The sequence below is a fragment of the Bacillus sp. BR3(2024) genome, assembly GCF_039134555.1.
Taxonomy (GTDB): domain Bacteria; phylum Bacillota; class Bacilli; order Bacillales; family Bacillaceae_G; genus Bacillus_A; species Bacillus_A cereus.
Genome location: NZ_CP152433.1, coordinates 3446271 through 3503941 on the forward strand (window position 1 = coordinate 3446271; position 57671 = coordinate 3503941).

A 57671-nucleotide genomic window follows, 5' to 3' on the forward strand; every position below is an offset into this window, starting at 1 on the left:
AAGTGCGATAAATACTTTACCAGCTTCGATAAGTGGCTTCATATATCTGTAGAAGAACGTTAATAACAATACTTGAATATGAGCCCCATCCGTATCGGCATCGGTCATAATTACAACTTTATCGTAGTTAATATCTTCAACATCAAATTCATTTCCTACACCGCCGCCAATCGCATAAATGATTGTATTAATCTCTTCATTCTTAAAGATATCAGCAAGCTTTGCTTTTTCTGTATTAATTACTTTACCACGTAACGGTAATACGGCCTGGAAACGTCGGTCTCGTCCTTGTTTTGCAGAACCACCGGCAGAGTCACCCTCTACTAGGTATAGTTCATTTTTTTGCGGGTTACGTGATTGTGCAGGTGTTAATTTCCCGCTTAACGTACCTTCTGATTTTTTCTTTTTCTTACCACTACGCGCTTCTTCTCTTGCTTTACGGGCTGCTTCACGTGCTTGTGCTGCTTTAATTGCTTTTCTCACAAGAAGTGTAGCTACATCAGGATTTTCTTCTAAAAAGTATGCTAAATGCTCAGATACAATGGCATCAATTGAAGAACGCGCTTCACTTGTACCTAGTTTCCCCTTCGTTTGCCCTTCAAACTGAAGCACTTCTTCTGGTACACGTACCGAAACGATAGCCGCTACACCTTCACGAATATCTGTACCTTCTAAGTTTTTATCTTTTTCTTTTAATAGTGCTACTTTACGAGCATACTCGTTAAACACACGCGTCATCGCTGTTTTAAATCCAGCTTCGTGTGTTCCACCATCTTTTGTACGTACGTTATTTACAAACGATAAAATGTTTTCTGAGTAGCCATCGTTAAATTGAAATGCTAGTTCTGCTTCAATTCCATTTTGTTCACCAGTGAAATATACAACTGGATGAATGGAATCTTTTTCTTCGTTTAAATAGGAAACGAAAGCTTCAATTCCCGTTTCATAATGAAATACATCCTCTAAATCATTTCGTTCATCTTTTATTGAGATTTTCATCCCTTTTAATAAGAATGCAGATTCACGTAATCTCTCACATAATGTTTCATAATTATAATTTGTTGTGCTGAAAATCGTTGTATCTGGTTTGAAATGCATCGTAGTACCAGACTCTTTCGTCTTCCCGATTTTCTCAAGCGTCGTTACAGGAACACCGCCATTTTCAAAGCGTTGTTCGTAAATATTTCCGTCACGCTTAATCGTTACGACTAACCATTCTGATAAGGCGTTTACAACCGATGCCCCAACACCGTGTAAACCACCACTCGTTTTGTAACCACCTTGACCAAACTTACCACCGGCATGAAGTACAGTTAAAATAACTTCAGGTGTAGGTTTCCCAAGTTTATGCATTCCCGTAGGCATTCCTCGCCCTTTATCTATAACGCTAATACTATTATCTTTATGTATTACGACTGAAATTTCGTCGCCAAATCCCGCTAACGCTTCGTCAACGGAGTTATCTACTATTTCATATACTAAATGATGCAATCCACGGCTGTCCGTGCTCCCGATATACATACCCGGGCGTTTTCGAACGGCTTCAAGTCCTTCTAACACTTGAATCGCATCTTCATTATATTGGAACTGATGCTTCGCCAAACTCCTTGCCCCTTTCCTAATCCAAAATCAGAACATATGTTTCTATTATAGAATAACGCCTCGACTATCGTTTTGGCAAGTTATCTTATCTCTTTTATATACCATTTTCAATAGAAAAATCCTTGTTTTCTCACAAGGATTCCTCTAGGCTACTATTTCAGAAAAATAATCGTTTGTCAACGAGAAATGGATATGTATTCCAAGATTACACATTCCAAACCTTTATTATGATCCAAATGATCAAGATCCAAAATGGGATTACAAGTAACAATCCCCAAAAACAGCCTTTAAAAAATCTCATGATGAACACCTCGTTCATCGGCCCTACTTATCTATAATGAGGGCTGAATCAATCTTTCTACCTTTAAATCTATACTATTTTGTCATCGCATGTTCTACTTTAATACAACGATCCATTATTACAGTATAGTCTTTTTCTTTTAAAAGTTTATATGTATCCTCATCTTGTACTCCTAATTGTGCCCAAAAAACATCTGCATCAATCTCTACAAATTCTTTTGCAACATCCATTAAAAACTCTGAGCGACGAAATACATTTACAATGTCAACGTGTTCCTTAATATCCTTTAGTGAAGAAACTGCCTTTTCTCCGAGCACCTCATCTACTGTTGGATTAACTGGAATAATGCGGTATCCAGCATCTTGCATTGCTTTTGAAACCATATACGATGTACGTTCTGGCTTATCTGATAATCCAACAACCGCAATTGTTTTGCTTTTCTTTAACACTTCACCAATTTCCGTACGAGTTGGGTTTTCAATTGTCATAATTAATCCCTCCTATTCCTTTAGTATAGCCGATAAAGAAAGTCTCTTTCAATATGAAAGAGACTTTCTTTTATTTCGATTATTGATTCTTTGTAGCTGAATTATCTGCTAAAGTAGCCGATTTCGTCATTTTTTGACCGTTACGGTAGAATGTAACTTCTACTTTCTCGCCTACTTTTTTCTTTTCATATAAATATTTACGGAATTGAAGAGCATTCTCTACTTTTTGATTATCTAATGCTACTACAATATCATATTGCTCTAAACCAGCTTTTTCAGCTGGTGATATTGGGTAAATTTTACCTAATACAACGCCGTTTGTTACTTCTTTCGGTACTTTCAATTGATTGACTGCATAAGCTTGCACATCTTCTAGTGAAACAACACCTACTCCAAGAGCTGGACGTTTTACTACTCCATCTTTTTCAAGAGATTCAATAACTGGTTTTGCGATGTTAATTGGAATAGCAAATCCAATTCCTTCAACTTCTTGTTGTGCAATTTTACTTGAATTAATCCCAATTATTTCACCATTTTGGTTAAATAATGCACCACCACTATTACCTGGATTAATCGCTGCATCCGTTTGAATAACTTGTGCTTGCCAATCTGGTCGTTTATCCCCATCAATATCAACCGGAATTTCGCGTTCTTTACTACTGATTATACCTTCCGTTACACTTCCATCAAATCCAAGTGGATTACCGATTGCAATGGCTTTTTCACCCGCACGAAGTTTACTTGAATCACCTAAAGTGGCAACTTTATTTACATTAGATCCATCAATTTCAACAACCGCTAAGTCTAACCAAGGGTCCTTACCAACTAATTTCGCATCAACTTGCTTTCCGTCGCTCAGCTTCACAGCAAGTTTATTTGCTCCATCTACTACGTGGTTGTTTGTTACAATATATGCTTTATTTCCTGCTTTTTTATAAATAACACCTGATCCTGAACCGGCTTGTTGTTCTTGACCTGTCGGTTGCATTGCAAATGGATCAACACTTTGTTGCATATTAATAACACCTACAACAACATCTTTCGCCCCTTCAATCATACCAGGTAAATCAGTTTCATTTTTCGCTTTATTTACAACAGGAACTACAGTACCTTCTACTTTTGAATCCGAACTAAATGATGATACTGGCGCTCCATTATTTTGAGCCCATGGCATATATGGTGCTGCAAAACTAATCGAAACCGCTCCGACTACAGCTCCCACTAAACCTGTGAAGAAATAGCCTTTTTTACTACCTGATTTTCTCACTTCTCTCGTTTCACTATGCTCTTCATTTAAATTTGGTCCGTCGTAATAGCCCATGTTTTATTTCCCCTCTCTGGTGAATTCGTATTTTCAGTATAGTCACGTTTTGTGTCCTTCTTGTGAACTCATCGTGAAATCCAATTAAAAAAATACACTTATCTAACATTGTAGACAAAAAAAGTATTTTTTGTACATTTTACCTTCAAAAGAGAGTATAAAATTACCATTTCCCTAGGCTAAATTACACAAATCGTTCTAGATTATTCTTCAAATTTATAACCAACTCGAATAACAGTACCGATATGCTTTGCTTTATCTCCTAGCTTATTTCGAAGTTTTTTAATATGGGTATCAACCGTTCGGTCATCACCGTAATAGTCATATCCCCATAACTGGTCTAATAAATGTTGACGTGATAACACAATTCCTTTGTTCTCCATTAAATACACAAGAAGTTCAAATTCTTTATGTGTCAATATAATTTCTTCTCCATCTACTAAAACAGTTCTAGATAGACGATTCACTTCTATTCCAGCTAAAGACATAGCATTTTCTTCCGCTACTCCTACCGCACCATCCGCACGTTTCAATAACGTCTTTGCACGAGCTACTAATACTTTCGGGCTAAATGGTTTCGTTACATACTCGTCTGCACCTAATTCGAAACCTAGCAATGTATCATCCTCATCCGAACGTGCTGTCAACATAATAATTGGTACTGCTGATTCTTTTCTAATTCTTCTACAAACAGACCATCCATCTATTTCCGGTAACATAATATCTAACATAATTAAATCAATTTCATGCTCTGCAAATAACTCTAGCGCTTTTTTTCCATCTTCTGCTTCGATTACTTCAAAGCCTTCATTACGAAAATAATCACTAACAATTTCACGTAATCTTCTTTCATCTTCAACAAGCAATACCGTTTTGTTCATATAATCTATCCCGCCTTTTTACTCTTTCAATCGAATAATACGTTGATTGGAGCTTCCGCGAAATGGAAGTGTTAAATCTTTTTCCTCAATTTCAAACCTTCCATCGACTAAAACATCCCCATAATGTAACAACTCTATCATATCATTATTTTGAGAACTCTGTATCTCTTCTAACGTATAACCTGTATACATCCATAGGTTTTTTTTCAAATCTTTCACGATTTTTGCTACCTTTTTCACTTCAGCAGCTTGAAAAAATGGATCTCCACCTGAAAATGTTACATCAGTTAATGGATTACTTGCAATCTCTTTCACAATTTCTTCTACTGTCATTTCCGTTCCGTTGCAAATATTCCACGATTTCGGATTATGGCAACCAACGCAACGATGCGGACAGCCCGCAAAAAACACGACTGTCCGCAATCCTTCTCCATCTACTACACTATCATGAATAATATTCATCACTTTCATTTATGTTTCACCCGATCTATCTCTTCACTACGTTTCGCACTATTCCACTTTGACATATCTCCTACAAGATAGCCTGTTATACGGCGAATTCTTTCTATATTAGCCTCATCTTCATTCCCGCAACTTGGACATTCATTCCCAATAACCCCGTGATAACTACAGCACTTACAACGGTCAACAGGATGATTAATTGAACCGTATCCAACGCCATGTTCTGCCATGGCTTGTACAATTTGTTTTAATGCCTTTTTGTTATGCATTGCTGCTCCGTCTAGTTCAATATAAGTAATGTGTCCTCCATTACAGAGAGCATGGAACGGGCCTTCTAAACGGATTTTATTTATCGCTTGAATGTTATAATAAACTGGAATATGGAATGAATTCGTATAGTAATTATGGTTCGTTATGCCGCCAATCACGCCAAATTCTTCTCTATCTTTTTTCACAAACTTCCCTGATAATCCTTCTGCTGGAGTTGCAATTACTGAGAAATTCAGTTGATGTTCTTCTGTCGCTTTATCCATTCTATCTCTCATAAAGGAAATAATTTCATACCCAAGTTTCCATGATTCTTCATCTTCCCCATGATGCTTTCCTGTTAAAGCTACTAAACATTCCGCAAGACCGATAAAACCAATACTTAACGTCCCTTGTTTTAAAATCGAGGCTACGGAGTCTTCAGGCTGCAACGTTTCTCCACCACGCCATACACCTTGTGAATATAAAAACTGAAAATCTCTTGCTCGCTTCGTACATTGATACGCATATCTTTCTAATAGCTGCTTAATTCCTAAATCTAAATAATAGTTTAGCGCTTCAAAAAACGCTTCTTTTGAACCACTAATTAACGCTAATTTCACTAAATTAATAGACGTAAATGATAAATTCCCTCTACCAATCGCTGTTTCTTCTCCATGTATATTAGACATAACACGGGTACGACATCCCATGTAACATACTTCACTTTCTGGTCTTCCATCATAATGCACTGCATTAAACGGAGCATCTAAAAATGAAAAGTTAGGGAATAATCGCTCTGCGGTTGTCTCTAATGCTAATTCAAATAAATCGTAGTTCGGATCACTTTCTTCAAAATTCACACCTTTTTTCATCTTGAAAATTTGAATCGGAAAAATCGGTGTCTCTCCTTTACCAAGTCCAGCTTGTGTCGCTTTTAAAAGTTGTTTAATTAACATTCTTCCTTCTTTTGATGTATCTGTTCCGTAATTAATAGAAATAAACGGTACTTGTCCTCCGCCCCTACTATGCATACTATTCGAATTATGAACGAAAGCCTCACACGCTTGATACGTATCATTTTCCGTTTCTTTCCATGCAAATTCTTCTATTTGTTCTTTCGTAAGCGGATATGATTGTAATCGTTTTTTATGTCTCTCAATTGTTTTTCGTACATAAGGTGCTAAATCAATATCAAAGAGTGCAAACGATTGACCACCATGCTGCATATTTTGATTCGCTTGAAAAATAATAGACGAAAGAGCCAATGCACTTTTAATGTCTTGCGGTTGTCTCATATGTCCATGTCCAGTATGAAAACCGTTAGCAAGCATTTGCGCTAACGGAATTTGTGAACAAGTCGTCGTTCCTGTTGCATAAAAATCTAAATCATGTGGATATAATATATTTTCATTTATCGCTTTTTTCACTTGATCTGACAATAAATTCTCAACAGCATAATATTTTGCACTCTCAGATGCGAACGTTCCCATTACGCCCATTGGAGAGCGGCCGTCTACATTTGCATTTTCTTGCATCAAATCTTGTTCATTGCCGTGGACTATTGTCTCAAACACTTTCATTAATTCTTCTTCTCCACGTGTATTATTTTGTAACATTTATAACCCTCCACCAATATGTTGTTATCTTTTGATTAAAATGTTACTACATATAGTCTTACTGTTTCTGTGAGAAATGTAACATTACTGTGAAATTTTTTTCACGAAATAATGAATTTTTCATTTACAAAAAAGAAATGTGCTCTTTACAAATGTATGGTACAATATACGGGAAAAACTCTTTTTACCCTTTATCAACACATTTGAATAAAGGAGACTGAACTTATGGTTACTACATATCTTTTATTTATCGTTGCCTACTTACTTGGCTCGATTCCATTTGCACTAGTTGTTGGAAAAATCGGCTACGGAATCGATATTCGTGAGCACGGGAGCGGTAATCTAGGCGGAACAAACACATTCCGCACATTAGGGAAAAAAGCAGGTTTTACCGTTACAATTGCTGACATTTTAAAAGGGACATTAGCAACAAGTCTACCAATGATTTTCGGATTAGATATTCATCCACTATGGTTCGGGTTAGCGGCTGTTCTTGGACATGTCTATCCAATCTTCGCGAAATTCCGCGGTGGTAAAGCAGTTGCAACTTCTGCTGGGGTGCTATTATGCTTTTCACCAGTTGTTTTTGCAATATTGGCTGTTGTATTTTTCACCCTTTTATTTACAACAAGATACGTATCACTTTCTTCTATGGTAACAGCAGTTGTTGCTGTTATTGCATCCATTGTTAGCGGGGATAAAATCTTCATTATTGCGATGTGTTTATTAGCAGGTATGGTTATTTATAAACACCGTGCAAATATCGGACGAATTATAAATAAAACTGAACCAAAAGCAAACTTTTCAAAAAAGCAAAAATAAGATCGTAACCCACATAACGCAAAAAGAAAACGTGAAGCATATTAATAGCGTCTTTTTGCGTTATTTTTTATACTAAAGAAAAAGCAACATAATTTGGAGGAACTATACATGAATCTTTCCGTAACAAAAGAAGCAGCACAATGGTATAAAAATGAATTAAACTTACAATCAAATGAAACACTACGCTTTTTCGTACAATACGGTGGTTGCAGTACTGTGCAAAAAGGACTTTCTTTAGGTATTCGTAAAGATGACCCTGCACATCCTGCTGTTCAAATTCAAGAAGAAGGTATTAACTTCTTTATTGAAGGCGATGATGAATGGTTCTTCGATGGACATAATTTATCTGTTACACTTAACGAAGGTGACGACTTCCCACAATTTAATTATGAAAAATAAAAAAACGTGGCTTCTGCCACGCTTTTTATTTTTTCTTAATTTCCTCATATTTCGCATACCACTCAGGATATAACTTTTTAAATGATACAGGGCGGAACCCTTCTTTTTTCGCACAAATATTCGTCGTACTTGCAGTAATACAAAGTTCACCATCACCATTATATATTTCATATCCATATACAACGCGAAGTGGGCTCACAGTATCTACCCATGTTTTTACGATTGCTTTTTCTCCGTAACGCATCGCTTTACGGTATGAAATTTGTAAATCTAACACAGGAGAAATAATTCCTTCTTTCTCCATTTCAACATATGAAAAACCTAAATCTTGTATAAGTTTCGTGCGACCTAACTCAAGCCACACTAAGTAGTTTGAATGGTAAACAACACCCATTTGATCTGTTTCCGCATAACGGATTTCAACTTCATGTTCTGCTACAAACATATGTATATTCGCCTTCTTTCACTTCTGCTACCTTGCATACATTTAATCATAATACAGTAACATCAAAAATAAAATAAAAACAGTGAATCTTTTACTGAAAGGAGCCAGCATATGATTCAAATTGTAACTGTTCGTAGTGGTGATAGCGTATATAGCTTGGCATCAAAATATGGATCAACACCTGACGAAATAGTAAAAGACAATGGATTAAATCCAGCTGAAACGCTCGTGGTTGGTCAGGCACTTATCGTTAATACGAAAGGGAATAATTATTATGTACAGCCTGGTGACAGCCTATATCGAATTTCTCAAACATATAATGTCCCCCTCGCTAGTTTAGCTAAAGTTAATAATTTATCTTTAAAATCTATTCTCCATGTCGGACAACAATTATACGTACCAAAAGGTACAAAACGAGCTGTAGAATCCATCGCTTATTTACAACCTTCCACTATACCGATTAAAGAGAGTTTAGTTAATGCTACACGTGCCATCAATCCATTTTTAACATACTTAGCTTATTTTAGTTTTGAGGCAAAAAGAGATGGCACATTAAAAGAACCTACTGAAACAGCTAAAATCGCTAATATTGCAACGCAGGGTAAAACAATCCCTATGCTCGTTATTACAAATATTGAAAATGGTAATTTCAGTGCCGATCTAACATCGGTTATTTTACGCGACGCAACGATTCAAAACAAATTTATTACAAACATTTTGCAAACAGCTGAGAAATATGGCATGCGAGACATTCATTTCGATTTCGAGAGTGTAGCACCTGAAGACCGCGAAGCGTATAATCGTTTTTTACGAAATGTAAAAACACGCTTACCTAGCGGGTACACATTGAGCACAACTCTCGTACCGAAAACAAGTTCAAATCAAAAGGGAAAATTTTTCGAAGCTCACGATTATAAAGCGCAAGGGCAAATTGTTGATTTCGTCGTCATTATGACATATGACTGGGGATGGCAGGGCGGGCCACCGATGGCAATTTCTCCTATCGGTCCGGTGAAAGAAGTACTTCAATATGCAAAATCTCAAATGCCTCCCCAAAAAATTATGATGGGGCAAAATTTATACGGGTTTGATTGGAAGCTTCCATTTAAACAAGGAAATCCACCCGCAAAAGCAATTAGCTCTGTCGCAGCTGTTGCACTAGCTCGTAAATATAATGTCCCTATTCGTTATGATTTCACAGCCCAAGCTCCTCATTTTAATTATTTTGATGAAAACGGCGTGCAACACGAAGTTTGGTTTGAAGATTCACGGTCTGTTCAAAGTAAATTCAATTTAATGAAAGAACAAGGTATAGGTGGTATTAGTTACTGGAAAATCGGTTTACCATTCCCACAAAATTGGCGTTTACTCGTTGAAAATTTTACAATTACGAAAAAGGGCTGACAAAAGTCAGCCCTTTTTGTACATTTTGTTAAGATTCATCTTTGATTTCACTTTTTAATGAGTCAATACTTTCTAAACGTCTTTGATTTTTTGCTTCAATAGCAGCACGATCTTTTTCATTAGAAAGTTCCGCTGTTTCTTTTGCTTCATTAAAGTTATCAACTGTATTTTGCACCATTTCTTGTAACTTTTCAGCGTTATCACTTCGATTATCTGGATTTGGCATGTACTTCCCTCCTAATATTGTATATACACACCATCTTAAATTACCTATCTTTCCTCAAATTTATACATAAAAAAGGAGAATGTAATATTCTCCTTTTCTTTAACCATTATCAACAATCGGTTGTTTACCTGTTTGATCTTGCATTTGCTTTCCTTTATTTCCACCAGCTTTTTTCGATTGTGTTCCAATATGATTTGGTGCAAAGTCTTTTGAATTTTTTTTCGGATTACCCATTACTATCGCCTCCTTAACACTAGTATCGTACTAGTGTTAAGAATTATTCAGCTTGCTTAAAAAGTTTCATTTCATAACGTTTTTCAATGCGCTCTTCAATGCGATCAATTGCATCACGATCGCTTAATAATTGTTGTTTATTTTCATTTACAAGTTCTTCAAACGATTTACGGCGACTTCTTCTCATGTTGTTCACCCTCTCTCCTTCGCTTTCTTATTACATAGTATGAGCAAACAAAAAACTCTTTAATCAGATTTGCAAGAAAATTTTATGTTTTAGTACTCCTAAAAAAACTCCGTGTACAATATATTGCACACGGAGTTTTTTATACCATAATATTTAAATACTCTTTCAACTTTTCATCTGCATTCATTTCATTTTCTTTATAATCATGAAGCGCCTGTAATACAAAATCATACTGCTCTAAAATATAACTTTCTAATTTCATAACATCCTCTAAGCTATTAAGCATAATTCTCGTATTACCAACTTCACTTTTTAACGCCGGTTCACATTTTAAACTTGTACATATTTCTTTCACATCTTCTTCTAATATCTCTGTTAATACATATTTCTTTCGTCCTTTTACCTTTAATCTCATAACTGGATAAAAAGCTTTTATATCTAAATAACTTCCTACGTTCATACAACGTAGCCATTCTACATTACGTTTATTACATGCAAGTATTTCTTTCACCGCTTCACATACCGCAGTTTCATCAAGCATAGCCTTATTTACTTTTCGTTTCCCTTCTTCTTCAATAGCTGCACACTTTTGATAAACAGCAGCACACGTAATGCAATCGTCAAATGCATTATGAGAGCTTAAACGAATTCCAAGCATTCGTTTTAACGTTTCAAGTTTATGATTAGGCGCATGCTTCATGTATTTCTTCGCTAAAAATACAGTATCAATTACTTTATTTTTAGGTTCAGGCAACCCAAGCATATTTACATTACTTTTCAAAAAGCGCATATCAAAAGAAGCATTATGAGCCACAATAACATTTGTATGTAAAAATGCTAAAAATAAAGGTAACACTTCTTCAATCGTCGGTGCATCTGAAACGCGATAATTGGTAATACCTGTTAAACTCGTTATTCGGTCCGGAATTGGCCGCTCTGGATTCACGTATGAAACAAATTGATCTACCAGTTCATGATTACGATATTTCACCGCTGCAACTTGAATAATTTTATCATTATAAGGGTTAAATCCTGTTGTTTCAAAATCAATTACAACATAATCTAACGGTAAGGATACATTCCCCACTCCATACACTCCTTTATCTCTAAACGTTTATATTTCTTACATCATATCATGAAGTTATTACTACTTGAAAAAGAAAAGGCAGAAATGGGAACTCTCCACCTCTACCTTTTTACCATTATTTTAATTTAGCAACCCTTTTCTCCATCTCTTTTTGCGTCATCGGCCCAATAAACTTATCTTGAATGACACCTTTTGTATCTATAAAATACGAAGTTGGAATCGTAATTACTTTATACGCTGTTGTCACATCAATGTTCTTGTCCAATAAAACAGGAAAAGTAATTCCTTTTTCTTCAATAAAATTGCTTACCTTTTCTTCCCCCCCACCTTTTTCTGAAGGCGTATAATTGATTGCTAAAATTTCTACGTTTTCTTTATGTTCTTTATAGAAAGCCTCCATATCAGGCATTTCTTGCTGACATGGTCCACACCACGTAGCCCAAAAGTTTAAAATTACTTTCTTTCCTTTTAAATCCGATAACTTTACATTTGTCCCATCTAACTTAGTTAATTCAAAGTCTGGTGCGCTCTTCCCTATCTCAATACCATTCCTTGCGATAATCTCTTTCATCACAGCTTCACTTTTTTCTTGCTTCACTTTTACCGCCTGCTCTTTATTACCAAACTGTTCATAAGCTGCATATCCCGCTAAACAAAGTAACACTACAATAATCGTAAGCTTCCGCCACATTTTATATCACCCTAACGTATTATCTTCTTTTAACACATTCATCAAAATACTATATATCTTATTTTAGCTTATACGGACAAGCTTGGAAATATTCACATTCTAAATAATCAGAATTTTTATAACTGTGATGAAATATTTACCTTTCCATCATATAATTAGAAATAAATAGAATATTTTACAATGAAAGGAGCTCTCATGAATTTATTTGAAAAAATACTTCTATATATTCTTAGTTTTATATTTTCCCCAATCGGAATTATCACATGGATTATCTCACTATTTAGTAAAGACCCTGAAAAAAAACAAGTTGGACGTATTTGTCTCTATATCGCATTAATCTCATTTATCCTTTGGGCAGGCCTCGGCATTATTACTTTTTTCACGATGACTACCATTACTACTATAGAATAGTTATAGAAAGGATGATTATTTTGGGAGAACACCCTATCACCAAAGAGCTACGCTATATACGAATATGCTTAGTTATTTTAGTAATCGTTCTTTTATTTTTCAACAGTGAAAAAGTCGTTGAAATTTCTACAAATCATGATTCCATAGAAAATGTTCCCACCAGTAATATGACACAAATTGCGGAAAATACATTCGCTATTCAAGAATATAATCCATTACTAAGTAGCGAACATACAATTAAGATTTTCAAATATAATCCAGATACAAATCAACTTACTCTCGTCAAAGAAGTTAATTCTAGTGATCCGAATTCTTATACTTATCAACTTAATGAGAACGAATAAAGTGAAACTTTAATCAGCCCTCACCAATCGGGCTGCCCGGCAAATAGCTGAATAAAGATAAGGGCATTACATATCTCTTATCTTTTTGTTTGCAACTCTTTGTACAATGAGTTGCAATTTAATAATTCTCTAGGATTCCCACATTCCACAATAGTCCCATTCTTTATGACAACAACACAATCTGCTATCATCGCTCTCTCTACATCATGTGTTGCCACAATTCTCGTTACATCTCTTCCTATCCCTTCAATCATATTCCAAACCAGTTCTTGATTGCCTGGATCTAACCCAGCCGTCGGTTCATCTAAAATAATAAGAGTTGGATTTGATACAATCGCTCGCAATAATGCGAGACGTTTTCTTTCGCCTCCTGAAAGCTCTTCACCGCTTTTATGTAGCACAGTTTGACTCCCTTCAGGTAACCCTCTAATAATCGGCGTTACATTTATAAGTTCACTATTTTTTTCTAACTGATTTTCTAAACACTCTTCCCCGAAATACATATTCTCTGTTACCGTCGTTCGGAAAAAACGTGGTTCTTGCCACACTGTAGTCATTCGAGCCTTTTGACCATAATAAACAACACTACCGTTAGATGGTTTATACAAGCCCGTTATTAACTTTAAAAGCGTTGTTTTTCCTGCACCGCTTTCTCCCACAATAATAACGAGTTCACCAGGACGAATTTGCAAATCAATATTATGAATTCTGCATTTCTCTTCGTCATTCTCCTGAAATGAAACATTTGTTATCCTGATACCCATCGCTCTTTCTACATTGTTATCTGCTGCTCGTTTATTTAAAAAGCAAAAAGTTCTATTTGCCGAAGCGACTGCAACTTGTGTCATTATTAATAAATCGCCTACATAACGGACAGGGAAAAAGAGCATCTCAATTGTCGCTAACACTGCAATGAGTGAACCAACTTCTATTTCTCCCCTCATTATTTTTTGTGCACCTATAATGAGAACAAGGATATATGCTCCTGTTTCAATCACCGTTCCAACTACTCCAATACAATGTTGCATCATCGTCTTCTTTACTTCCGATTTATACGATTGTGCCGTTACTCTTTTAAATAAGCGAATTGCCCATTTTTCTTTTTGTAAACTCCGCAAATCTTGTATTCCCTTTACAAACTGTGACACCATCTCTACAACACTTGAGTGATTTTTTTGAGCAACGCTTGCGATATTTCTTACCTTTTCCCCAAACAACATCGGAACCGTTGCACTTAAAAATAAAAACGGAGTTATCCACAATATGAACTGTATATCTATATGTTGTAGTGCTATGAACGCACCTATAAATTGCGCAATGGCATGTATATATTCTATTAATATAGAGCCATATAACCTGACCCAGTTCGGAATATCAGACACGACCAAAGTTTCTAACTCTCCTTGCTTAATCTTCTCACTCTCTTCAAACGGTAATGAGAAATAGTGACGCAATAATTCTATACGTTTCGTTTGTAATATACGTTGACTCGCTTTTGAACTTATATAATCAAATAAAAGATTGTTCGCCCACATTAAAAAGCGACTACCCGCAAACAAAGCTATATATAAATACGCACCTTTTAGCTCTCTTTGAATAAGATTGTCTACAATTAATCCCATGAAAATTGGGCGTGATAAATTTAAAATGGCAGCAATTATCCCACTACATACAGCTGCTATTACTAATATTTTTTCTTTCTGTAACGGTAACAAAATTCTTTTATATTCTTTCATGACGTTTCCTCCATTTTTTCACAGTAAAAAGAAAGGGATGAAACCAAATGGTTTCATCCCTTTCCATAAAATAAGGAAGCTAACAGTTGTTAGCTTCCTTCTCGTTCATTTCAATTATTTAGTTTGACACTTTTGACTCTTCAATTTTCTCACGAAGAACCATTTGCAGAATACCACCGTGACGGTAGTAATCAATTTCAACTTCACTATCGAAACGAGCTACTACTTCAAATTGTTTTTCGTTGCCATCTAAATCAGTTGCAACTACTTTTACAAGATCACGTGGTCTAACTGATTTGTCGATTTGAATTTCAAATGACTCGTTACCAACAAGACCTAACGTTTCAGCACTTTCGCCATCTTTAAATTGAAGTGGTAATACACCCATTAACACTAAGTTACTGCGGTGAATACGTTCGAAGCTTTCTGCGATTACTGCTTTAATACCTAATAAGTTAGTACCTTTCGCAGCCCAGTCACGAGAACTTCCCATACCATAATCTTTACCAGCAACAACTAGAAGACCTGTGCCATCTTCTTTATATTTCATAGCAGCATCATAGATTGATGTTACTTCACCAGTCGGCCAGTATGTTGTATATCCGCCTTCTGTTCCTGGTGCAATTTGGTTTTTAATACGGATGTTCGCGAATGTACCACGCATCATAACTTCATGGTTACCACGACGAGAACCGTAAGAGTTAAAGTCAACTGGTTGTACGCCGTTTTCTAATAAGTAGCGTCCAGCTGGTGTGTGCTTACCGATTGAACCTGCTGGTGAAATGTGGTCTGTCGTTACAGAGTCACCAAATTTACCAACTACGCGTAAGCCTGATAACGTTTCAACTTCACCTGGCTCTTTAGATAAACCTTCAAAGAATGGTGGGTTTTGAATGTATGTTGAATCATTATCCCAAGTATATAAAGCTTCGTTTGAAGTTTGGATTTCATTCCAACGCTCATTGCTATTAAATACTTGTGCATATTCTTTCTTGAACAGCTCAGATGTAACAACGCTTTGAACTACATCTTCAATTTCTTTAGCTGATGGCCAAATATCGTTGAAGTAAACAGCATTACCATTTGCATCTTTACCGATTTCATCATTTTTCAGGTCAATATCAACAGTACCTGCAAGTGCATATGCCACAACAAGTGGTGGTGATGCTAAGTAGTTCGCTTTTACAAGTGGATGAATACGACCTTCAAAGTTACGGTTACCAGATAAAACAGATGTTACTAATAAGTCGTTTGCTGCGATTGCTTCTTCTAATTCTGGCGCTAATGGACCAGAGTTACCGATACAAGTCGTACAGCCGTAACCAACTGTTTGGAAACCTAATTGGTCTAAATATGTTGTTAAACCTGATTTATCTAAGTACTCAGTAACAACTTTAGATCCTGGTGCTAATGATGTTTTTACGTACTCAGGTACTACAAGTCCTTTTTCAATTGCTTTCTTCGCAACTAGACCTGCTCCAATTAATACGTATGGGTTTGATGTATTTGTACAGCTTGTAATTGCTGCGATTGCAATTGCACCTGTTTTCATCGTTACTTCTTTATCTTCTAATGTAACCTTCACTTCTTTATCGAACTCTTGCTCATTAAATCCAAGTCCTTGTGTTCCAACTGGTGCTACAACAGCTTTGTGGAACGCATCTTTCATATCTGAAAGTGGAATTAAATCTTGTGGGCGTTTCGGTCCAGAAAGGTTAGATTCAATTGTATTTAAATCAATTTCAACAAGATCAGTGTAAATTGGATCTTTGCTGTCTGCTGTATAGAATAAGCCGTTCGCTTTACAGTATTCTTCAACAACGCGAATTTGTTCTTCATCTCTACCTGTTAAACGTAAGTATTCTAATGAAATATCATCGATTGGGAAGAATCCACAAGTTGCGCCATATTCTGGTGCCATGTTTGAAATTGTTGCACGGTCAGCTAAAGGCATGCTCTTTAGTCCATTACCGAAGAACTCAACGAATTTACCAACTACACCTTTTTGACGTAATACTTGTGTTACTTTTAATGCAACGTCAGTTGCTGTAGTACCACTTGGAAGTGTACCAGTTAATTTTACACCGATTACTTCAGGTACTGGGAAGTATGAAGGCTGTCCAAGCATTCCTGCTTCTGCTTCAATACCACCAACGCCCCAACCAAGAACGCCGATACCGTTAATCATTGTTGTATGTGAGTCTGTTCCAACTAATGAATCTGGGTATGCAACTAAGTCACCTTCAGCATTTTTCACCGCGTGAACAACTGGTGCTAAATATTCAAGGTTTACTTGGTGTACAATACCTGTAGCTGGTGGAACTGCGCGGTAGTTATCAAATGATTTTTGTGCCCAGCTTAAAAATTTATAACGTTCTTCATTACGTTTAAACTCTAAGTCCATGTTGAATGCAAGCGCGTCTGCCGTACCCGCTCTATCAACCTGTACAGAGTGATCGATTACAAGGTCTACAGTAATTTCCGGATTAATTTTATCAGGATCCCCACCCATGTCTGCCATTGCTTTACGAAGCGAAGCCAAATCAACAACAGCTGGAACACCAGTGAAATCTTGTAAAATTACACGAGATGGTTTAAATGGAACATCGATATCTTGCACATCTTTCGTTCCCCATTTCGCTAAATTTGTAACATGCTCTTCTGTGATTACACGTCCGTCTACTTGACGAAGTACTGATTCAAGTAAAACTTTCACGGAATATGGTAATTGAGATACGTTGCCAACCCCTGCGTTTTCAAGCGCTTTCAAATCATAATAATGATACGTTTTTCCATCTACTTCAAAAGTTGCGCGTGATTGAAATGGATTATGTTTGACCATTATGTTTCCCCCCTGTTAAACGTGACTAAGTTGTCTGAATATAAAATGTAGACAAACTTTTCAATACCTTACGATAATATCTTATTACAACTTTCTAAATAAGTAAATAATAAGAAACTTATAGATTATCATAAGTTTTCTTTATGTTTCTAAATTTGAATAGTGTTCATGTTCCTTATGAATACTATTACCATAAAGTAAAGTGCTCTATTAGCGCTTTCTTTACAGTTCATACATACTATGAACTGCTCATCATGCAACTTACAAAAAAAGTTATAGAGGTGAAATAAAATGGGTAAAAGAAAAGCAAATCATACTATTTCAGGAATGAATGCGGCATCTGCACAAGGACAAGGTGCTGGTTATAACGAAGAGTTTGCAAATGAAAACTTAACTGCTGCAGAACGACAAAATAATAAGAAACGCAAAAAGAACCAGTAACGAAAAATCCCAAAAGGAGCATTCACCTTTTGGGATTTTTTCTAATGTTTATAACGTAACAATTCCGAAACCGTTACAAATCGATAGCCCTGCTTTTTCAGTTCAGGTAAAATTTTTGCTAGCGCTGCTACTGTTTGACTACGATTATTTCCCCCATCATGTAACAATACAATATCACCACTTTTTGCATTTTTCACTACATGATTTACAATGGATTCAACCCCTGGATTTGCCCAATCACGTGGATCTTGATGCCACGACCATAGAACAGTTTGATAACCAGCTTCTTTCGCTGTTTTAAATACAGCATCGTTAATATATCCACCCGGTGGACGGAATAGCAAAGGTTCTTTCACCCATTTTTCGAAAAATTTCTTTCCATCTAAAATATCATTTTCTAATTTTTCATCTGATGAATTACTCGCATACAAATGATTCATCGTATGATTTCCAATTTCATGTCCCTCTTTTAACACTTGTTTCACTAAATATGGATTACGCTGAACCCGAAATCCAATCATAAAAAATGTCGCTTCTGCTTTATATTGACGTAATAAATTTAAAATTTGTGGTGTATAAGTTGGATCCGGTCCATCATCAAATGTAATAGCAATAATCTTTTCATTATTAGGTACTTCCCATGTTACATAGCCAGTTGGTTCTAGCTCTTTTCTGAGCAACATTTTCGCTTCCACTTTTTCAACTTGAAATATATGTACTGCGCATAATAAAGAAAAAACGAGTAGAAAAATTTTCTGTTTTAGCATAATATTCGTTAAAGTAATGAGGTTGTCGAATACACAACAACCTCATTTACTTTTCTAATTGATCTACATGCTGCATAATATTTTGAAGGTTATTTTCGTATTGCTCAAGTTGTGGGCGTTGTGTTTCTGAAGCTACTTCTAGTGCATTTTGAATTTGTTCATACGCTTCCTGAACCTCTTGGCGTAATTCTTTTAAATCATGACCGTAGTTTGGATCATTTTTTACAATGTTGTTAAATGCATTTTCTGCTTGTGTAACACCTTGCTGAGCTGCTTGGAACGCTTGTTGTTTATCTTTATGATATGGCATTATATAATCCCCTTTCCATAATAGTTAGTCCCATTTATCTTTACCTTTTTTTCTAAAAACATTCTCGTATAAATTTGCAAACTTCTCTCATTCTAAAGAGGAAGAGGAGGTGTCACATACAATGGGAAAAAACAATCGTGAAGCGAAAGAAAAAAAAGGACAACCTGAACCATTAAGCGGATCTCATAAAGTAAAAAACCGTAACCATTCACGCCAAAAACATCATGCGCATCATGATATGTAAAACAAAAAGTGCACACTAGCTATCTTTTCCACATACAATGTTTATATTTTTCCATTTATTCTTCACCCCTACTTCATTCATGCATAACATAGTATGAATTGAGATTTTACGGAGGGTGTCTTACATGGGCAAGAAAAAGAAGGATTGTCTTTTTCATGTTGATGGTTTCGAAGAATGGATGGATCAATTTTGTTCTGACTCTTGTAGTAACTTTAGTTTCCCAAATCAAATTCATATTGACCTTTGCGAAACGGAACAAGAATACATTTTGGAAACAGATGTACCAAATGTAACTGAACAAAATGTAGTCATTAAAAAGATGAAGACAGGCCTAACCATTTGCATACTTCATAATAATATTTCTTTACAGCGGATCATTCCTTTACCCGATAATATTATTTATAAGAAGATGCTAGCCTGCTTAGAAAATGGATATTTAGCCATTCATATTTCCAAAAATGAAGTTGCTGATAAGCATGAAAAGAAAGTTCTTTTTTTAAATTAAGAGTTAATATAATACACACTAAGCCCCAGTTGGTTACTGGGGCTTATGTTATTTCGCATGCATTTCTATATTAGAATTTCTATCATATCTTTTTTTCGATAAACCTTTTGTAACTAAAAGCACAGGAAATGCCACAGTTGAAAATATAGCTAGTGCTGAAAATATTGCAAACCCATTTTGGTACCCGTAGTAATCGAGAAGTACTCCTCCAAACCACGGACCTATTACTGCTCCAATTCCCGAGAAACCCATCGCACCGAAGTATGTTCCTTTTAGATGCGCAACAGCAATATCATCAATAAATACATCCGTCATTGAAAACATTAAGACTTCTCCAATTGTAAAAATAATTGTACAGACGGCAGCACCTAGCATAGATTCTACTACTCCAAATCCAAACAATCCTCCGCTCACAAATAAAGTTCCAACCATAATGGATGCTAATGGTGTGTATTTTTTGCACATTTGAATAACAGGGTATTGGATAATCACTACAACAATTGCATTTAAAGCGAGCATATATGAGAATAGCTTCACTCCATCCTCAAATATATGTGCATTTGCAAAATATTGAGATACTGTCGTCGTTAAATGTGAAAAACCGCAATTACTCAAAATAATACCGACTAAAGCAACTAAAAATACTATATCTTTTCGCAATATACGCATTGCATTTAACATTGTAACAGGTTTTTCTGTACTCACTTTCTTTTTTTCCATTGGATACTTCTTAAATTGGAACGCTAATATAGCTGTATATAGAATATATACCCCAGCTGCTACTAAAAAAGGAATTGTTGATTTTGCACTTCCAATCTGTAATCCAACAATTGGTCCAATAGCAACTCCAACATTTATTGCACCGTATCGTAAGTTATAGACGAGTAACCGATACTCAGGCTTTGTTAAATCTGATAATAATGCTCTTGATGTTGGCTCAAAAAACGACCTACATAATCCATTTAAAGCGTTTAATAAAAAGAAACTTAAAACATGATCCGCAAGTGAAAAACCTATAAACACAAAAATCCAAACGATCATGGACCAGAGCATAATCGTTTTCCGGCCAAATCGATCTGATAAATTCCCTCCGATAAAACTAGCAAAAACACCAACAAGTGCACTCGTTCCGATAATAGCACCAGTCATTCCAGCTGATACACCTTTAACAGTCGTTAAATAAATCGCTAAAAAAGGGATACTCATTGAAGTTGCAAACCTAGCAAACAATGTCCCTAAAATAATACTCATTCCAAGCGGATGAATATGCTGTAACTTCCCCTTCATCGTTAAACCTACTCTCTCTATTTTCACAAAAAAAGAAAGCAAAGGATCTGCTTTCTTTTCCTTTTTCTATACTTGAGCTGTTGATACCCGAGTTGTTCTCGTTATGTCCATATCAATTCCATATGTGAACTGTAATTCTTTACACACATCTTTAATTAAGATTGCGACATTATACTTTTCATTAAATTGTAAAACTATGTTTTCTACTTCTTCATATGTATACTTATATTCCCCTGTAATGACACTTTTTAGATCAAAGCATTCGTTAATACAAAGTTGTACAAGTAGCTGGTCATATTTCTCTATTACATCTTCTTTCTTCCAAAGTAACTCTTTTACATATAATCGATCAAACTTCACACTTTCTCGATTACAATCCGTTAAAATCCGGGTCATTTCGTTTAATTCTCGATATAATTCGGAAATATTTCTACTTAAACTAAGCAGTTTATCTACGCCGTTTTCATATAACATATTCATTCCACCCCCGCATTTTCTTTTTCTTATTATAGCAAGAAAATTCTAAAAATAGTTTCTTTCTTCTGAAATATTAGGAAACTAATTTCAATTGCTTTACAATGAAACTAGTTAATGCGAGAGGAGAAAGAAAATTGGAGCACAAATTATATTACACTGACGCTTATAAGCAAGACTTTACTACTAAAATTATAAAGCAAGATTATGATAAAGACGGTAACTTATACGTTGTTTTGAATGAAACAGCATTTTATCCGACAGGTGGCGGACAACCATATGATACTGGTACATTAAATGATATCAATGTAATCAATGTAGAAGAGATAAACGGAGAAATTCGTCATTACATTGCAGAACAATTACATACAGAAGACATAGAAGGTAAAATCAATTGGGAGCGCCGTTTTGATCATATGCAGCAACATGCGGCTCAGCACATTTTATCTGCTGCCTTTTGGGACCATTTTAACATGCCTACAATTGGATTCCATCTTGGTAAAGAAACAGTAACAATTGATTTAGAAACAGAAAATCTTCATGCAGAAACGGTTGAAAAAGCAATACAAATTGCAAACAAAATTGTTTTTCAAAACCATCCAATCCGCATCCAGTGGATGAACTTAGAAGAAGCGAAAACGTTGCCCCTTCGTAAAGAACCGACTATGACAGAAAATATACGCGTTGTTATGATCGAAAACTTTGATTATAACGGCTGTGGCGGAACACACCCGAAACGTACTGGTGAAGTAGGTCCTATTCAAGTTCTTAGCTGGGAACGCAATAAAGGTGGCATACGACTAACGTTTATCGCTGGCTGGCGCACACTTAAATTAATAGGGCAGCAACAACAAATTATGAAGAATGTTTCCAAACAATTAAACAGTAGCGAAACTGATATTCCAACAAAAGTGGCGCAACTGCTTACTTCTCAAAAAGAAAACGAAAAAGCAATACAAACAATGAATGAAAAATTATTATTTGCAGAGGCAAATGAACTACTTCAACACCCTACGGAAATACATGCCGGCATACTTATTTCTAAAGTATTTACAAATCGTTCTATGCAAGAAATCGCAAAGCTTTCCGCTATTATTACAGAACAACAAGAGCAAGCAATTACGTATTTCGTCATCGAAAATGATGACAAACTACAATGTATTCTCGCTTGCGGAAAATCAGTATCACTCGATATGAATGCTCTTTTAAAAGACGCTCTTCCTACAATCGAAGGAAAAGGTGGCGGAAATAAGAAGAGTGCTCGCGGTGGCGGGAAAGCAATTATGAGCGGAGATGAATTTTTAAATCAGCTTGTTTCTTCTTTACAGTCAGCAGTTTAAAACATGTTATGAAGGATAGCGAACGGCTATCCTTCCCCTATATTTACAGACCTATATTTTGTTTCAAACCTTGATAACTCCCTGCATTTACAAAACCTTCACTTATAAGATTGATAAAAGTTTCCGAAAAACCATAATGACTTAAATCTTTAATCGGCACCATTTGCACATCATGAATTGGATTATGATCAAACTCGTTAGAAGGTAGCATAATTTCACCTTCAATCCTTTTAAGCAAAAACGTTATATGTAATAAAGACGGGCGAGCATCTGGTTTATCACAAACATAGAGTAGCTTCTGAATGTTAACTTCTAACCCTGTCTCTTCTCTCATTTCTCGAATCATTGCTTCCTCTAACGTTTCGCCATTCTCTGCTCTTCCTCCAGGTAAAGACCAATTTCGATTAGCCACTTTTTGCTTTACTAGCAATACCTTTTCATCTTCAATTAAAATTCCTGTAACACGAACTTGCATTACATTTTCCATATGCAATCTCCTCTTCCCATTATATTTACAAATTAACCCTTCCATAAAAAGAACATATGTTTTATAATTGAAGAAAATTATGGAAGAAAGTAGTTGTTACATTCATGCGTCCACCTTTAACAAAGTCTATATCAATTGAAGATTTCCAAAACTATTATTGGCTAAAAGCAGAACTCCAAACATTTTGTCGTGAGAATGGGTTGCCAGCTAGTGGCTCTAAGATCGAAATAACCGATTGTATCTCACATTATTTAACTACTGGTAAAATATTAAAAAACAGCTCTGTTCAAAAGGTGAGTAAAGCTTCCCTATCCTATAAAGACCTTTCTCTTCAAACGATTATTACTAACAATCACCGCTGTAGCGAAGATGTTCGTGCTTTTTTCAAAGAAAAAATCGGAACAAACTTCAGCTTTACAGTAGCTCTTCAAAAATTTTTCAAAGAGAATGTTGGAAAAACATATGAAGACGCGATAGCTTTTTGGCATGAAGAAAACGAACGAAAAAAAGACCCTACATACAAAACAACTATCGGTGCACAATTTGAATACAATCGCTTTACTCGTGACTTTTTCGAAGATCCAAATAATAAAGGGAAAGCAAAAGCTGATGCGATTGCTGCTTGGAACGAAATGAAAGCGAAGCCTGGTAGTAATGTTTATGTTCCTCAAAAAGTAGAAAACTAGTTACCTCGCTAGTCTTCTATTTTCTCAAATAATAGCGCCATCCCTATCCCGCCTCCAATTCCTAATGTAGCAATTCCATATTTCATAGACTCTCTTTGAGCCTGATAAAACAAACGTGTTACAAGCATAGCACCAGATGCACCGTACGGATGACCGAGCGCAATTGCTCCACCATTTACATTTACTTTTTCGTACGGAATTTGTAACTCTTTTGCGCAAGCAACAACTTTTGAGGCGAATGCTTCATTTATTTCAAAATAATCGATGTCCTCTACTTTTACATTCATTTCGTTTAATAATTTGTTCACCGCAAATATCGGACCAGTCCCTGGAAGCTTGGGATCCACTCCCACTACAGCACTACGAACGAAACGAAGGACAGGTTTATAACCTAACTTTCGAGCTTGTCCCTCTTCCATTACAAGAACAGCACATGCCCCATCATTTACACCACATGAATTACCTGCCGTCACTGTTCCATTTTGTAAAAATACGGGCTTTGTTCTTTTAATGATTCGTTCATAATTCATTTCTGGCTTTATAGATTCATCTAATAATCCATTAAAAGAAAATATTTCATCATGTATATATCCTTTTTCTAACGCTTGCAGTGTCCGCTTATAACTAAGACAAGCATACTCGTCTTGCATTTCTCTCGTTATATTATAACGCTCCGCAACATATTCAGCCGCTACTCCCATGTCAGGATCACCAATTGTTTCAGGTGAAAATCGTGCTCTTTTTTGAAAAGGTGACGTACTTGTACTCTCTACTCCCCCGGCGATATAACACTTACCTGCCCCGCCTTGAATGAGATGACACGCAGTTCGAATTGCTTCTAAACCAGCACCACATTGCCGATCAATCGTTACACCAGGAATATGATAGCCAAGTCCCGCCTCTAAAGCAGATAGTCTCGCAACATTCCCTCCTGGCCCAACAACATTACCTAATATGACATCATCTATTTCCCTCTCAATCCCTTTACTTAAAAACGTAAGAAGCGGCGTTGTTAATTGCTGAACTTCATACTCTTTTAACATCCCATTCTTCTTACCAATAGGTGTTCTTTTCGCCTCTACAATGACTGCTCTATTCATATATTTTCTCCCGGTTTTCAATCATACTTTTTGCTTCCATACGAGCGATTTTCCCACTATTTGTATAAGGTATTCCATCTACAAAATGCCATTCTTTCGGTATTTTAAAAGAGGATAATCTCTGTAAGCAAAAACTCTTTAATTGTTGTTTCGTAGCACTTCCTTTTACGATCGCGACGGGCTTTTCACCCCAGTAACTATCTTTTACACCAATTACAACTATTTCATCAACAGCTGGGTGTTCATGTAATACACTTTCTATTTCTTCTGGATAAATATTGATTCCTCCAAATAAAATCATATTCTTCTCTCTACCAACAATATATATAAAGCCTTCTTCATCTTCATAGCCTACATCTCGCACTGTCATCCAACCTTCTGCATTCAACTCCCGTGTTAAAACCCCATCTATTATGTATCCCATAAAAAACTGATCACTTTTCACATAAACAGTTCCTATTTCACCTTTTTGTACTTCTTCGCCTGCTTCATTACATATTCGAACTTGCACATTATGACAAGGTTTTCCTACTGAATTTGGCCTTCTTTCGCTTTCTGCATCGACTAGTGCTGTTACAAAACTTAACTCTGATGCACCATAAAATTCATATCTTTTCGCATAAGGAAATATATTCTTTATTTTTTCTTTCGCTTCAGCTTCCCATTTCGCTCCTGATGAAATAATTTTCATTTTATTTTCTATTAATCTATTTTCTTTATATAAAGATTCAAGCATTGTCGGAACTGTATACATAACCGATATATTTTCAGTTTCTAACTTATCTAATACTTGATTCGGAATGAACTTTCTCATAATGTGCACTGTTTGTCCTACATATAATGCACTTATTGCCCCGTATAAGAAAAGAGAATGAACGAGCGTCCCAGCTATTAAAATTGAATCCTCCCTTTTCATATGAAAGTCATGTACATTACAATCAAAACTATGAACCCACGATTGCTGTGCACGTAAAAATGCTTTTGCTGTTCCTGTTGATCCTGATGTAAATCCCATATAAAAAGGAGCATGTTGTACACTTTCTACAGTGGAATATGTAGGAAGATATTTCTCTATCATTCTTTTCCACTCATCAATTTCAATTACTCTTCCTTCTTCATCCAATAGATCATTCACCTTATATCGTTCTGTCACAATCATATCCGGATTACTAATTTCAATTCTTTCTCTGAGCTCATCTTGTTTCCACTTTATATCTAACGGAACACAAACCCACCCGGCCATAGCGGCACCAGAAAATAGTTGTAAAAACTCTATACGATTTTCTAATAGGATTGCTATCGTTTTATTCTTCGATTTTTTTTCATTTAACCAGCTTGCTACTTTACAAACTGATTCAAACCACTCTTTATATGTTAAAACTCTATCATTTTCCTTTATCGCTATTTTATTTGGTTGTAAAGAGGCATGCTTTTTATATTCTTTTGTAATCCCCATATGAGACGTCCTTTCTTTACAATAATAATAAAAAGAAACACGCAATTAACGTGTTTCTTCCCTTTATCATCCCGCATTTGTATATTTTCCATTCTTTAAAGCGGGCGTAATAATATGTTTCAATGAACGATGTAATTTTGTTACGAGAACTGCCGCAATAATTGCTTTTATACAATCCCCTGGTAAAAACACAGCACTCACTTTCATTGTCTCCCATACAGAAACATCCATTAAGAACGCTTGTACAGTAATACCAAATACATAAACTACGAAAATACCACCAATTATATTAATACATAATACTTTTATAATAGAAACTTCACGTAAACGCTCAATTAAATAACCAATAACAAACGCCCCAATGATGTAACCAAGTAAATATCCTGCACTTGGTCCAACAAATACACCAAGGCCACCGCGTCCACCAGCAAGCAATGGTGCTCCAACTCCTACAATAAGTAAGAAAATAAGCTGACTTAACGCACCTAGACGTGATCCTAACAACCCACCCGCAAGCATAACACCGAGTGATTGCAATGTAATTGGAACTGGTGTAATAGAAAGAGCAATCGGAGGTATTAACCCTAACACTCCCATAATAGAACTGAATAAAGCGACAAAAACTAAGTTTTTTGTATTCATATTTGCTTCTCCTATTTGTAAACTTAAAATTTATTTTAGGTAACATATCATAAAAATCATATTATCTTTCCATTCTTCTTTTGTCAACCATTAATGTATTAGAGTTTACAAATAGAAGTTCACTTATTTCTCTCTATGCAAATGCTCCAGTTCTTTCCGAAGCGCCTGTTTTAAAAACTTCCCAACAGATGTTTTCGGTATTTCTTCCATAAAGACAATATCGTCTGGCAACCACCACTTCGCAAACTGTGGTTTTAAAAACTCATATATTTCTTCTTTTGTAACCGTACTATTTTTCTTTTGAACAACGCAGGCAATTGGTCGCTCTTGCCACTGAGGGTGAGGAACTGCAACGACAGCCGCTTCAAATATAGCATCATGTGCCATTAAAGCATTTTCAAGATCGACCGAAGAAATCCATTCTCCCCCGCTTTTAATAACATCCTTCGTACGGTCAACAATTTTCACGCAACCTTCCTCATCCACTGTGACAACATCACCAGTATATAACCATCCATCGCTAAAACCTTCGACAGTACGATCATCGTTATAATAGCTTTCAGCGATCCAAGGTGCTCGTAAACATAGTTCTCCCATCTCCGTACCGTCCCACTTCACTTCACCATTTGTACCGACTACTTTCATCTCTACACCAGGGACAAGATACCCTTGCTTTGATCTAATTTCTAATTGCTCTTCATACGATAATTCTGTTTCATAACTTTTTAAACGTGCAAGTGTTACGAGTGGGCTTGTTTCGGTCATACCATATGCATGGATGAAAGGAACATTGTGTTTCTGTTCAAATGCTTTAATAACACTTTTCGGTGCGGCTGCACCACCACATAGTATTCTCGTCATACTAGATAAATCATAACTATTATTTTCTAACTCTTGTAATACACCGAGCCAAATTGTCGGCACACCGGCAGCTAACGTCACTTTTTCAGATTGGATCATTTCTAATAAAATTTTCGGCGTAAACATCGGTCCTGGAAGAACTTGTTTTGATCCAAACCAAGTAGCAGCGAAAGGAAGTCCCCAAGCATTCACATGGAACATCGGTACAATTGCCATCGCCGCGTCACTTTCCGATAAAGCAGCTGTATCCGCTAAACCGAGTGCCATGCAATGCAGTACAGTACTACGATGCGTATATACAACACCTTTCGGATTTCCTGTAGTCGCTGACGTATAACACATACCAGCTGGTGTATTTTCATCAATATCTTTTACAAATTGGAAATTGGGATCGCCTTCTTCTAATAGCTTTTCATAATGATATACAGGCTTCAGCGTAGTGTTTGGGAGTTCATCTTTATCAGTCATAATAATGTAAGCTTGTACAGTTGATAATTGTGATTGAATATTTTCAACAAGCGGTACGAGATCTTCATCTATAAGTAGAATTCGGTCTTCTGCGTGCTGAATAATGTATGAAATATGTTGAGGAGATAAACGAATATTAATTGTGTGTAAAACGGAAGCAATACCAGGAATAGCAAAATACGCCTCCACATGTCGATGATGATTCCACGCTAACGTTCCTACACGTTCGCCTTCCTTAATCCCAAGCTTTTTTAACGCACTAGAAAGTCTTCTCGTCCTTTCTCCTAGCTGCTTATACGTTAATGTCGTAATGGTATCATGTGTACGAGAAACAATTTCTTTCTTTGAGAATAACTTTTCTGCTCTTTCCATCATAGAACTAATTGTTAGCGGTACATTCATCATCATATTGGTTATATCCCCCTTTAAAGCGTTTTCATTTTTTCGTTTATTATAACAGACTTCCGCAAATGATTACGACATTTTTCTGTATTTTCTGAATTATTTCTTTGGAAATAATTCAGAAAATACCAAGTGAAAACATATTAAAATTCTTTCTTACAATATATAAATACCGAAATAACAAAAGAAAAGATATATATGATAACACCAAATATTGTATATAGCATTGAAACGTATACAGATGAATTTAAATTTGATATTGGAAATTGTTCTATTAGATAACCAATAACACTTTGTAATCCAAAATAAGTAACAAGCCCCCCGCATGCGCCTCCAATTGTAATAGCATCAGATTTTTCTGCTCCAAAAACATAGAGAAGTGGATAGGCTATTGCTCCGGCATTAAGAATGATGAACGTCCCTAAAGAAACACTCTTAAATATATCATCATCAATTGGTATATCTGATACTAAACCATGTACATAAAATATGCCATACGATAATAAAGTACCAATAATTACAACTAAAAAATAGAAAAGGTAGTGACTTTGTACAATGTTATTTCTAATAACCGGTAAAGTAAGTACATATTTTTCATAACCCGACTTACTCTCATACTTAATAACTTCAAGTGCAGGAATCGCAGCAAATAAGATAATGAATGTAGCAATTAAACGGTACATTGAAGCATTACCAAAATAAAAAACAAATCCCGATCCTAATATCGCCATTCCCATGAACATAAAGAAAGTTCGATACACTAGATAGTAGTTTGTCAATAATAAACCTTTCATTTATTTTTCACTCCTTGTTAATAAAACACTTATTTCTTCTAGTGAAATGGTTCTATGAGCAATCCCATTTGGTAGTTTATGCACATCTGATACAAGTACATTGAAATAAGAACCATTATTCCTTTTCACCACAACTATATCTTTGTTGATTAAAGTTAGTTGTTCCTCATCAACATCTACAATGGCATAATTGTCCAAAACTTTATCCTTTTCTTCATTCAATAAAATTTCTCCATCTTTTATCACAATAAGGTGACTAGCTATTTTTTCTACATCACTCATAATATGTGAAGAAAGTAATATACCACCGTTACTTTTATTCACAAAACTTTTTAATTCCTCTAATACCTCCTCCCTAGATGAAGGATCAAGACCTCCCGTCGCTTCATCTAGGATTAACAATTTGGCATTATGCGACAATGCAACAGCTATAGATAGTTTCATCGACATTCCACGGGAAAACCTACCTACTTTTTGATTAGTAGGTAAAGAGAAAGAATGAACTAATCGGTAAAAATTTTCTCTGTCCCAAGATTCAAACATCTTTTCAAAAACCTTATTTAGTTGTTTTATTGTAAGATGAGCCGGGAGATTCATAGCATCAAATACGACTCCAATCTTCTCCTTATTCTTGGCATCTTTATTTATATTTTCTTCACCAAATATTTTCACTGTACCACTATCTTTAGAAATTAATTCTAGTACTGTTTTAAATGTTGTTGATTTACCTGCCCCATTGTCACCAATGAATCCCACTATTGACCCTGATGGCACATTGAATGTAACATCTTTTAAAACAATTTTGTTTCCAAATGATTTACTTAAATTTTTAATTTCTAGAATGTTTGACATCATTTCACTCCTATCTTAACTTTTCATAAAAGTATGTTTGCTCCTATTAAAAATTATCCACTTTTTCTCTCACTTTCTTTTTTAGTTTGAAAATAATACGATTGCTATATTCTTTATTTTCTACTAAAATTCGATACATCTCCCACACTCCTATAACACGAACAAAAAGATAAACTCCAATAGCAATAAGTACAACACAGTACGGATAATACTGCACTAATTCTCCTGAAGTGATATGCTTTTCCTCAAACAAAAACGGTATTGCGCCTGCGGCAATAAAACAAAATCCAACAATCATCACTGCGGCATACTTCTTCTTAATAATCGCATATCTTTTTGTCAATTCTTTTAGAAAGTTTTGATCAAATAGTAGTTCTTCTTTTTTCAATACATTGTATCGACTCTCTTCTATCCTTGCAGGCACCATCATTGCTCCAATTCCAAGAACAGCAATGATAATGACAAGGAATGTCGACATTGTTGCATTTTCTTTAAATAGTAAATACGGTATTGTAGATAAAATGAGCAAGCTAAACCCTAACGCTATATATTTTGAAATCTTTTGCCCATACACTATATACCCTTCTGCCATTTCCTGACTTACGTAATAGCCATCCACATTTTCATTACTTTGCTCTGCAGTTTCTTTTAATAAATAGTCGAGTGATACTTCAAATACATTTCCAATCATTATTAACTTTTCAGTTTCAGGAAAACCTTGACCGTTTTCCCATTTACTAACCGCTTGCCTTGTTGTGTTTAATTTTTCAGCTAATGCTTCTTGAGAAAGGCCCTTTTCCTTTCTTAATTTAAAAAGCTTTTCACCAAATCCCATATGTGTGTCCCCCTTTGTTTTCTTACCTAAATTGTATGTAAACATTGCCCTTATCTCTATCTTCCTGCAGTTGCACTTTGTCAACTTACGGTTGCGATTGTGTTATATAGCGGTTTTTCATACGATTTAGCTAGTTTTCTTCTACGATTATGACATTAATCAAACATTTCATTCCAATAACAAATTATAACAATTAAAGGTAATTATTGTTACAAAAAATAAAAACTCCCTTATTCATTTAAAGGAGTTTTCGATATGAAATATTCCAAGAAGGGCTAATTTTCTTTCTCATATTAATTCACAATTTCTTCTATATATTTTTGTATGTTGTGCAACGATTAATAAGCATCCCACACAGTATATGTTGTCATCTCTTTATATAAGGCATATTCATATATATGTAAAATATTACTCCTATTAGCTTCTTTAATAAAAACACTTTTCAATAATCATAACGGCTTCTGCTTAAACTTTTCATAATGTCGTACTTTTAATAGAAGGATATTCCCGCAATCTGTACAAATATAAGCATCCACCGGTGAAGATGTGAACATCGTTTCCTTTTTCCGTATTTGTGCATATCCGACAAACTCACCTTCTCCTATGTTTTGAGAACCACAATTAGAGCATGTCTGCACGGTTTTTTGTTTCATGAGAGCACCACCTTTAATCTGTTTCCACTCCCTTCGACAGCTCACTTCCATTTCCCTTCCAAAAAACCTCTTATTCTCTCACATTTCAACAGGAATCTCAAAACAAAAATCGTATATGTACTATGAAATATATTTATTAACGGAGGAATTTTATGACTACTGTTATGACACTCGATATAGCAACAGAAATTGAAAATGCAGAAATTGATATGCTCTCTTCTAGATTAGAGAGACTACAAACAATAAGCGGAAACCCAATGCAAGTGCACATGAAAAATTTCGGTAGTGCCACTGCCTTTTCATCAAAAATAATTGCCGGTCCTGCTTTTAATACGGTAAAAGGTATTACAAATGCAGATGCGATTGATGCAATTATTTCTTATTATGAATCACTACAAATTCCTTGCCGTTTTGAAATTACACCAGCGCAAGGCACAACTGAACTATTTCAATACTTATCTCAAAAAGGTTTTTACCAATCTAGCTTCCATACTGCTTTGTATAGTATACCGAGAGAGAGTTCATCACTTCTTCCTTCTAATATTACATTACGAAAACTGAAAGAAAATGAATTTGATATTTTTGCAGACATATATGTACGTGGATTTAATATGCCATCCTTTACAAAAGATAGCGTGCGCCAAAATAATGAAATTCTTTACAATGAACCAGGATGGCATTTTTTCATAGCTGAAGTTCAAAATATCCCTGCTGGTATTGGTGTCCTGTATATAAATAAAGGTGTCGCATCATTAGCTGCTTCTGCTACTTTACCAGAATTTCAGCGTAAAGGCTGTCACACTGCATTAATTCAAAAACGAATTAAGACAGCTATTGAATCCAATTGTACTTTAATAGTTGGACAAGCAAGGTTCGGTAGCGGCAGTCAAAATAACATGGAACGTGCCCACATGAAAATTGCTTATACAAAATCAATATGGACCGCAAAAGACATATAATTTACTTTATTTCTCCTTCCGTTACATTTTTAAACATTTTATGACAAATTCTTTTCTATCCTATTAATCATTTGAATATTCAAACTAGATTTGTTACGATATTACTAGATACATCATTCAACTTGCAATATGAAAAGAGAATTCTAATCAAACTACAAGGAGGAGAAATGTATGACTAAACATGATCATGGTTTAAAAGAAAAAGTAGAAGGTGCCATTGATAAGGTAAAAGGTGAAGTAAAAGAAGTTGTTGGGAAAGTAACTGACAATAAGAAATTACAAGCTGAAGGAAAATGGGATAAGGTGAAAGGCACTGCTAAAGATACAGTTGGTAATGTAAAAGAAAAAGTACATGAATATAAAGAACACAAGAAAGAAAAATAAAAAAAGAGCCCATCGGCTCTTTTTTTATTTCCCTTCATTCTTCTCTAACACGTATAAATCTTCTTCGATATTCGTTAATTTCTCACTTACAAGCTTTCTTGCATCTCCAATTGCTTGATTATATGCAAACGGTCCAACTAATTTAATCATTTCTTCTATTAAACGCTCTGCTTGGAAACGTCCAATTTCATCTAAATCTTCTTCCATAAAAAATTGCTGAATTTGTGCTACAAGTTCTTCTTTTTTATCATTTGGTATTTTTATATTCATCATCGTTGTTACTCCTCTATATTTAAGATAGTATCTTCCTTAACTCTACCATAGAAAAACGATTACCAGGACAGCTTTTTGTAACTCCTTCTAACTCTCTATGACCGAGTATATTTTCTTTCTTTATAGCAAATTGCTTCATAAACAGTTTGCATAAAGAATATAATGCATTCACTTGCGGGGGAGTGGGATCGTATTTATCGAAATTTCCCGTCATACATATTCCAATTGTATGACGGTTATGGTCTTTCGCGTGCGCTCCAATATGTAAACCTCGCCCTTCCACTACAGTTCCATCCTTTTCGATAAAATAGTTGTAACCAATTCCGCTCCACCCCCTTACAGTTTGATGAAATTCATGCGTTTTATACACGTCCCATCCATCTTCAGCTGTATGGTGAATAATCAGTTTGTTTACTTTTTCTAAAGGAACTAATTCATCTTGAAATGTTAGATTGACACGTTTAATTTCCATTTGAACTGCCTCCTCTTAAAAATCAATCATTATAATCGTTTTATCATCTGGCCTTATTCTCTTTTCCGCTTCTAGCTCTTCAATAATTGCTATATATTCGTTTATACTATTCTTTCTTATATATGCAACAGTTTGTTCTAATGACCAATCTGGGTGAAATAACCCGTCTGAACAAATAAAAATCCCACTCACTTCATCTGTATGTAATTCACCATGTTGTAAATAATGTATCGCTTCTTTCATTCCATTTGCAACTGAATAACCATTTGGCATATTTGCAAGATAACGATTGTATTTTAACTGTTCTCGAACATCTTGAAAAACATATTCTTCTGGTACAGATAACCCTTTTTTACGATCTTCTTCCCTCTTCTTTTTTGCTCTTTTACTAATTCCTTCAACTGTGTCTTTCGTTAATACTTGCATCGTTCCATTTTGAAAAGTTGCGACAATCATACAGTCCCCAAGCTGCGCATATTCAATTTTCTCACCAACTATTTGGACTGCCGCGATACATGTGCACCACAAATGCTCTTTTTTTCTCGTGTCTACTTCATATTCTAACATTTTGCTTTGCAATACTTCATTTGCTTTGGCAACTGCAAATTGTAAACTATGATTCTCTCGTAATGCAGTAAAATAACTTGCAAATAAATGCGAAGCGATGTATGCTCCATTATGTCCCTTTTCATCACGAAACGGGACAAGTGGTGTTGCACCGTCACATACACCATAAATCTTTTTTTCTTTATTACAAAAATAAGAATCCTCACATTCTTGCTTCAACGGGCTTTTCTGTTGATATGTTTTTATCTTCACAACTGTATCCCCTTTCAAATGATAAAATACTCAAATTCTTTTGATTAATCTAATTTACCTAAATAAACTGTTTTTACCCAAAACTTTCAATATCATATATAATCTTGAAATAATATGAATTTTTCAGTGAAGGACGGGAAAGAAATGGTCAGATTCCTTGGTGTTATTATCGGTTCTATTATTATTGCGGTTGCCTTTAATCTTTTCCTTATCCCCCACAAAATTTTAAGTAGTGGAATTGGCGGAATTGCTATTATTTTAGGGATTGTAACCCCTGTAAACACAGGCATTATTAACTTTGTATTAAACTTACCTATCCTTATTTTAGGGTACATAGGTCTTGGAAAAAAAGTAATTTTTAACACAGTTGTCTCTGTAGTTGTATTATCTGTTGCATTATACTACGTTCCAGTAAAAGTCGTAGCAACAGATCCATTGTTATCTTCTATCTTCGGAGGTGTAATCGCCGGAGCTGGTATTGGTCTTGTTTTTAACTGTAATGGATCCACTGGTGGATTTGATATTATCGGTATGCTTTTATCCCGCAAGCGAGACATTAAACTTGGCGGATTCCTTATTATTTTAAATGCAGTCGTTGTAATAATCGCAGGATTCTTCTTCACCTGGGATGTTGCACTTACAAGCTTACTTTCAATTTATGTAACTGGTAAAGTAATTGATGCTGTTCATACAAAACATCGTAAAGTTACACTTATGATTGTAACAAATGAAGCAGAAAAAATGAAAAAACAACTTCTTTCAACTGTTGTACGTGGAATAACGTTACTTGATGGCGAAGGTGCTTATTCAAGCGAGAAAAAGCGTGTACTTATGACCGTCGTTTCTCGTGAAGAATTAGCAAGTATGAAACTAACAATTTCTGAAATCGACCCGAATGCATTCGTTAATATTACAGAAACTGTAGAAGTGTTAGGACTTTTCAGAAGAAGTTAAAGACTAGGTGGGAATCCACCTAGTCTTTATTTTGCATAAATTCAATTCGGTTTCCAAATGGATCTGACACGTAAAATCGAATTACATCTGGCCGTGCATAATCATCAATCACTTTAACACCTTGCTCTATAAGTGTTTGCTTAAATTCATTAATTTCATTCACATAAAAAGCTGGATGAGCCTTTTTAGCTGGTGTAAAGTTCCGCTCGACACCAATATGGATTTCTTGATTTCCGCATTTAAACCAACATCCACCTCGTTTTTTCAACTCTTCTGGCTTTGGAATTTCTTCCATACCAATCGTATTCCCATAAAAATCACGCGCCTCTTCTTCACACCCTACAGGTGCAGCTACTTGCACGTGATCAATCCCTTGAATATAATTTTTCATTTTCTCTCCCCCTCCTCTACCCTAATGTTATACGGAAAACAACCGTCTGTAACTTACAAAAGGTTTATAAAACAATATAAGCTCCCCTTATTACCCTCCTGCATTCACCTTGCAAAAAATAAAAAAAACAAAATTTATTCTATAACTTCCATTTTTTATAGAAATACACATTACATCTATATTATAGTTATGAATAGACAAATCTTTTTAGATGCTATTTGTACGGAGGAACTATTATGAGTCGTAAAAAATATTCACCAACTCAAAAAAAACGTCATCCGAACATTTCTAGACGTTTGCGAAACCATATACAAGATCGTTCATTAACAGAAATGTACGCATCTCTGTTCGAACACAATCCTGATAGTATTATTTCATTAAATTTAGAAGGAGTTATTCTACATATAAATCCTTCTGCCGAAAGAATATTAGGTTACACTTCTTTAGAATTAGAACAGAAAAATATTACCTCTATTTTAGAAGCCCATATTTCTGAGCAAGTATTACAAAATATAAAGAATACTGAAGCGGATAATCAACAAGAGTATATCTTATCTATTTATCATAAAAATGGATTCTTATTAGATGTTGTGACAAAACTAGTTCCTATTTTTGTTCAAAATCGTCTTACTGGCGTATATGCTATTATGAAGCCGCTTGAAAAATCAGAAAGAATTGAGAATATACTAAAAGAAAGTGAGAAGAGATTGCGTACATTAGTAAACTCCATGCCTGCGTTTGTTATTTTTAAAGATCATGAAGGGCGCTGGCTTGAGGCAAATGACTACGCACTTTCTTGCTTCAATTTCCATCATGTACCTTACCACGGGAAAAAAGATAGCGAACTCATTCAATATAATGAAGCATACCGAGAAGCTTTTTTACATTGTGAAGAAATTGATGAACTAGCATGGCAACAAAGACAAATTCTTCATGGCGAGGAATTTATTATACATAGAGATGATTTCGATCTAATCTTAAGTATATCAAAAGTCCCGCTTTATCATCCTGACGGTTCTCGCAAAGGTCTTATCGTGATGGGGAGAGATGTTACTGAGCTAAAAGAAACTGAAAAGTTATTACGAAAATCTGAGAAGCTCGCAGTAGTCGGACAACTGACAGCTGGAATTGCCCATGAAATTCGAAATCCACTCACTTCTCTAAAAGGTTTTCTAACGTTGCTCCTCCCTGAAATAAATGAGGAGCAAAAATGGTATATCGATGTTATGTTAAGTGAGATTTCACAAATGGAATCCATCACGAGTCAATTTATGGCGATGTCTAAGCCACAAGTATTATCTATCCAAACTTGTAACATACAAACTTTAATTGAAGAGGTAGTTACATTTATTTTACCGACTGCAATTATGCATAGCGTTCATATCATCATGGATCATTTTGATTACGTATATGATATTCAATGTGACGGTAACCAATTAAAACAAGTTTTTATAAACATATTAAAAAATGCGATAGAAGCGATGCCAAATGGCGGAAATATTTTCATCCAAACAAAACCATTAGAGGATAATTTCATCTTAATACGAATTATCGATGAAGGTTGTGGCATTCCAGAAGATCGTATCTCCCGTCTAGGCGAACCTTTTTATAGTTTAAAAGAAAAAGGCACAGGACTAGGATTAATGATGTGTTACAAAATAATTGAAGAACATCATGGTAAATTACACATTTCAAGCGAATTAAATAAAGGTACGATTGTTGATATTGAGCTACCACTTTCTTCATCTCATCTTGCAATCCAGTCTTAAATAAAAAAGAAGCATCTGCTAATCGTTAGCAGATGCTTCTTTTTTTAAAATGCTTTGTCATACCACTCTTTTGCTTTTTCTACTTCACCCATCGTTAATTGATGCCCTCGATTTTCCCAATGCATTGTTACATTCGCATTTGCATTTTCTAATAGTACCTTCAATTCCTCTGACTCTGCTGATGAACAAATTGGGTCATTTGTCCCAGCAGCAATAAACACAGATTTCCCTGCTAAATTTGCTAATTGCATTCCTCTTCTAGGTACCATTGGGTGATGAAGCACAGCACCTTTCAATGCATTTTCGTAATGGAATAATAAGCTTGCTGCGATATTTGCCCCATTCGAATAACCGATAGCTACAATGTTATTTCTATCGAATTTATATTCTTTAGCCGCTTCATCTAAAAATTCATTTAATTCCTTCGTACGGAAAATTAAATCCTCTTCATCAAAAATGCCCTCTGCTAATCGGCGGAAGAAACGCGGCATCCCATTCTCTAACACATTTCCCCTAACGCTTAATACCGACGCTTCCGGATCAATTATTTCTGCAAGTGGTAGTAAATCTAATTCATTACCACCTGTGCCATGAAGTAATAACAACACTGGTTTTGACGTATGTTTTCCTTTTTGAAAAACATGTTTCATCATAATCCTGTTCCCCCTCCAATCACTTTAATCTAAATTTCTCACTTCAAATGGTAAAAGCGTTTGTTCAATCTGTTTTCTATGTTGTTCATATTGTTCCGGTAACTTTAATTCCTCACCCATCGTCTCTAACGATTCATCATGAGCGAAACCAGGAGGATCTGTTGCAATTTCAAATAAGATTTCACCATGTTCTCTAAAATAAATCGCGTTAAAATAATTTCGATCTTGTACAGGAGTTACGTGATATCCAAAACGCGACACATACTCTTTCCAGTCTAGCTGATCAGCATCATCACTCGCTCTCCAGGCAATATGATGAACTGTGCCAACGCCCATTTGGCCACGACCGATTGTTGATAATTTCAAATCAATAATATTTCCAATGTCAGCAGAAGAACGGAATCGAACAAATTCGCCCTCTTCTCCAATTTTTTCAAGACCCATAATATGTTCTAACAATTCAGCTGTTTTTTGAGGCTGTGCAGATAAAAGAACAGCACCTCCAAACCCTTTAATTGCTACTTCTGGTGTAACTTCTCCAAAACTCCAATTGTTTAATTCGCCTGCTTCTCTTTCAACTAATTCTATATGCAAACCATGCGGATCATCAAATTCTAAATACTGCTCTCCAAAACGAGTCATTTTTGTATACGAAACATCGAATTTTTCTAATCTATTTTCCCAAAACTCCATTGTACCTTTTGGTACAACGTAAGACGTAATTCCTACTTGACCGTCCCCAATAATACCTTGACGAGCACCTGCCCATGGGAAAAACGTAATAATTGTTCCAGGCTTTCCTCCTTCATTTCCAAAATAAAGATGGTACGTACCTGGATCATCAAAATTCACTGTTTGTTTCACTAAACGTAACCCTAATACACCAGCATAAAAGTCTACATTTTCTTGTGGATGCCCTACAATCGCTGTAATGTGATGGATTCCCATTGTTTTCTTTTCCATTTCTTCCACTCCTTTTTTATTTCATTATAAAAATTCTTTTACATTTAAATTCATTATTCATTTTGTCCATGCTACAAAGTAAAATCCGTTATAATAATTTTATCTCGAATTCGAGATATTAATTACAAAATTACACATTAGCGTCTAACTTATCGGGATTATCTCGATTTCAAGATAGTTTCCAAAAAACATTTACTCACTCTAAAATCATAATAAAACTTGATTTAGAATGTCATTTATCTCAACCTCAATACTTATTATAAGTTACTTACTTTTCTTTGTCAATAAGTTACTTATTTCATTTAAAAAGAAAAGAGAGTAAACGTTATTCACCGTCTACTCTCTTTTCAAATCATTTCGTTTCTTCTTCCAGTACTGCTTCCATCTCATTAAATTCACGATGAACTGCCTTAACGGGTTCTTTCGTTAATAAACTTACAACGATAACAGTTAATAAACTACAGAAGAATCCAGGTACCATTTCATACATAATTGCTTTTAAACTTGGAATTTGTACCCATGCTATAACAACTACTGCACCGACAATCATACCAGCAAGAACGCCCCATTTGTTCGTTCTCTTCCAATATAAACTTAATAAAATAGCGGGTCCAAATGCTGAACCAAATCCTGCCCAAGCATAACCTACAAGTGTTAAAATTGTATCACTTGGATGATACGCTAAAACAACTGCTATCATAGCCACTACTAATACTGATAATCTACCGATAAATACAAGTTCTTTGTCACTTGCGTTACGACGGAAAAATGTTTTATAAAAGTCTTCCGTTACTGCACTTGAAATAACAAGTAATTGTGAGGAAATACTACTCATAATCGAAGCCAAAATAGCTGATAATAAAAATCCTGTAATGTATGGATGGAATAAAATATTTGAGAATGTTACAAAGACCATTTCTGGGTCTTGTAATATCGCATTATTTTTAGCATAATAGGCGATACCAATTAGACCAGTAAGCATTGCACCTATAATTGAAATCGTCATCCAACCGATACCGATTCTACGAGAAGTTTTTAAATCTTTAATAGAGGTAATTGCCATAAAGCGGACAATAATATGTGGTTGACCAAAATATCCAAGGCCCCATGCTAAAAAGGAAATAATCCCTAATACTGTAGTCCCTTTAAACATATCCAAATGCGATGCATCGACTTGCTTAATCGTATTAAATGTTTCTGTTACACCACCGACATCCGTAAAAGCAACAATTGGCACTAATACAAGCGCAATAAACATAATACAACCTTGCACAAAGTCCGTCCAACTTACGGCTAGAAAGCCACCGAATAGTGTATACGCAACAACGACACCCACTGTTACAAATAAACCAATTTTATAATCAAGGTTAAAAGAATTTTCAAACAAACGTCCACCTGAAACTAAACCAGCCGACGCATAAAATGTGAAAAATACTAAAATGACGATAGCGGAGACAAAACGAAGTATTTTCGTACGATCTTTAAACCGATTCTCTAAAAAGTCTGGAATCGTAATTGAATCATTTGCCACTTCTGTATACGTTCGTAAACGCGGGGCAATGATTAAATAGTTTGCATACGCACCTATTAATAAACCTATCGCAATCCATACACTTGATAATCCTGTTGCATACATCGCACCAGGTAATCCCATTAGCATCCAACCACTCATGTCAGAAGCACCAGCTGATAAAGCTGTAACTGCTGGACCGAGTCCCCTCCCGCCTAACATATAATCTGATAAATCGGATGTCTTCTTATAAGACCAATATCCGATATACAACATACCTGCCATATAAATAGCAAGCGATACCATAATTTCAATCTTCACCAAATCTCTCCCTTAGTCCATAAGCCATTCAAAATTTCGAAAAATGACTTTTTCTATTTTCTTGTTTTCGCTTATGGTTCCCTACCTTAACAAACATTTTTTGTTCTTTCAAGTGAACGAGCACTTTTTATTACATGTGAAAACCTTTATAAACGCCTTTATCCCAGTGGATTACAATGATTTTTTAAGGAATTAAAGTAATAATATTCGGAAAATTAAACGGTGTTTTTTCACACCTTATTTTCATTCGTTTACCCGATAAATTTTAAAAGAAAAAAGCCATACAAATGTATGACTTTTAGCTTATTGACGTCTCAATTTTCTCTTTCTCTACATATACTTTACGAAATTTCATATAACATCCAATACGCCAAGGTACTATATAACAAACCGCAAGAGTGTAGAAAAGAATGCCGATTGACTTTGGATCTAGACCTTGTAAATGTCTTCTAAAATAAGCACGTAAAAGAACGATAACTAAAAATGTAGCAATAAAAGCGATACTTTTTTTTGCATAAATTTGACCATCTTCTCTGACTTCATACCCACTTAAAATAATAAGTGGAATTGACAATAGCAGTCCGATCCCAGCAGCTATACAAATTTGCCAACCAGCAAGTTGTATCGGTGCTGCGTATAAAGAAAAACCTGGTAATAAGAAAAATAATGGCAATAGTAGTCGTCTTCCTTTATTATTAATTGGTCGATTCATAGAGCGCATGCGTCTAAATATAACGAGCCCTATGACGAGTAAAAAAATTGTAATACTGTAAGAACCTTGTTGCAAGTGAATCTCTCCCTAAAAATAGTCATTTTTAAAAATACTTCCCTATTATACTCCTAATTTTTCCAAAAATATGATTATTCCTTAAAAAAATCTTACATATCAAATATACTTTTAGGTTTGATTTACTATAGGAAACAATTCCGAAAGAGGAACTACTCTCCCCACCTCGTCTTTAAACACAATATGCTCTCTAGTTAAATGGCGCGGGCTCTTCACTCCCGCCGCTGCCGCTAATGAAAATAAACTATATCTCATACTAATAATATAATTCATGACTCGCCACTTCTTCTCATACGGATCTAACGCTTTTTGATAATGCGGATTCGTCGTGGCTACACCAGATGGACATTGGCCAGAATTACATTGAAGGGCCATAATACAGCCGCTTGCCATCATAAATCCGCGGGCTGAACTTACAGCATCCGCCCCAATCGCTAAAGCAATCGCTACTTTATCTGGTGTGATTAATTTACCCGATGCAAATACTTTAAACTTGTTACGAACACCATAATGGTTTGCTGTATCAATAAATGTAAGTAATGCTGGAATAAGCGGCAGTCCCATACAATCTGCCATCGATTTATACGTTGCCCCTGACCCGCCTTCTGAACCGTCTATTGTAATAAAATCTGGATAAATGTTTAGTTCTTTCATTGTTTTTATTAAATCTTCCAAAGGCTTCTGCTGACCAATTACAATTTTCATTCCAACTGGTTTACCGCCGCTTTCTTGCAACTGTTGAATAAAATAAAGTGTATCCGCTGCATTCTTTAAAAATGAAAATCGATTCGGTGAATTAATCGTCTCTCCCTTTCGGACGTTGCGAACAAACGCAATTTTCTCATTTACTTTTTGCCCCTCTAAATGACCACCACGTATTTTAGCACCTTGCCCAAATTTCAATTCGAATGCTCTAATATTACTTTCTTTCACTTTCTCCATGAATTTTCCCATTGAAAAATTACCGTCTTCATCACGGTATCCAAATAACCCTGGACCAATTTGCGCAACGATATTCGCTCCTGTATGTAAATGTTCTGGAATAACACCACCTTCACCCGTATTAATCCACGATCCGCCTGCCATTTTTGCTCCAAGACCACTCGCTAAAATATAATTTTCTCCAATCGCACCATAAGAAGTCGCAGATGCACCAAACATGCCATGTAGCTTCCACGGATATTTACGGTTCTCACCGACTATAATTGCATCATCTTCTTCGTACAGCCAAAGATTCGTTGTATCCGCTGTCAATTTTTCTCTTCTTGAAAATAACCCTTCTTTATGAATCACGTACTTTTTACCTTCTCGCTCTTGCGTGAGATTCACACTTAATTCCTCCGTTAATATCGGAAATAATGTATTAGCAATATAATATCCAGAAGCTTCAAAATCTCGTTTTGATCCAAAACCAAGTATTTCAGAGCGATATTTCGCTAAAAACATAACACTTTGAAAATCATAACGTGAGAAAGGCTTTCCATCCGTATCATGATCAAACCAATATTGTCGAAATTCAGGCCCTATCTTTTCCAGTAAGTAGCGCATTCTTCCTAAGTACGGATGTAATTTTAAAATAGAATGATGTGTTCGTTTTTTTATAAAAAATGTAATGATAAAAAAGACGATTAAAAGCAACATTAAAAATAGTAATATACTAATAATAACGAGTAGCGTTTCACTCATCCCGCTTCCCCCTATGAAATTCCATAATAAAAAGAGAACACTAGATGTGTTCTCCTTTTATCTTTATTCATACTAACGTAACAAGATGCTCTTTCGCGTCATATTCAACTAAACTTTCAGCGTATTTAATTCGATGAACAAAGTCTGGATTAGCAATTAACGGTCTTCCGAATGCCGCTACATCAATCGTTCCTTCTTGCAACGCTTCTTCGGCCTCTTTCGGATTTAAATTACCAACCCCAACAATCGTACCATCCCAATATTTTCTTACTAGTTGATGAAAATTCTTTCCGTCAGCAATCTCTTGGGTATAATTCATCGTTGAAGGATGGATCATCGTTAATCCAACCTCTTTAAACATATTTATGAACGTTTCAATTGCAAACTCAGGGTTTTCCCACATATAAGTAGGATTATCACCTTTGAAAGCAGAGAAACGAAGAAGTGTTTTATTAGCTCCAACAGCTTCTATTACAGCTGCCGTTACTTCTTTCATAAACGTTAACCTTTGTTTTAAATCACCGCCATATTTATCTGTTCGCTTATTCGCAAACTCATACGTAAATTGATCGATTAAATATCCGTGTGCACCGTGAATTTCTACTCCATCAAATCCAGCTTCGATCGCATTTTTCGCAGCTTGTGCGTATTGATCGATCACTTCTTGTATTTCTTCTAACGTCATTGCTTCTGGCATATCAAACGGTTTACGAAAGCGTGGAACATTTCCCTCTGCAGCGATAGCCGACGGCGCTTGTGGCATTTGACCACCAATTATTTCATGATGACTCATACGCCCAACATGCCATATTTGAGCAATAATCGTCCCGCCTTCTTTATGTACTGCCTCTGTAACAGGTTTCCAAGAATCGATTTGTTCTTGTGTATAAATACCTGGTACTCCTGGGTTTCCTTTTGCTCTCGGACTAATGACAATTCCTTCTGTAATAATTAGTCCAATTCCATCCGCAGCACGTTTTCTGTAGTACTCCACTACATCCGCACCAACTACTCCAGTCTCATTATCTGCAAAGCATCTTGTCATCGGTGCCATCGCTATACGATTACGAAGAGACCAAGCTCCAACTTGAATTGGATCAAACAACTTTGTTTCTTCAACGTTTTCAAAAAATCCCCCAGCATTTACATTTGTTCCTTCATAAATACTCGCTGCTTTATTACTTGAACTTGTCATTTTTCTTCCCCCTAAAAAATCTTACTATAATCGCATCATACTTACTTTTAGATAGTAACGTCAATTTTTACGACTTTAAAATAAAAAATTCGAATATTCAAAAAACAAAACGCTATAAATAATATTAAATAGGTTTCCTTAGGAGGAAACCTTTTTTGTTGACCATATATGGCTGTCAATTCGTTTATCTCTTTAATAAAAAAGCACCTTATCAATAGAAGTGAAAATGGTTCAGTATTCTTCTAAAAATAATAACTTATATACCTAAAACAATGAAAGCCCTACCTCTCTTTCATCCTTACGGCTCCTCGTCCGTGCCAGTGTGAATCAGGATTGCAAAAATCAAGTAACTATTTTATCGAAGTATTCAATTAAACTTCGAACATTCATAAATGAAATTAAAAAATAAAAATGGATTTGATTGTAGTAATAACAATAGAGGTAATGCTCTAAAAGTGGTTTGAAAGAGTTGAATGTCTTTGAAATGATAAATTTTCTATAATTATGTTCCCAAAAAATTCAAGATCTTTTTTGGGATATAATACATTATTTGTAATGAACCTTAACAAAAGCTTTTTATCTGATTTTCTGTGATACCTTCAATTAATCCCAGTTCACTAATCAAAAATTCATATGCGTTATCTAACATCTTCTTTTCGCTTGCATTAAGTGCTTTTTCTTTCTGTATACGCATTAAATCACGCACAACTTCAGCACCTTCTTGCATTTTACCCGTCTTTATTTTATCAGTGTTCAATTTATACCTTTGTTTCCACGTAAGTAATCTATCTGATTCCCCATGTTGAAAAATATCCATTATGTGTGCTAATGCGGTTATATCCGTAACTGGACGTATATTCGAATTCAATATTCTCCCTGCTGGAATCATTAGTTCCATATTACTAGCCGACATTTTTATAACATAATACTGTTGTTTTTCTCCTGAGATTTCCTTCTCTTCTATGGCTTTAATTATACCTGCTCCCTGCATTGGATAAACAATGTTATCGCCAATTTGAAACAAATAATCCACCTCCATATATGGTAACCTTCTCAAGCTTAACATACTTTTAGTTTTTTATCAAAATTTTTATTTTATCATAAAATTATTTTACACGTCAACACTTCAGAAGCAAGAAATTAAATTTACACAATAAACTATAAAAATCGCAATTCCATTAACGGTTCCACACACATTCATTCTCTTTTAATACAAAAACACATCACTACATTTAAGTAGTGATGTGTTTTTGTTAAGGCATAAATAAAGATCTACTTTTCCGTCTATATACTAACTTGCTTACTAACCGTTTCCCTCGCTAAAAGAAAACTCATAATCACTTGCGCTGCTACTCTACTCGTCATATCTCTGAAATCAAGAGTTGGATCAATCTCTACTATATCCATCCCTTGAACGAGCGGTTCTTTACCAAGGAATTCAATCGCATCTAGTAAAGTCGTACTATCCATTCCACCAGGCCCAATTGCTGGACAACCTGGTGCAAACGCTTGGTCTAGCACATCCATATCAAGAGAAATATAAATAGAAGTCACACCTTGATTTCTTAATAATTCAATACTTTCCGTGATAATATCTTTTATTTCTCGCTCTCGTACGTCTTTCATTGTATACACTGTTACACCATGCTCTATTGCATATTCATGGTACGCACGTGCATTAGAAAAATTACGAATTCCAATTTGAACAAGTTGTTTCCCTGTAATGACATCATTTTCTAGTAAACTACGGAATGGTGTACCATTTGACGGGCCTCCATCATCTAAATTACGTAAGTCATGATGAGCATCAAATTGAATAATCCCGACCTTTCCTTTACTGTTTGCAAAGCCTGTTATACTCGGAAAACTAATCGAGTGGTCACCACCAAGAACGATTGGTATCATGTTCGGATTTACTTTCGTTACATGACCAACTGTTTTCGCAATTCGGTTATGACTTTCTTTTATATCCGTCACATGCATCGTAATATCGCCGCAATCATATAAGACACTTTCTTTCATATCGTGTTCTTCTGTAATTGCATATGTGCTGTATGCATCTAACATCGCACGAATTGTCTTTGGAGCAAAACTCGCTCCTGAATGACTAATAGATGGTTTAGAAAGGGGTGCTCCAATTAAGGCAGCACCGAATATTTCTACACCTTCCTCCCAATCTTTAATCATCTCACTCCATTTTGTCACTTCACGATCAATAAACTTTGCGTTTTTCTTTAAATAGTGGCCGTGCTCCACGATTGTTCACCTCTTGTATATGCAATATTACCATTCTTCCATACTGTATTCACATGACTTACGCCGTAATGATACGGTACGTAAGCATAATTGTAAGCATCCCATAAAACTAAATCTGCCTTACGACCAACTCTAATTTTCCCAGCTACATCACCACGGTTAATGGCATATGATGAGTTAACCGTTACGGCATTCCAAACTTCTTCTGGTGTCATTTTCAGTTTTAGCATCGCAATGCTCATAATAAGCTGAATATTTTCAGTTGGACAGCTACCTGGGTTAAAGTCTGTAGCTAACGCAACTGCAACACCTTCATCAATCATTTTACGACCACGAGCAAAGCTTTCTTTATTTAAATAGAAAGTTGTTCCTGGTAATAATGTTGCTACTGTATTCGAGTTTGCAAGCATTTCAATCCCTTTATCAGAAGCGCCAACTAGATGGTCTGCTGATGCTGCACCGATTTCTGCCGCTGCTTCCGCACCACCAAGAGGGTCGATTTCATCTGCATGAATTTTCACATCAAAGCCAAGCTCTTTCGCTTTTAATAAAAATTCTTTTGATTCTTCTACTGAGAACACACCTGTTTCACAGAAAATATCAACGAATTCCGCCAATTGTTTCTCTTTCATTTCTGGTAATAGGTCTAACATCCATTGTAAAAATTCTTTCGATCTACCTTTATATTCTTTCGGAACTGCATGAGCACCTAAAAATGTGGAAACTAAATCGATTGAATGCTCTTTTTGTAATTGTGCAGTTGCCTCTAATTGTTTCCATTCCGTCTCATCATCTAATCCGTAACCACTCTTCGCTTCTACAGTTGTAACGCCGAAAGATAGCATACGGTCTAAATGGAATTTCGCTTTTTGAACAAGTTCTTCTTTCGACGCCTGTTTCGTTGCATTTACAGTTGAAAGAATACCTCCGCCTTGTTCTAAAATTTCTAAGTACGGAACTCCTTGTAATTTTAGCGCAATTTCATTTTCACGAGATCCACCAAATACAAGATGGGTATGCGGATCAACAAGACCAGGAGAAACCATTTTCCCCCCGCAATCAATAACTTCTTTCGCTTGTAATCCTTTCGCTTCTTCCGCTGTTCCAACGAAAGTGATTACACCATTTTCAATTCCAACCGCACCGTTTTCGATAACAGGAAGCGTGTTCATCGCTTCTCGTCTTAACAAGCCATCTTCTTGATCCATTGTTAGTAATTGACCGATATTTATTAGTAAAGTGTCCAGCATGTTTTCTCCTCCTTATTTCATCATTGGAATGTTAACGCCTTTTTCTTTCGCAGTTTCCACAGCTAAGTCATATCCAGCATCCACGTGACGAACAACACCCATACCAGGGTCAGAAGTTAATACGCGCTCAATACGTTTTGCTGCTGCTTCTGTTCCATCTGCAACGATAACCATTCCAGCGTGAAGTGAATAACCCATACCAACGCCACCACCGTGGTGAACAGATACCCAGCTCGCACCGTTTACACTATTAATTAATGCATTTAAAATTGGCCAGTCAGCTACTGCATCACTACCGTCTTTCATCGCTTCTGTTTCACGGTTTGGAGATGCTACTGATCCGCAATCTAAATGGTCACGACCAATAACAATCGGTGCTGATAATTCACCATTTGCAACCATTTCATTAATGATGCGACCAAATTTCGCACGCTCACCGTAACCTAACCAACAAATACGTGATGGAAGTCCTTGGAACTCAACTTGTTGACGTGCCATACGAATCCAGTTACATAAATGTTCATTATCAGCGAACTCACGTAAAATTACTTCGTCTGTTTTATAAATATCTTCTGGATCACCAGAAAGTGCTACCCAGCGGAATGGCCCTTTTCCTTCACAGAATAATGGACGAATAAATGCTGGAACGAATCCTGGGAAATCGAAAGCATTTTTCAAACCTTCATCGAAAGCAACTTGGCGAATGTTATTTCCATAATCAAATGTAATTGCACCTTTTTCTTGCATCGCAAGCATCGCTTCCACATGTTTTGTCATACTTTCTTTTGATAATTGTACGTAACGTTCTGGATCTTTTTCACGAAGTTTCGCTGCTTCTTCTAATGTGTAACCTACTGGAATATAACCGTTTAATGGATCATGAGCAGATGTTTGATCTGTAACTAAATCTGGCGTAATATCACGCTTCACTAGTTCTGGTAAAATCTCTGCCGCATTTCCTAGCAAGCCAATTGAAATTGGTTCTTTCTTCTCTTTATACTCGTTCGCAACAGTTAATGCTTCTTCTAATGATTCTGTATACATGTCACAATATCTCTTTTCAATACGACGATCGATGCTACGCTTATCAACATCAATAGCAATGACAACACCGCCGTTCATCGTTACAGCAAGAGGTTGTGCACCACCCATACCACCTAAACCAGCAGTAAGTGTTAATGTACCTTTTAATGAACCGTCGAAATGTTGACGAGCTGCTTCACCAAATGTTTCATATGTTCCTTGTAGAATCCCTTGTGTTCCAATGTAAATCCAGCTACCAGCTGTCATTTGTCCGTACATCATAAGACCTTTTTTCTCTAGTTCTCGGAAGTGATCCCAGTTTGCCCATTTTGGTACTAAGTTTGAGTTCGCTAACAGAACGCGAGGTGCATCTTCATGTGATTTAAAAATGGCAACTGGTTTTCCTGATTGAACAAGTAACGTTTCATCGCTTTCTAACGTTTTTAATGAATCTACAATCGCCTGATAGCTTTCCCAGTTACGAGCTGCACGGCCAATTCCGCCATACACAACTAATTCTTCTGGTTTTTCAGCAACTTCCGGATCTAAATTGTTCATTAGCATACGAAGTGCAGCTTCTTGCACCCACCCTTTCGTTTGTAACTCTGTACCTCTTGGCGCGCGAATTGTTTGTTGTACTTTTTCCATTTCAATCTCTCCCTTTTCTCATTTTATAGTGCTGCGTTTACATCCAATCTTTCTTTTATCGAATAATTCGTTTTTAACCAATGTGCAATATTTTCAATATCCGTTGAGAAGATGCGATCATTTGTAATAGATGGTACTTGCTGACGCCCTTGATAGTAGAAGCTCTTCGTCACTGTACTCATGTTTTCAATTCCACGATATTCTGCCGCTTGCATCGCACAAATCATTTCAATTGAAAGAACACGTCTTACATTTTGAATAATTTGATGTGCATGACGTGAAGCGATTGTTCCCATACTTACGTGATCTTCTTGGTTAGCTGATGACGGGATTGAATCAACACTCGCTGGATGTGCTAACGTTTTATTTTCAGAAACTAGTGACGCTGCAGCATATTGCATAATCATTGCACCAGACTGAAGTCCTGGTTCTGGACTTAAAAATGGCGGTAAATCGTTTAACTGCGGATTTACTAAACGCTCAATACGACGCTCTGAAATGTTTGCAAGTTCCGCCATTCCTACTTTTAAGAAGTCCATCGCAAATGCAATCGGTTGACCATGGAAATTACCACCTGAAATTACTTTTTCCCCGCCATCAAAGATTAGCGGATTATCTGTTGCGGCATTCATTTCAATTTCTAATTTTTCTTTCACATAATTCAAAACTTGCCAAGAAGCACCGTGTACTTGCGGGATACAACGAAGTGAATAGGCATCCTGTACACGTAGTTCTCCTTGTTTTGTTGTTAACTTACTATCATGAAGAATGTCACGAATTCTGCTTGCTACATCCACTTGCTCTTTATAGCCACGTGCTTTATGAACATTTTCATCAAATGCATCAATAATGCCTTGTAACCCTTCAATTGTCATCGAAGCAATTAGTTCAGCTTGATACGCCGTTGCTTCTGCTTCTATATAAGAAAGAACTCCTTGTGCTGTCATCGCCTGCGTACCATTAATTAACGCAAGACCTTCTTTCGCTTCAAGTTCAATTGGCTCAAGCCCTTCTTCTGTAAGAGCAACCATTGCATGAACGCGTTTCCCTTTATAGAACACTTCACCTTCGCCTAATAATACGAGCGCAAGATGAGATAAAGGTGCTAAATCTCCACTTGCACCAAGTGAACCTTGTTGCGGAACGACTGGATGAATTTTACGATTTACAAACTCAAGAAGCATATTTACAACAAGCGGCCTTACGCCTGATACTCCTTTAAGCATCGTGTTCGCTCGTAAAATTAACATTCCGCGCGATACTTCTTCCGGGAATGGATCACCTATCCCACATGCATGTGACTGAATTAAATTATGTTGAAGTGCCTTTACATCATCTTTTTGGATAAGCACATCACTAAACTTTCCAAATCCAGTTGTAATACCGTAAACGACTTTTCCGTCCTCTACAATTTTCTCAACTACTTCGCGGCACTCCGCTACCTTTTGCATACTAGTTGGACAAGCTGTTACACCTTCTCCTTCCAGTAATAACCTCTTCATTTCTTCAACTGTCAATGTATGTCCTGTTAACGTAATCATCATTTTTCCTCCTTAAAAAGGCAAAAGGGGACCTTATCTTTTTAAGACAGACTTCTGTCCTAAAAAAGTAAGGCCCCCTTCTAACTAATAGACTATGGGCAAATCATATGTGATTAATTCCTAAACCAATCGCCTCATGCTCAGATCCTTTTACAGGTGCACCAATCGTTCCATATAATGCAACAGCAACCCATTCGCCTTCTTTTTTCCCGTCGTATGGTGTACCGCGCACAATCGCAAAACGAAGTCCTACTGTACGAAGAACGTCTGCTAACTGAATTTGACCTCTCGTCACTCCGTACAAAGCTTCCATAATTGCATGATAAAGTGCATGTGTTTCTCTGTAAACGTCTGTTTCAATAACTTGGTTGCTTTTAGCCGCTGTTTCCATTGCTGCGACAACCTTTTGCGAATTCATCGAACCCACTTTCCCCGTACAATACTTCCAACCTTTTGGAATGGATAATACAGGACTTTCATTCTCATCCGCAAGTGCCAACAGCATGGCCATACGACCAATTCGATGTGTTCCTTGAAGAAGCATGTGACTCTCTCATTTCTTTTGAATTATTTGAATATTACTTAATTTAAGAATATATGAAAACGGTTAAATCGTCAATAGTTTAAAATCATATTCAACCATTTTTTTCATCCCCCTAATTTTGTGTACACAAATGATTTACACAAAATTTCCAGACGTGCTATAGTCTCACTAACAGATGCAAAGGGGCGAAATTTCAGTGACAAAACGAAAAGATATTCATTTTCGAATTGAAGAGAAATTACTTGAAAGGTTTGAATCAGCACTCCATTACGAAGGTTTAAAGAAAACAGATGTATTAACACATGCAATCCAACAATTTTGCACAAAGGTAGAATGTGACAAAATGAATGATGTAAAACGACAATATAACGTTAGCAACCATTTACAAACACGCATCGACACACATACACATTACGAAGAAAAACACGTAGATTTAGATAAGATCGTCATTGAACATTTACACCTTCAAGGGGATGAAAACATATTAGAGGTTGGGTGCGCTAGTGGAAAATTTCTTTCCCTTTTACAAACAAATGGTCATAAAGGCCCATTAACCGGGTTTGATCAATCCGAAGCTATGCTTGCTGAAGCTGCTAAGACGAGTAACTTAATAGAATGGAAACGAGGGGATGCTAGTAAACTTCCTTTCGAAACAAATTATTATGACCTAATAATCGCAAGACATATGTTATACCATGTGAAAGATGTTGAAAAAACAATTCAAGGCTTTTATAAAGTCATTCGTCCTGGCGGAACACTTTTAGCTACAACAAATTCTAAAGTTTCATTACCTCGTATAGTTGAAATGTGTAACAACATGCTTGACGCATTTGATCTACCGAAAACATCACCAGCAGTCTCTCCATTTTGTTTAGAAAATGGTAAAGAGATAGTAGCATCTGCTTTTCCAACGGTTGAAGAAACAGTTATTCATAATGCGCTCGTTTTTCATCATGCTACCCCAATAGTAAACTATATTTCCAGCATGTTTCCATCGTTAAATATACCCGATAATATGTATCTTCAAGTCGAGATGAAAGAATGGCTAACAGAAGAAATCAACAAGGAATTATCGCTTCATAACGGTATATGGCGCGATCCAAAAACGTTAGTAATTTATCGGTGTAAAAAAGCTAGCATTTGCTAGCTTTTACACGTTTTCTCGTAAAAGTTTCTCCATTACTACATTGCCTTTACCACAATAAAAATCTGTATTATGTTCGTCTGCCACTCCAAAATAAGAGGCAATCGCTATTCCAAATGGTACAAATGCATGCCCTTGTGCTGTAATGATATTTGAGTGTTGCACAACTTCTTCATACACGAAATTTTCTACTGGAAAACAATCGAATTTTTGATAATCTATAGTCGCAGTATAAGAAATCCCTTTAAATAACCCTGCTTTTGCTAGCGCATACGGTCCAGCACAAATTGCCGCCACTAATTTTTCTTGTTCGTGAAATTGACGAATGACTGAAAAAAGAGATTTCGCATCTTTCAACTGTACTTCTTCTCCACCTGGAATAAGTACCCCCTCATACTCATCTACACGTACTTCACTTACTTCTATATGTGGTTGCACTTGCAAACCTGTTTCACTTATAATCAATTCTTTTGTTAAGCCCGCTGTAATGATTTCAAATTTATTTTTCAGCAATGCCGTCGCTACTGTTATTTCAAACTCCGCAAATGTTGGGTATACAAATAAAAGTATTTTTTTCATAGCCCTCTCTCCTTTAACCAGCCCATAAAATATACCTCTAAATCGTCAACTGTTAATCTATTCGTGTCCACATAAGTTACAGGAAATTGTTTATACCAGTCTTTTTCAGTTTCTGCTAATTTAAATTGCTCCTCAAATGTACTTCTGTTTCTTGTTCTATCATTATTTTTTCTATCATATAAATTACTTTCCGATACATCCAAATAAAAAATAGCATCCGAACGGCATTCTCTTAATTTATATAATTCATCTTTCAATTCATTTTCTATATCCCACTCTTTCCCTATAACCATTGGGTAAAAAAGTGTATAAAATTCGATGTCTTCTGGCCCACGATCAAAAATCACGACTGAACCTTTTGCATTTTGAAAATCTTTTATTTTAGCTTCTATAAACATTTTTTGATTTGCTATAAACCCTTCTTTTGAATTCATATCCAACTTTAATCGCTTTCGCTTTTCTACAATTGGATAAGGATTTTCATATATAACTGAAAACCCACATCGCTCTAACCTTTTAGCCAATGTCGTTTTTCCGCTTGCCATCGGTCCTTGGAGTGAAATTACATATGCCATTCCTCTCATTCCCTTGCGCTTTAGTAAAACTATAATATACAGAATCTTGAAAACTATCAACATTATATATATCATCTTGTTTCTTATTCTTATCTAACTTATAATGAAAAATAGAGATTATGACGGACGCATCAATAATGTAAGCTTGGAAATCCAAGCTTACATTATTTTTTGCTTTCCCTTTTCTAATAAAAAGAGTATACTAGATTAGAACGTATGTTCTTAATAATTACATACAGTAAGGAGATAGAACAATGGTATACGACACAAAAGCAATTTCTTGGAATGAATCTTTAAAACAACTTCAACGCCGCTATACAAACAAACAAGTTGACCGAAAAGAATTTGAGGATATTGAACTGATGGAATTCTTCCGCGATAACGACTACATTTCTTTACCTACACACATAAGCGGCCTATCAAAAACACGTTTTACTTCTTACTCTATTTTCACAACTGAAGATAAAGATCGTAAAGTTGGCACATTAATCATTGAATATGTAGAAGATGATAATAATAATTTACATGTGGAACAACTATACTTTGTTTAAATGATAACGCTTGGTCAAAATGACCAAGCGTTCTTGCTTTCTATGAATCTCACTGTATATAATATGAATAAAAGAAAACCGCTATCATTAAGGGGGGATATGCTTGCTCGAAGGATGGTTCAGTTGGTTCATTGTATTATGGACGGTTATTTTATTAGGGCTTATGTCTATCGGTGGATACTTTATGTTCAGAAAATTTTTAAAACGTTTACCAAAAGAAGACGGCATGTCCATTTTGGATTGGGAAGAACACTACATAAATAAAACGAGACATTTATGGGCTGACGAACAAAAACAATTGTTAGAAGAGCTTGTAAGTCCTGTTCCAGAACTATTTCGCGATGTTGCAAAATCAAAGATTGCTGGAAAAATCGGGGAACTTGCATTACAAGAAAATGCCTCTCAAATTACACAAGACTTAATTATTAAAGGATATATCATTGCCACACCAAAGCGTGATCATAAATTTTTAATTAAAAAACTACAAGAAAAAAAGATTGATTATTCTAACTATCGATCTTTACTCGCAAAGTAACTTCATATTATTTTCGATAAAAAAGACAGCGCCTTTGACGCTGTCTTTTTATTTGGTACATATACAGTTTTTAAGTTAGCTTCATATCTTTTTCATTATAAAAACCATCTTCTTTTTCCATTTCCTTTTGTAATTTCGTAAAGGAACGGTACATGGCAATTCTCCATGACACAATCATCGCGAACGCCAGTAAGAAGAACATGCCACTAAGTTGTCCTAAATCAAGAGATTGGCTTAAGTATGTTTTAAATACAATCCGCACGACAAGTAATCCAATTAATATAAAAACAAAGGCTTTTGAACGCTTCAAATAAATCTCTTGTCCTCTAATTTCAAATTTAGATGTTTTAATAAGAAAAATAGAGAAAAACAAACCGACGCCAATTGCTTCTAACATTTCCGCTGGAGTTAATCGAAATTCAGGAAAAACATACATCAATGCTCCCGTGCTCATAAAAAATGGCGGAAGTATAATTTTTTTCAATGTTGCAGGTTTCTTAGCTGCTTTTAAACGAATAAACATCGCACCGACAGCCATACAAACAGCAACGATACTTGATAAAAGAACTATGTTCATATTTTCTCATCCTTTTTTGTGGCTATATGCAAAATATACTTTCATTATATGCTTTTCCGTTAGTATTTCCAACATTTTCGCAGAATAATACTAAAAACCGGTAAAACCACCAAATAAACTTGAGAAATATACGATAATTTTCGTCATCCAGTTAAAGTATAGGAAGACCCCCATAACAATCATAATATATCCTCCGACTTTCATGAAGGCCATACTATTTCTTTTAATCCAAGACATTTTCGTAATAAAGAATGACAGTACGAAAAACGGGATAGCAAATCCAAGTATGTAAGCAATCATGTAAATCATTGCTGATTCTGGGTTTGTTGCTGCTAATCCAATTACCGACACTAGAATTGGTCCGGTACATGGCGTCCACCCTGCTGCAAAGGCTAATCCAATTAGTACTGATCCAAAATAGCCACTTGGACGATTTTTAAATGTAAATTTACGGTCTTGCATTAAAAATTTCGGCTTAAACACCCCGACAATAATTAAGCCGAACACGATGATAAATATACCACCTAACTGTCTGATTAAATCTTTATAGTCAGTAAAGATTCCTCCAATAAAACTTGTACCAAATCCAATTGCAATAAATATAATTGAAAATCCAAGTAAGAAAAACGCTGTATGTATCATACTTCTTTTGCGAAGCATTGCATTTTCTTCTTTCAATTCAGAAACCGACATACCTGTTATGTACGATAAAAATGCCGGATAAAGCGGTAAGCAACATGGGGAAATAAATGATAAGAACCCGGCGCCAAACGCTAAAAAAATACTAATATCTTGCATCATTCCACTCCTCTCCCTAAATATTGTAACAAAAACACATAAAAATACTATGAACAATTCGTGAAATCACTTTTACAACGTGGCAATAAGAAAAAAGTACTTCCTCACAGTTTCTAATAAAACGTTTTTATTTCCTTCTATTATATAGAAAAAACTCAAATG

The 57671-nt window shown here is 35.7% G+C and carries 64 protein-coding genes and 1 pseudogene (2 of these 65 cut by a window edge); 17 read left to right on the forward strand and 48 right to left on the reverse strand.

Features of this window, described 5'->3' with window-relative positions:
* From parE to V7S45_RS17630, 6 genes are all read right to left on the reverse strand, one after another.
* A protein-coding gene (parE, locus tag V7S45_RS17605) for a DNA topoisomerase IV subunit B (protein ID WP_001062202.1) crosses the window boundary here: on the reverse strand, positions 1 to 1602 show its 5' portion. The gene continues 363 nt to the left of window position 1, outside the view; the window shows 1602 of its 1965 coding nt (coding positions 1–1602); the start codon lies at positions 1600 to 1602; the stop codon falls past the left edge of the window.
* A 375-nt stretch (positions 1603 to 1977) separates the two neighbouring features.
* Entirely contained in the window at positions 1978 to 2391 is a 414-nt protein-coding gene (locus tag V7S45_RS17610; protein ID WP_000151390.1) for a CoA-binding protein, read from the reverse strand.
* 79 nt (positions 2392 to 2470) lie between these two features.
* Positions 2471 to 3712 carry a trypsin-like peptidase domain-containing protein gene (locus V7S45_RS17615; RefSeq protein ID WP_000542646.1) on the reverse strand — a complete coding sequence of 414 codons (1242 nt, stop codon included), beginning with the start codon at positions 3710 to 3712 and terminating at the stop codon, positions 2471 to 2473.
* 203 nt (positions 3713 to 3915) lie between these two features.
* Positions 3916 to 4593: a response regulator transcription factor gene (locus tag V7S45_RS17620; RefSeq protein ID WP_001044679.1), complete on the reverse strand. Its 678-nt coding sequence runs from the start codon at positions 4591 to 4593 to the stop codon at positions 3916 to 3918.
* Between the two features lie 18 nt (positions 4594 to 4611).
* Positions 4612 to 5064: an anaerobic ribonucleoside-triphosphate reductase activating protein gene (nrdG, locus tag V7S45_RS17625; RefSeq protein WP_000867076.1), complete on the reverse strand. Its 453-nt coding sequence runs from the start codon at positions 5062 to 5064 to the stop codon at positions 4612 to 4614.
* Positions 5061 to 6920: an anaerobic ribonucleoside triphosphate reductase gene (locus tag V7S45_RS17630; protein ID WP_000940069.1), complete on the reverse strand. Its 1860-nt coding sequence runs from the start codon at positions 6918 to 6920 to the stop codon at positions 5061 to 5063. Before V7S45_RS17630 ends, nrdG begins: the two co-directional genes overlap by 4 nt.
* Positions 6921 to 7145: 225 nt before the next feature.
* On the opposite strand from V7S45_RS17630, the gene plsY reads away from it, so the two are divergent.
* Together plsY and V7S45_RS17640 are read left to right on the forward strand one after the other, a co-directional pair.
* On the forward strand, positions 7146 to 7742 hold the full coding sequence (plsY, locus tag V7S45_RS17635; protein WP_342761444.1) for a glycerol-3-phosphate 1-O-acyltransferase PlsY: 597 nt from the start codon (positions 7146 to 7148) through the stop codon (positions 7740 to 7742).
* 108 nt (positions 7743 to 7850) lie between these two features.
* Positions 7851 to 8141, forward strand: coding sequence for a HesB/YadR/YfhF family protein (locus tag V7S45_RS17640; RefSeq protein ID WP_001054453.1), 291 nt, complete (start codon positions 7851 to 7853; stop codon positions 8139 to 8141).
* A 25-nt stretch (positions 8142 to 8166) separates the two neighbouring features.
* Here V7S45_RS17640 and V7S45_RS17645 read toward each other — a convergent pair whose 3' ends face one another.
* On the reverse strand, positions 8167 to 8586 hold the full coding sequence (locus tag V7S45_RS17645; RefSeq protein ID WP_000495812.1) for a thioesterase family protein: 420 nt from the start codon (positions 8584 to 8586) through the stop codon (positions 8167 to 8169).
* Positions 8587 to 8697: 111 nt separating this feature from the next.
* Here V7S45_RS17645 and V7S45_RS17650 point away from each other — a divergent pair, with 111 nt between their 5' ends.
* The gene (locus V7S45_RS17650) at positions 8698 to 9990 is read left to right on the forward strand and encodes a glycosyl hydrolase family 18 protein (RefSeq protein WP_000614855.1); all 1293 of its coding nucleotides are present in this window, start codon (positions 8698 to 8700) and stop codon (positions 9988 to 9990) included.
* Between the two features lie 28 nt (positions 9991 to 10018).
* On the opposite strand, the gene tlp is transcribed toward V7S45_RS17650, so the two are convergent.
* From tlp to V7S45_RS17675, 5 genes are all read right to left on the reverse strand, one after another.
* Positions 10019 to 10216 (reverse strand): small acid-soluble spore protein Tlp, encoded by a 198-nt coding sequence (gene tlp / locus V7S45_RS17655; protein ID WP_001133511.1) that lies wholly within the window; start codon positions 10214 to 10216, stop codon positions 10019 to 10021.
* A 99-nt stretch (positions 10217 to 10315) separates the two neighbouring features.
* Positions 10316 to 10450 carry an acid-soluble spore protein SspN gene (sspN, locus tag V7S45_RS17660; protein ID WP_000527987.1) on the reverse strand — a complete coding sequence of 45 codons (135 nt, stop codon included), beginning with the start codon at positions 10448 to 10450 and terminating at the stop codon, positions 10316 to 10318.
* A 43-nt stretch (positions 10451 to 10493) separates the two neighbouring features.
* The gene (locus V7S45_RS17665; RefSeq protein ID WP_001254699.1) at positions 10494 to 10637 is read right to left on the reverse strand and encodes an FbpB family small basic protein; all 144 of its coding nucleotides are present in this window, start codon (positions 10635 to 10637) and stop codon (positions 10494 to 10496) included.
* A gap of 139 nt (positions 10638 to 10776) precedes the next feature.
* On the reverse strand, positions 10777 to 11724 hold the full coding sequence (locus V7S45_RS17670; protein ID WP_342761445.1) for a 3'-5' exonuclease: 948 nt from the start codon (positions 11722 to 11724) through the stop codon (positions 10777 to 10779).
* Positions 11725 to 11839: 115 nt separating this feature from the next.
* Positions 11840 to 12415 (reverse strand): redoxin domain-containing protein, encoded by a 576-nt coding sequence (locus tag V7S45_RS17675; protein ID WP_025687658.1) that lies wholly within the window; start codon positions 12413 to 12415, stop codon positions 11840 to 11842.
* A gap of 195 nt (positions 12416 to 12610) precedes the next feature.
* Between V7S45_RS17675 and V7S45_RS17680 the strand changes: the two genes are divergently transcribed.
* A complete protein-coding gene (locus tag V7S45_RS17680) occupies positions 12611 to 12826 on the forward strand; it encodes a hypothetical protein (protein ID WP_001047912.1) in 216 nt (71 codons plus the stop codon).
* 11 nt (positions 12827 to 12837) lie between these two features.
* Complete coding sequence (locus V7S45_RS17685) at positions 12838 to 13170, forward strand: YmzC family protein (protein ID WP_074555548.1); 333 nt, start codon at positions 12838 to 12840, stop codon at positions 13168 to 13170.
* Positions 13171 to 13247: 77 nt separating this feature from the next.
* Here the strand turns inward: V7S45_RS17685 and V7S45_RS17690 are convergent, their stop codons facing one another.
* A complete protein-coding gene (locus V7S45_RS17690; protein ID WP_242278532.1) occupies positions 13248 to 14906 on the reverse strand; it encodes an ABC transporter ATP-binding protein in 1659 nt (552 codons plus the stop codon).
* Between the two features lie 118 nt (positions 14907 to 15024).
* A complete protein-coding gene (acnA, locus tag V7S45_RS17695; protein WP_000238564.1) occupies positions 15025 to 17748 on the reverse strand; it encodes an aconitate hydratase AcnA in 2724 nt (907 codons plus the stop codon).
* Positions 17749 to 18039: 291 nt separating this feature from the next.
* Here acnA and sspO point away from each other — a divergent pair, with 291 nt between their 5' ends.
* Positions 18040 to 18189, forward strand: a complete 150-nt coding sequence (gene sspO / locus V7S45_RS17700; protein WP_000518051.1) for an acid-soluble spore protein SspO — start codon at positions 18040 to 18042, stop codon at positions 18187 to 18189.
* A gap of 41 nt (positions 18190 to 18230) precedes the next feature.
* On the opposite strand, the gene pdaB is transcribed toward sspO, so the two are convergent.
* Both pdaB and V7S45_RS17710 read right to left on the reverse strand, forming a co-directional pair.
* Entirely contained in the window at positions 18231 to 18956 is a 726-nt protein-coding gene (pdaB, locus tag V7S45_RS17705) for a polysaccharide deacetylase family sporulation protein PdaB (RefSeq protein ID WP_002041622.1), read from the reverse strand.
* Positions 18957 to 19002: 46 nt separating this feature from the next.
* Positions 19003 to 19266, reverse strand: a complete 264-nt coding sequence (locus V7S45_RS17710) for a hypothetical protein (protein WP_001146294.1) — start codon at positions 19264 to 19266, stop codon at positions 19003 to 19005.
* A gap of 121 nt (positions 19267 to 19387) precedes the next feature.
* Here V7S45_RS17710 and V7S45_RS17715 point away from each other — a divergent pair, with 121 nt between their 5' ends.
* Complete coding sequence (locus tag V7S45_RS17715; protein WP_000517649.1) at positions 19388 to 19510, forward strand: small acid-soluble spore protein P; 123 nt, start codon at positions 19388 to 19390, stop codon at positions 19508 to 19510.
* Positions 19511 to 19634: 124 nt separating this feature from the next.
* A complete protein-coding gene (locus V7S45_RS17720; RefSeq protein ID WP_000516747.1) occupies positions 19635 to 20015 on the forward strand; it encodes an Hsp20 family protein in 381 nt (126 codons plus the stop codon).
* A gap of 48 nt (positions 20016 to 20063) precedes the next feature.
* Here the strand turns inward: V7S45_RS17720 and V7S45_RS17725 are convergent, their stop codons facing one another.
* Together V7S45_RS17725 and V7S45_RS17730 are read right to left on the reverse strand one after the other, a co-directional pair.
* On the reverse strand, positions 20064 to 21302 hold the full coding sequence (locus tag V7S45_RS17725) for an MFS transporter (protein WP_000676811.1): 1239 nt from the start codon (positions 21300 to 21302) through the stop codon (positions 20064 to 20066).
* Between the two features lie 66 nt (positions 21303 to 21368).
* Positions 21369 to 21776 (reverse strand): hypothetical protein, encoded by a 408-nt coding sequence (locus V7S45_RS17730; RefSeq protein WP_000965149.1) that lies wholly within the window; start codon positions 21774 to 21776, stop codon positions 21369 to 21371.
* 137 nt (positions 21777 to 21913) lie between these two features.
* On the opposite strand from V7S45_RS17730, the gene V7S45_RS17735 reads away from it, so the two are divergent.
* A complete protein-coding gene (locus V7S45_RS17735) occupies positions 21914 to 23116 on the forward strand; it encodes a serine-tRNA(Ala) deacylase AlaX (RefSeq protein WP_000400368.1) in 1203 nt (400 codons plus the stop codon).
* 43 nt (positions 23117 to 23159) lie between these two features.
* On the opposite strand, the gene V7S45_RS17740 is transcribed toward V7S45_RS17735, so the two are convergent.
* Positions 23160 to 23603 carry an NUDIX hydrolase gene (locus tag V7S45_RS17740; protein ID WP_000432568.1) on the reverse strand — a complete coding sequence of 148 codons (444 nt, stop codon included), beginning with the start codon at positions 23601 to 23603 and terminating at the stop codon, positions 23160 to 23162.
* A 104-nt stretch (positions 23604 to 23707) separates the two neighbouring features.
* Here V7S45_RS17740 and V7S45_RS17745 point away from each other — a divergent pair, with 104 nt between their 5' ends.
* Positions 23708 to 24289: a DUF6434 domain-containing protein gene (locus V7S45_RS17745; RefSeq protein WP_001247728.1), complete on the forward strand. Its 582-nt coding sequence runs from the start codon at positions 23708 to 23710 to the stop codon at positions 24287 to 24289.
* Between the two features lie 8 nt (positions 24290 to 24297).
* On the opposite strand, the gene V7S45_RS17750 is transcribed toward V7S45_RS17745, so the two are convergent.
* The 8 genes from V7S45_RS17750 to V7S45_RS17785 form a co-directional block, all read right to left on the reverse strand.
* On the reverse strand, positions 24298 to 25389 hold the full coding sequence (locus tag V7S45_RS17750) for an acetyl-CoA C-acyltransferase (protein WP_342761446.1): 1092 nt from the start codon (positions 25387 to 25389) through the stop codon (positions 24298 to 24300).
* Positions 25382 to 26845: an acyl-CoA synthetase gene (locus V7S45_RS17755; RefSeq protein WP_061457596.1), complete on the reverse strand. Its 1464-nt coding sequence runs from the start codon at positions 26843 to 26845 to the stop codon at positions 25382 to 25384. Before V7S45_RS17755 ends, V7S45_RS17750 begins: the two co-directional genes overlap by 8 nt.
* Positions 26846 to 26911: 66 nt before the next feature.
* Entirely contained in the window at positions 26912 to 27487 is a 576-nt protein-coding gene (locus V7S45_RS17760) for a biotin transporter BioY (RefSeq protein WP_001093334.1), read from the reverse strand.
* 123 nt (positions 27488 to 27610) lie between these two features.
* Positions 27611 to 29224 carry a long-chain fatty acid--CoA ligase gene (locus V7S45_RS17765; protein ID WP_342761447.1) on the reverse strand — a complete coding sequence of 538 codons (1614 nt, stop codon included), beginning with the start codon at positions 29222 to 29224 and terminating at the stop codon, positions 27611 to 27613.
* Between the two features lie 137 nt (positions 29225 to 29361).
* Entirely contained in the window at positions 29362 to 30012 is a 651-nt protein-coding gene (locus V7S45_RS17770) for an ABC-2 transporter permease (protein ID WP_342761448.1), read from the reverse strand.
* A complete protein-coding gene (locus V7S45_RS17775) occupies positions 30013 to 30864 on the reverse strand; it encodes an ABC transporter ATP-binding protein (protein ID WP_000065397.1) in 852 nt (283 codons plus the stop codon).
* 46 nt (positions 30865 to 30910) lie between these two features.
* Complete coding sequence (locus V7S45_RS17780; RefSeq protein ID WP_342761449.1) at positions 30911 to 31699, reverse strand: helix-turn-helix transcriptional regulator; 789 nt, start codon at positions 31697 to 31699, stop codon at positions 30911 to 30913.
* Positions 31700 to 32148: 449 nt separating this feature from the next.
* Complete coding sequence (locus V7S45_RS17785; RefSeq protein ID WP_000810948.1) at positions 32149 to 32352, reverse strand: hypothetical protein; 204 nt, start codon at positions 32350 to 32352, stop codon at positions 32149 to 32151.
* A 152-nt stretch (positions 32353 to 32504) separates the two neighbouring features.
* Between V7S45_RS17785 and V7S45_RS17790 the strand changes: the two genes are divergently transcribed.
* Positions 32505 to 33311, forward strand: coding sequence for a GNAT family N-acetyltransferase (locus V7S45_RS17790; RefSeq protein ID WP_025687652.1), 807 nt, complete (start codon positions 32505 to 32507; stop codon positions 33309 to 33311).
* Between the two features lie 171 nt (positions 33312 to 33482).
* Entirely contained in the window at positions 33483 to 33695 is a 213-nt protein-coding gene (locus V7S45_RS17795; RefSeq protein ID WP_000160410.1) for a CsbD family protein, read from the forward strand.
* A 24-nt stretch (positions 33696 to 33719) separates the two neighbouring features.
* Here the strand turns inward: V7S45_RS17795 and V7S45_RS17800 are convergent, their stop codons facing one another.
* The 3 genes from V7S45_RS17800 to V7S45_RS17810 are packed head-to-tail and all read right to left on the reverse strand — an operon-like array spanning position 33720 to position 35277.
* A complete protein-coding gene (locus V7S45_RS17800) occupies positions 33720 to 33968 on the reverse strand; it encodes a DUF2164 domain-containing protein (protein WP_000981064.1) in 249 nt (82 codons plus the stop codon).
* A 19-nt stretch (positions 33969 to 33987) separates the two neighbouring features.
* Positions 33988 to 34440 carry a peptidoglycan recognition family protein gene (locus V7S45_RS17805; RefSeq protein ID WP_000404001.1) on the reverse strand — a complete coding sequence of 151 codons (453 nt, stop codon included), beginning with the start codon at positions 34438 to 34440 and terminating at the stop codon, positions 33988 to 33990.
* Between the two features lie 15 nt (positions 34441 to 34455).
* Complete coding sequence (locus V7S45_RS17810) at positions 34456 to 35277, reverse strand: protein phosphatase 2C domain-containing protein (protein ID WP_002026192.1); 822 nt, start codon at positions 35275 to 35277, stop codon at positions 34456 to 34458.
* Between the two features lie 126 nt (positions 35278 to 35403).
* Between V7S45_RS17810 and V7S45_RS17815 the strand changes: the two genes are divergently transcribed.
* Entirely contained in the window at positions 35404 to 36213 is an 810-nt protein-coding gene (locus tag V7S45_RS17815) for a YitT family protein (protein ID WP_000251344.1), read from the forward strand.
* A 19-nt stretch (positions 36214 to 36232) separates the two neighbouring features.
* Here V7S45_RS17815 and V7S45_RS17820 read toward each other — a convergent pair whose 3' ends face one another.
* The gene (locus V7S45_RS17820; protein WP_000800772.1) at positions 36233 to 36604 is read right to left on the reverse strand and encodes a VOC family protein; all 372 of its coding nucleotides are present in this window, start codon (positions 36602 to 36604) and stop codon (positions 36233 to 36235) included.
* 236 nt (positions 36605 to 36840) lie between these two features.
* On the opposite strand from V7S45_RS17820, the gene V7S45_RS17825 reads away from it, so the two are divergent.
* Positions 36841 to 38373, forward strand: a complete 1533-nt coding sequence (locus V7S45_RS17825; protein ID WP_000087648.1) for a BA3702 family sensor histidine kinase — start codon at positions 36841 to 36843, stop codon at positions 38371 to 38373.
* A 44-nt stretch (positions 38374 to 38417) separates the two neighbouring features.
* On the opposite strand, the gene V7S45_RS17830 is transcribed toward V7S45_RS17825, so the two are convergent.
* The 12 genes from V7S45_RS17830 to hutP form a co-directional block, all read right to left on the reverse strand.
* Positions 38418 to 39026, reverse strand: coding sequence for an alpha/beta hydrolase (locus V7S45_RS17830; RefSeq protein ID WP_342761450.1), 609 nt, complete (start codon positions 39024 to 39026; stop codon positions 38418 to 38420).
* A 24-nt stretch (positions 39027 to 39050) separates the two neighbouring features.
* Complete coding sequence (locus tag V7S45_RS17835) at positions 39051 to 39989, reverse strand: ring-cleaving dioxygenase (RefSeq protein WP_000412739.1); 939 nt, start codon at positions 39987 to 39989, stop codon at positions 39051 to 39053.
* A 352-nt stretch (positions 39990 to 40341) separates the two neighbouring features.
* On the reverse strand, positions 40342 to 41820 hold the full coding sequence (gene putP / locus V7S45_RS17840; RefSeq protein ID WP_000687595.1) for a sodium/proline symporter PutP: 1479 nt from the start codon (positions 41818 to 41820) through the stop codon (positions 40342 to 40344).
* A 298-nt stretch (positions 41821 to 42118) separates the two neighbouring features.
* Positions 42119 to 42607 carry a cytochrome c biogenesis protein CcdC gene (locus tag V7S45_RS17845; protein ID WP_001183921.1) on the reverse strand — a complete coding sequence of 163 codons (489 nt, stop codon included), beginning with the start codon at positions 42605 to 42607 and terminating at the stop codon, positions 42119 to 42121.
* A 111-nt stretch (positions 42608 to 42718) separates the two neighbouring features.
* Positions 42719 to 44293 carry an FMN-binding glutamate synthase family protein gene (locus tag V7S45_RS17850; protein WP_000005167.1) on the reverse strand — a complete coding sequence of 525 codons (1575 nt, stop codon included), beginning with the start codon at positions 44291 to 44293 and terminating at the stop codon, positions 42719 to 42721.
* A 67-nt stretch (positions 44294 to 44360) separates the two neighbouring features.
* Positions 44361 to 45488 (reverse strand): alkene reductase, encoded by a 1128-nt coding sequence (locus tag V7S45_RS17855; protein ID WP_088345603.1) that lies wholly within the window; start codon positions 45486 to 45488, stop codon positions 44361 to 44363.
* Between the two features lie 562 nt (positions 45489 to 46050).
* Positions 46051 to 46512, reverse strand: coding sequence for a CarD family transcriptional regulator (locus V7S45_RS17860; RefSeq protein WP_170317877.1), 462 nt, complete (start codon positions 46510 to 46512; stop codon positions 46051 to 46053).
* A gap of 260 nt (positions 46513 to 46772) precedes the next feature.
* Positions 46773 to 47744, reverse strand: a complete 972-nt coding sequence (hutG, locus tag V7S45_RS17865) for a formimidoylglutamase (protein ID WP_000399838.1) — start codon at positions 47742 to 47744, stop codon at positions 46773 to 46775.
* The gene (gene hutI / locus V7S45_RS17870) at positions 47723 to 48994 is read right to left on the reverse strand and encodes an imidazolonepropionase (RefSeq protein WP_000887531.1); all 1272 of its coding nucleotides are present in this window, start codon (positions 48992 to 48994) and stop codon (positions 47723 to 47725) included. The genes hutG and hutI overlap by 22 nt, the downstream gene beginning before the upstream one ends.
* Before the next feature lie 12 nt (positions 48995 to 49006).
* Complete coding sequence (gene hutU / locus V7S45_RS17875) at positions 49007 to 50665, reverse strand: urocanate hydratase (protein ID WP_000416944.1); 1659 nt, start codon at positions 50663 to 50665, stop codon at positions 49007 to 49009.
* A 23-nt stretch (positions 50666 to 50688) separates the two neighbouring features.
* Positions 50689 to 52206 carry a histidine ammonia-lyase gene (gene hutH / locus V7S45_RS17880; protein WP_342761451.1) on the reverse strand — a complete coding sequence of 506 codons (1518 nt, stop codon included), beginning with the start codon at positions 52204 to 52206 and terminating at the stop codon, positions 50689 to 50691.
* Positions 52207 to 52309: 103 nt separating this feature from the next.
* Complete coding sequence (gene hutP, locus V7S45_RS17885; protein ID WP_000926516.1) at positions 52310 to 52750, reverse strand: hut operon transcriptional regulator HutP; 441 nt, start codon at positions 52748 to 52750, stop codon at positions 52310 to 52312.
* Between the two features lie 196 nt (positions 52751 to 52946).
* Between hutP and V7S45_RS17890 the strand changes: the two genes are divergently transcribed.
* Complete coding sequence (locus tag V7S45_RS17890; protein WP_025687649.1) at positions 52947 to 53897, forward strand: class I SAM-dependent methyltransferase; 951 nt, start codon at positions 52947 to 52949, stop codon at positions 53895 to 53897.
* A 3-nt stretch (positions 53898 to 53900) separates the two neighbouring features.
* Here V7S45_RS17890 and V7S45_RS17895 read toward each other — a convergent pair whose 3' ends face one another.
* Both V7S45_RS17895 and V7S45_RS17900 read right to left on the reverse strand, forming a co-directional pair.
* Positions 53901 to 54473 carry a DJ-1/PfpI family protein gene (locus V7S45_RS17895; RefSeq protein WP_000722200.1) on the reverse strand — a complete coding sequence of 191 codons (573 nt, stop codon included), beginning with the start codon at positions 54471 to 54473 and terminating at the stop codon, positions 53901 to 53903.
* The gene (locus tag V7S45_RS17900; RefSeq protein WP_142292957.1) at positions 54470 to 55057 is read right to left on the reverse strand and encodes an ATP-binding protein; all 588 of its coding nucleotides are present in this window, start codon (positions 55055 to 55057) and stop codon (positions 54470 to 54472) included. The genes V7S45_RS17895 and V7S45_RS17900 overlap by 4 nt, the downstream gene beginning before the upstream one ends.
* Positions 55058 to 55302: 245 nt before the next feature.
* Here V7S45_RS17900 and V7S45_RS17905 point away from each other — a divergent pair, with 245 nt between their 5' ends.
* Positions 55303 to 55599, forward strand: coding sequence for a hypothetical protein (locus tag V7S45_RS17905; RefSeq protein ID WP_000262401.1), 297 nt, complete (start codon positions 55303 to 55305; stop codon positions 55597 to 55599).
* 103 nt (positions 55600 to 55702) lie between these two features.
* Positions 55703 to 56134: a DUF2621 domain-containing protein gene (locus tag V7S45_RS17910; protein ID WP_000889373.1), complete on the forward strand. Its 432-nt coding sequence runs from the start codon at positions 55703 to 55705 to the stop codon at positions 56132 to 56134.
* A gap of 70 nt (positions 56135 to 56204) precedes the next feature.
* Here V7S45_RS17910 and V7S45_RS17915 read toward each other — a convergent pair whose 3' ends face one another.
* From V7S45_RS17915 to V7S45_RS17925, 3 genes and pseudogenes are all read right to left on the reverse strand, one after another.
* A complete protein-coding gene (locus tag V7S45_RS17915; protein ID WP_001028439.1) occupies positions 56205 to 56711 on the reverse strand; it encodes a cytochrome c biogenesis protein CcdC in 507 nt (168 codons plus the stop codon).
* Positions 56712 to 56801: 90 nt separating this feature from the next.
* A complete protein-coding gene (gene ccdA / locus V7S45_RS17920) occupies positions 56802 to 57509 on the reverse strand; it encodes a cytochrome c-type biogenesis protein CcdA (protein ID WP_001152676.1) in 708 nt (235 codons plus the stop codon).
* A gap of 16 nt (positions 57510 to 57525) precedes the next feature.
* Positions 57526 to 57671 (reverse strand): annotated as a pseudogene (locus tag V7S45_RS17925) (peptidase T); it runs 3 nt beyond the window's last position.

Excerpts from the sequence above, each read along its gene's own strand:
- V7S45_RS17725 (WP_000676811.1), bottom strand. The coding sequence starts at position 21,302 with ATGAAGGGGAAGTTACAGCATATTCATCCGCTTGGAATGAGTATTATT.
- V7S45_RS17830 (WP_342761450.1), bottom strand. The coding sequence starts at position 39,026 with ATGATGAAACATGTTTTTCAAAAAGGAAAACATACGTCAAAACCAGTG.
- V7S45_RS17905 (WP_000262401.1), top strand. The coding sequence starts at position 55,303 with ATGGTATACGACACAAAAGCAATTTCTTGGAATGAATCTTTAAAACAA.
- V7S45_RS17850 (WP_000005167.1), bottom strand. The coding sequence starts at position 44,293 with ATGAGTGAAACGCTACTCGTTATTATTAGTATATTACTATTTTTAATG.
- V7S45_RS17730 (WP_000965149.1), bottom strand. The coding sequence starts at position 21,776 with ATGTTATATGAAAACGGCGTAGATAAACTGCTTAGTTTAAGTAGAAAT.
- V7S45_RS17805 (WP_000404001.1), bottom strand. The coding sequence starts at position 34,440 with ATGGAAATTAAACGTGTCAATCTAACATTTCAAGATGAATTAGTTCCT.
- V7S45_RS17825 (WP_000087648.1), top strand. The coding sequence starts at position 36,841 with ATGAGTCGTAAAAAATATTCACCAACTCAAAAAAAACGTCATCCGAAC.
- hutP (WP_000926516.1), bottom strand. The coding sequence starts at position 52,750 with ATGCTTCTTCAAGGAACACATCGAATTGGTCGTATGGCCATGCTGTTG.
- V7S45_RS17775 (WP_000065397.1), bottom strand. The coding sequence starts at position 30,864 with ATGTCAAACATTCTAGAAATTAAAAATTTAAGTAAATCATTTGGAAAC.
- hutH (WP_342761451.1), bottom strand. The coding sequence starts at position 52,206 with ATGATTACGTTAACAGGACATACATTGACAGTTGAAGAAATGAAGAGG.
- V7S45_RS17690 (WP_242278532.1), bottom strand. The coding sequence starts at position 14,906 with ATGAAAGAATATAAAAGAATTTTGTTACCGTTACAGAAAGAAAAAATA.
- V7S45_RS17710 (WP_001146294.1), bottom strand. The coding sequence starts at position 19,266 with ATGCCATATCATAAAGATAAACAACAAGCGTTCCAAGCAGCTCAGCAA.
- V7S45_RS17820 (WP_000800772.1), bottom strand. The coding sequence starts at position 36,604 with ATGAAAAATTATATTCAAGGGATTGATCACGTGCAAGTAGCTGCACCT.
- V7S45_RS17640 (WP_001054453.1), top strand. The coding sequence starts at position 7,851 with ATGAATCTTTCCGTAACAAAAGAAGCAGCACAATGGTATAAAAATGAA.
- V7S45_RS17795 (WP_000160410.1), top strand. The coding sequence starts at position 33,483 with ATGACTAAACATGATCATGGTTTAAAAGAAAAAGTAGAAGGTGCCATT.
- V7S45_RS17650 (WP_000614855.1), top strand. The coding sequence starts at position 8,698 with ATGATTCAAATTGTAACTGTTCGTAGTGGTGATAGCGTATATAGCTTG.
- plsY (WP_342761444.1), top strand. The coding sequence starts at position 7,146 with ATGGTTACTACATATCTTTTATTTATCGTTGCCTACTTACTTGGCTCG.
- sspO (WP_000518051.1), top strand. The coding sequence starts at position 18,040 with ATGGGTAAAAGAAAAGCAAATCATACTATTTCAGGAATGAATGCGGCA.
- hutI (WP_000887531.1), bottom strand. The coding sequence starts at position 48,994 with ATGCTGGACACTTTACTAATAAATATCGGTCAATTACTAACAATGGAT.
- V7S45_RS17900 (WP_142292957.1), bottom strand. The coding sequence starts at position 55,057 with ATGAGAGGAATGGCATATGTAATTTCACTCCAAGGACCGATGGCAAGC.
- V7S45_RS17620 (WP_001044679.1), bottom strand. The coding sequence starts at position 4,593 with ATGAACAAAACGGTATTGCTTGTTGAAGATGAAAGAAGATTACGTGAA.
- V7S45_RS17780 (WP_342761449.1), bottom strand. The coding sequence starts at position 31,699 with ATGGGATTTGGTGAAAAGCTTTTTAAATTAAGAAAGGAAAAGGGCCTT.
- V7S45_RS17815 (WP_000251344.1), top strand. The coding sequence starts at position 35,404 with ATGGTCAGATTCCTTGGTGTTATTATCGGTTCTATTATTATTGCGGTT.
- V7S45_RS17855 (WP_088345603.1), bottom strand. The coding sequence starts at position 45,488 with ATGACAAGTTCAAGTAATAAAGCAGCGAGTATTTATGAAGGAACAAAT.
- V7S45_RS17750 (WP_342761446.1), bottom strand. The coding sequence starts at position 25,389 with ATGAATAGAGCAGTCATTGTAGAGGCGAAAAGAACACCTATTGGTAAG.
- V7S45_RS17800 (WP_000981064.1), bottom strand. The coding sequence starts at position 33,968 with ATGATGAATATAAAAATACCAAATGATAAAAAAGAAGAACTTGTAGCA.
- V7S45_RS17630 (WP_000940069.1), bottom strand. The coding sequence starts at position 6,920 with ATGTTACAAAATAATACACGTGGAGAAGAAGAATTAATGAAAGTGTTT.
- V7S45_RS17720 (WP_000516747.1), top strand. The coding sequence starts at position 19,635 with ATGGGCAAGAAAAAGAAGGATTGTCTTTTTCATGTTGATGGTTTCGAA.
- V7S45_RS17765 (WP_342761447.1), bottom strand. The coding sequence starts at position 29,224 with ATGATGATGAATGTACCGCTAACAATTAGTTCTATGATGGAAAGAGCA.
- tlp (WP_001133511.1), bottom strand. The coding sequence starts at position 10,216 with ATGCCAAATCCAGATAATCGAAGTGATAACGCTGAAAAGTTACAAGAA.
- V7S45_RS17745 (WP_001247728.1), top strand. The coding sequence starts at position 23,708 with ATGCGTCCACCTTTAACAAAGTCTATATCAATTGAAGATTTCCAAAAC.
- ccdA (WP_001152676.1), bottom strand. The coding sequence starts at position 57,509 with ATGCAAGATATTAGTATTTTTTTAGCGTTTGGCGCCGGGTTCTTATCA.
- V7S45_RS17715 (WP_000517649.1), top strand. The coding sequence starts at position 19,388 with ATGGGAAAAAACAATCGTGAAGCGAAAGAAAAAAAAGGACAACCTGAA.
- V7S45_RS17680 (WP_001047912.1), top strand. The coding sequence starts at position 12,611 with ATGAATTTATTTGAAAAAATACTTCTATATATTCTTAGTTTTATATTT.
- V7S45_RS17685 (WP_074555548.1), top strand. The coding sequence starts at position 12,838 with ATGATTATTTTGGGAGAACACCCTATCACCAAAGAGCTACGCTATATA.
- V7S45_RS17835 (WP_000412739.1), bottom strand. The coding sequence starts at position 39,989 with ATGGAAAAGAAAACAATGGGAATCCATCACATTACAGCGATTGTAGGG.
- hutU (WP_000416944.1), bottom strand. The coding sequence starts at position 50,665 with ATGGAAAAAGTACAACAAACAATTCGCGCGCCAAGAGGTACAGAGTTA.
- nrdG (WP_000867076.1), bottom strand. The coding sequence starts at position 5,064 with ATGAAAGTGATGAATATTATTCATGATAGTGTAGTAGATGGAGAAGGA.
- V7S45_RS17785 (WP_000810948.1), bottom strand. The coding sequence starts at position 32,352 with ATGAAACAAAAAACCGTGCAGACATGCTCTAATTGTGGTTCTCAAAAC.
- V7S45_RS17770 (WP_342761448.1), bottom strand. The coding sequence starts at position 30,012 with ATGAAAGGTTTATTATTGACAAACTACTATCTAGTGTATCGAACTTTC.
- V7S45_RS17760 (WP_001093334.1), bottom strand. The coding sequence starts at position 27,487 with ATGAATACAAAAAACTTAGTTTTTGTCGCTTTATTCAGTTCTATTATG.
- V7S45_RS17790 (WP_025687652.1), top strand. The coding sequence starts at position 32,505 with ATGACTACTGTTATGACACTCGATATAGCAACAGAAATTGAAAATGCA.
- V7S45_RS17615 (WP_000542646.1), bottom strand. The coding sequence starts at position 3,712 with ATGGGCTATTACGACGGACCAAATTTAAATGAAGAGCATAGTGAAACG.
- V7S45_RS17740 (WP_000432568.1), bottom strand. The coding sequence starts at position 23,603 with ATGGAAAATGTAATGCAAGTTCGTGTTACAGGAATTTTAATTGAAGAT.
- V7S45_RS17895 (WP_000722200.1), bottom strand. The coding sequence starts at position 54,473 with ATGAAAAAAATACTTTTATTTGTATACCCAACATTTGCGGAGTTTGAA.
- pdaB (WP_002041622.1), bottom strand. The coding sequence starts at position 18,956 with ATGCTAAAACAGAAAATTTTTCTACTCGTTTTTTCTTTATTATGCGCA.
- acnA (WP_000238564.1), bottom strand. The coding sequence starts at position 17,748 with ATGGTCAAACATAATCCATTTCAATCACGCGCAACTTTTGAAGTAGAT.
- V7S45_RS17645 (WP_000495812.1), bottom strand. The coding sequence starts at position 8,586 with ATGTTTGTAGCAGAACATGAAGTTGAAATCCGTTATGCGGAAACAGAT.
- V7S45_RS17915 (WP_001028439.1), bottom strand. The coding sequence starts at position 56,711 with ATGAACATAGTTCTTTTATCAAGTATCGTTGCTGTTTGTATGGCTGTC.
- V7S45_RS17610 (WP_000151390.1), bottom strand. The coding sequence starts at position 2,391 with ATGACAATTGAAAACCCAACTCGTACGGAAATTGGTGAAGTGTTAAAG.
- V7S45_RS17665 (WP_001254699.1), bottom strand. The coding sequence starts at position 10,637 with ATGAGAAGAAGTCGCCGTAAATCGTTTGAAGAACTTGTAAATGAAAAT.
- V7S45_RS17755 (WP_061457596.1), bottom strand. The coding sequence starts at position 26,845 with ATGGGGATTACAAAAGAATATAAAAAGCATGCCTCTTTACAACCAAAT.
- V7S45_RS17675 (WP_025687658.1), bottom strand. The coding sequence starts at position 12,415 with ATGTGGCGGAAGCTTACGATTATTGTAGTGTTACTTTGTTTAGCGGGA.
- sspN (WP_000527987.1), bottom strand. The coding sequence starts at position 10,450 with ATGGGTAATCCGAAAAAAAATTCAAAAGACTTTGCACCAAATCATATT.